Source organism: Pseudomonas sp. FSL R10-0399, from assembly GCF_009600165.1.
Taxonomy (GTDB): domain Bacteria; phylum Pseudomonadota; class Gammaproteobacteria; order Pseudomonadales; family Pseudomonadaceae; genus Aquipseudomonas; species Aquipseudomonas helleri.
The window spans coordinates 1-51,984 of the sequence record NZ_WIWK01000016.1 but is presented as its reverse complement, the minus strand read 5'-3'; the positions used below and the strand labels follow the sequence as shown (position 1 = coordinate 51,984).

General features: G+C 56.9%; 73 protein-coding genes and 1 tRNA gene (1 of these 74 only partly in view). 34 read left to right on the top strand and 40 right to left on the bottom strand.

Annotated features, from left to right (window positions below):
- From GHO41_RS07300 to GHO41_RS07190, 23 genes are all read right to left on the bottom strand, one after another.
- Nucleotides 1-1,824: the 5' portion of a phage tail tape measure protein gene (locus tag GHO41_RS07300; protein WP_153433282.1), read on the bottom strand. It extends 105 nt beyond the left edge of the window; only the first 1,824 of its 1,929 coding nucleotides appear in the window; its start codon is at nt 1,822-1,824; its stop codon lies beyond the left edge, outside the window.
- Between the two features lie 130 nt (nt 1,825-1,954).
- Nucleotides 1,955-2,257 carry a phage tail assembly protein gene (locus GHO41_RS07295; protein ID WP_153433281.1) on the bottom strand — a complete coding sequence of 101 codons (303 nt, stop codon included), beginning with the start codon at nt 2,255-2,257 and terminating at the stop codon, nt 1,955-1,957.
- Entirely contained in the window at nt 2,254-2,601 is a 348-nt protein-coding gene (locus tag GHO41_RS07290) for a phage tail tube protein (protein WP_153433280.1), read from the bottom strand. The genes GHO41_RS07295 and GHO41_RS07290 overlap by 4 nt, the downstream gene beginning before the upstream one ends.
- 54 nt (nt 2,602-2,655) lie before the next feature.
- Nucleotides 2,656-4,134 (bottom strand): phage tail sheath subtilisin-like domain-containing protein, encoded by a 1,479-nt coding sequence (locus GHO41_RS07285; RefSeq protein WP_153433279.1) that lies wholly within the window; start codon nt 4,132-4,134, stop codon nt 2,656-2,658.
- Nucleotides 4,124-4,330 (bottom strand): DUF2635 domain-containing protein, encoded by a 207-nt coding sequence (locus tag GHO41_RS07280; RefSeq protein WP_371928866.1) that lies wholly within the window; start codon nt 4,328-4,330, stop codon nt 4,124-4,126. The genes GHO41_RS07285 and GHO41_RS07280 overlap by 11 nt, the downstream gene beginning before the upstream one ends.
- A gap of 11 nt (nt 4,331-4,341) precedes the next feature.
- Nucleotides 4,342-4,935, bottom strand: coding sequence for a hypothetical protein (locus tag GHO41_RS07275; RefSeq protein ID WP_153433278.1), 594 nt, complete (start codon nt 4,933-4,935; stop codon nt 4,342-4,344).
- A 41-nt stretch (nt 4,936-4,976) separates the two neighbouring features.
- Entirely contained in the window at nt 4,977-5,495 is a 519-nt protein-coding gene (locus GHO41_RS07270) for a hypothetical protein (RefSeq protein ID WP_153433277.1), read from the bottom strand.
- Nucleotides 5,488-5,850, bottom strand: a complete 363-nt coding sequence (locus GHO41_RS07265) for a phage head closure protein (protein WP_153433276.1) — start codon at nt 5,848-5,850, stop codon at nt 5,488-5,490. The genes GHO41_RS07270 and GHO41_RS07265 overlap by 8 nt, the downstream gene beginning before the upstream one ends.
- 2 nt (nt 5,851-5,852) lie before the next feature.
- A complete protein-coding gene (locus GHO41_RS07260; protein WP_153433275.1) occupies nt 5,853-6,404 on the bottom strand; it encodes a hypothetical protein in 552 nt (183 codons plus the stop codon).
- 3 nt (nt 6,405-6,407) lie between these two features.
- Nucleotides 6,408-6,755 (bottom strand): hypothetical protein, encoded by a 348-nt coding sequence (locus GHO41_RS07255; RefSeq protein WP_153433274.1) that lies wholly within the window; start codon nt 6,753-6,755, stop codon nt 6,408-6,410.
- Nucleotides 6,756-6,803: 48 nt separating this feature from the next.
- Entirely contained in the window at nt 6,804-8,123 is a 1,320-nt protein-coding gene (locus GHO41_RS07250) for a phage major capsid protein (protein ID WP_153433273.1), read from the bottom strand.
- Between the two features lie 62 nt (nt 8,124-8,185).
- Nucleotides 8,186-9,130: a S49 family peptidase gene (locus GHO41_RS07245; protein WP_153433272.1), complete on the bottom strand. Its 945-nt coding sequence runs from the start codon at nt 9,128-9,130 to the stop codon at nt 8,186-8,188.
- Nucleotides 9,127-10,398: a phage portal protein gene (locus GHO41_RS07240; protein ID WP_153433271.1), complete on the bottom strand. Its 1,272-nt coding sequence runs from the start codon at nt 10,396-10,398 to the stop codon at nt 9,127-9,129. Before GHO41_RS07240 ends, GHO41_RS07245 begins: the two co-directional genes overlap by 4 nt.
- Nucleotides 10,399-10,400: 2 nt before the next feature.
- On the bottom strand, nt 10,401-10,586 hold the full coding sequence (locus GHO41_RS07235) for a hypothetical protein (RefSeq protein ID WP_153433270.1): 186 nt from the start codon (nt 10,584-10,586) through the stop codon (nt 10,401-10,403).
- A complete protein-coding gene (locus GHO41_RS07230) occupies nt 10,583-12,397 on the bottom strand; it encodes a terminase large subunit (protein WP_153433269.1) in 1,815 nt (604 codons plus the stop codon). Before GHO41_RS07230 ends, GHO41_RS07235 begins: the two co-directional genes overlap by 4 nt.
- Nucleotides 12,360-12,893 (bottom strand): phage terminase small subunit P27 family, encoded by a 534-nt coding sequence (locus tag GHO41_RS07225; protein ID WP_153433268.1) that lies wholly within the window; start codon nt 12,891-12,893, stop codon nt 12,360-12,362. The genes GHO41_RS07230 and GHO41_RS07225 overlap by 38 nt, the downstream gene beginning before the upstream one ends.
- Before the next feature lie 151 nt (nt 12,894-13,044).
- The gene (locus GHO41_RS07220; RefSeq protein ID WP_153433267.1) at nt 13,045-13,413 is read right to left on the bottom strand and encodes an HNH endonuclease; all 369 of its coding nucleotides are present in this window, start codon (nt 13,411-13,413) and stop codon (nt 13,045-13,047) included.
- Between the two features lie 10 nt (nt 13,414-13,423).
- Nucleotides 13,424-13,771 carry a phage holin family protein gene (locus GHO41_RS07215; RefSeq protein ID WP_153351235.1) on the bottom strand — a complete coding sequence of 116 codons (348 nt, stop codon included), beginning with the start codon at nt 13,769-13,771 and terminating at the stop codon, nt 13,424-13,426.
- 528 nt (nt 13,772-14,299) lie between these two features.
- Nucleotides 14,300-14,659: a hypothetical protein gene (locus tag GHO41_RS07210; protein ID WP_153433266.1), complete on the bottom strand. Its 360-nt coding sequence runs from the start codon at nt 14,657-14,659 to the stop codon at nt 14,300-14,302.
- On the bottom strand, nt 14,652-16,868 hold the full coding sequence (locus GHO41_RS07205) for a VapE domain-containing protein (RefSeq protein ID WP_153433265.1): 2,217 nt from the start codon (nt 16,866-16,868) through the stop codon (nt 14,652-14,654). The genes GHO41_RS07210 and GHO41_RS07205 overlap by 8 nt, the downstream gene beginning before the upstream one ends.
- Complete coding sequence (locus GHO41_RS07200) at nt 16,858-17,076, bottom strand: TraR/DksA family transcriptional regulator (RefSeq protein ID WP_371928864.1); 219 nt, start codon at nt 17,074-17,076, stop codon at nt 16,858-16,860. The genes GHO41_RS07205 and GHO41_RS07200 overlap by 11 nt, the downstream gene beginning before the upstream one ends.
- Nucleotides 17,069-17,587, bottom strand: coding sequence for a phage regulatory CII family protein (locus tag GHO41_RS07195; RefSeq protein ID WP_153433264.1), 519 nt, complete (start codon nt 17,585-17,587; stop codon nt 17,069-17,071). The genes GHO41_RS07200 and GHO41_RS07195 overlap by 8 nt, the downstream gene beginning before the upstream one ends.
- A 341-nt stretch (nt 17,588-17,928) precedes the next feature.
- On the bottom strand, nt 17,929-18,156 hold the full coding sequence (locus GHO41_RS07190) for a helix-turn-helix transcriptional regulator (RefSeq protein WP_153433263.1): 228 nt from the start codon (nt 18,154-18,156) through the stop codon (nt 17,929-17,931).
- Between the two features lie 101 nt (nt 18,157-18,257).
- Between GHO41_RS07190 and GHO41_RS07185 the strand changes: the two genes are divergently transcribed.
- The 11 genes from GHO41_RS07185 to GHO41_RS07140 all read left to right on the top strand — a co-directional run bounded on the left by GHO41_RS07185 (nt 18,258) and on the right by GHO41_RS07140 (nt 23,440).
- On the top strand, nt 18,258-19,007 hold the full coding sequence (locus GHO41_RS07185; RefSeq protein WP_153433262.1) for an XRE family transcriptional regulator: 750 nt from the start codon (nt 18,258-18,260) through the stop codon (nt 19,005-19,007).
- Nucleotides 19,008-19,084: 77 nt separating this feature from the next.
- Nucleotides 19,085-19,264, top strand: coding sequence for a hypothetical protein (locus GHO41_RS07180; protein WP_153433261.1), 180 nt, complete (start codon nt 19,085-19,087; stop codon nt 19,262-19,264).
- Nucleotides 19,261-19,854, top strand: coding sequence for a hypothetical protein (locus tag GHO41_RS07175; protein ID WP_153433260.1), 594 nt, complete (start codon nt 19,261-19,263; stop codon nt 19,852-19,854). The genes GHO41_RS07180 and GHO41_RS07175 overlap by 4 nt, the downstream gene beginning before the upstream one ends.
- An 8-nt stretch (nt 19,855-19,862) precedes the next feature.
- Complete coding sequence (locus tag GHO41_RS07170; RefSeq protein ID WP_153433259.1) at nt 19,863-20,147, top strand: phage antirepressor KilAC domain-containing protein; 285 nt, start codon at nt 19,863-19,865, stop codon at nt 20,145-20,147.
- A gap of 25 nt (nt 20,148-20,172) precedes the next feature.
- Nucleotides 20,173-20,316 (top strand): hypothetical protein, encoded by a 144-nt coding sequence (locus tag GHO41_RS29755; protein ID WP_173430629.1) that lies wholly within the window; start codon nt 20,173-20,175, stop codon nt 20,314-20,316.
- Entirely contained in the window at nt 20,306-20,632 is a 327-nt protein-coding gene (locus GHO41_RS07165; protein ID WP_153433258.1) for a pyocin activator PrtN family protein, read from the top strand. Before GHO41_RS29755 ends, GHO41_RS07165 begins: the two co-directional genes overlap by 11 nt.
- A 42-nt stretch (nt 20,633-20,674) precedes the next feature.
- Complete coding sequence (locus tag GHO41_RS07160; protein ID WP_153433257.1) at nt 20,675-20,812, top strand: hypothetical protein; 138 nt, start codon at nt 20,675-20,677, stop codon at nt 20,810-20,812.
- Complete coding sequence (locus GHO41_RS07155; protein WP_256678692.1) at nt 20,809-21,150, top strand: hypothetical protein; 342 nt, start codon at nt 20,809-20,811, stop codon at nt 21,148-21,150. The genes GHO41_RS07160 and GHO41_RS07155 overlap by 4 nt, the downstream gene beginning before the upstream one ends.
- Nucleotides 21,147-22,154 (top strand): phosphoadenosine phosphosulfate reductase family protein, encoded by a 1,008-nt coding sequence (locus tag GHO41_RS07150; protein ID WP_153433256.1) that lies wholly within the window; start codon nt 21,147-21,149, stop codon nt 22,152-22,154. Before GHO41_RS07155 ends, GHO41_RS07150 begins: the two co-directional genes overlap by 4 nt.
- Nucleotides 22,144-22,389, top strand: a complete 246-nt coding sequence (locus GHO41_RS07145) for a DUF4224 domain-containing protein (protein ID WP_153433255.1) — start codon at nt 22,144-22,146, stop codon at nt 22,387-22,389. The genes GHO41_RS07150 and GHO41_RS07145 overlap by 11 nt, the downstream gene beginning before the upstream one ends.
- Before the next feature lies 1 nt (nt 22,390).
- Complete coding sequence (locus tag GHO41_RS07140; RefSeq protein ID WP_153433254.1) at nt 22,391-23,440, top strand: tyrosine-type recombinase/integrase; 1,050 nt, start codon at nt 22,391-22,393, stop codon at nt 23,438-23,440.
- A 128-nt stretch (nt 23,441-23,568) separates the two neighbouring features.
- Here GHO41_RS07140 and GHO41_RS07135 read toward each other — a convergent pair.
- Nucleotides 23,569-23,656 (bottom strand) — tRNA-Ser (locus tag GHO41_RS07135).
- Nucleotides 23,657-23,778: 122 nt separating this feature from the next.
- Here GHO41_RS07135 and GHO41_RS07130 point away from each other — a divergent pair.
- The 7 genes from GHO41_RS07130 (at nt 23,779) to GHO41_RS07100 (ending at nt 27,193) form a co-directional block, all read left to right on the top strand.
- Nucleotides 23,779-24,450 carry a Bax inhibitor-1/YccA family protein gene (locus GHO41_RS07130; RefSeq protein WP_048371231.1) on the top strand — a complete coding sequence of 224 codons (672 nt, stop codon included), beginning with the start codon at nt 23,779-23,781 and terminating at the stop codon, nt 24,448-24,450.
- A 109-nt stretch (nt 24,451-24,559) separates the two neighbouring features.
- Nucleotides 24,560-24,952 carry a sulfurtransferase complex subunit TusD gene (gene tusD, locus GHO41_RS07125; RefSeq protein WP_153433253.1) on the top strand — a complete coding sequence of 131 codons (393 nt, stop codon included), beginning with the start codon at nt 24,560-24,562 and terminating at the stop codon, nt 24,950-24,952.
- 1 nt (nt 24,953) lies between these two features.
- Nucleotides 24,954-25,316 carry a sulfurtransferase complex subunit TusC gene (gene tusC / locus GHO41_RS07120; protein ID WP_153330932.1) on the top strand — a complete coding sequence of 121 codons (363 nt, stop codon included), beginning with the start codon at nt 24,954-24,956 and terminating at the stop codon, nt 25,314-25,316.
- A complete protein-coding gene (gene tusB / locus GHO41_RS07115) occupies nt 25,316-25,615 on the top strand; it encodes a sulfurtransferase complex subunit TusB (RefSeq protein WP_153330931.1) in 300 nt (99 codons plus the stop codon). The genes tusC and tusB overlap by 1 nt, the downstream gene beginning before the upstream one ends.
- Nucleotides 25,612-25,947: a TusE/DsrC/DsvC family sulfur relay protein gene (locus GHO41_RS07110; RefSeq protein ID WP_153330930.1), complete on the top strand. Its 336-nt coding sequence runs from the start codon at nt 25,612-25,614 to the stop codon at nt 25,945-25,947. Before tusB ends, GHO41_RS07110 begins: the two co-directional genes overlap by 4 nt.
- Complete coding sequence (locus GHO41_RS07105) at nt 25,944-26,945, top strand: glycosyl transferase family protein (RefSeq protein WP_153330929.1); 1,002 nt, start codon at nt 25,944-25,946, stop codon at nt 26,943-26,945. The genes GHO41_RS07110 and GHO41_RS07105 overlap by 4 nt, the downstream gene beginning before the upstream one ends.
- Nucleotides 26,946-26,965: 20 nt before the next feature.
- Nucleotides 26,966-27,193 (top strand): YheU family protein, encoded by a 228-nt coding sequence (locus GHO41_RS07100; protein WP_016781468.1) that lies wholly within the window; start codon nt 26,966-26,968, stop codon nt 27,191-27,193.
- Here the strand turns inward: GHO41_RS07100 and GHO41_RS07095 are convergent.
- Nucleotides 27,190-27,393: a carbon storage regulator gene (locus tag GHO41_RS07095; protein WP_048371242.1), complete on the bottom strand. Its 204-nt coding sequence runs from the start codon at nt 27,391-27,393 to the stop codon at nt 27,190-27,192. The two genes, GHO41_RS07100 and GHO41_RS07095, sit on opposite strands and share 4 nt — an antisense overlap.
- Nucleotides 27,394-27,568: 175 nt before the next feature.
- The gene (locus GHO41_RS07090) at nt 27,569-27,901 is read right to left on the bottom strand and encodes a YnfA family protein (protein WP_048371244.1); all 333 of its coding nucleotides are present in this window, start codon (nt 27,899-27,901) and stop codon (nt 27,569-27,571) included.
- Nucleotides 27,902-28,103: 202 nt separating this feature from the next.
- Between GHO41_RS07090 and GHO41_RS07085 the strand changes: the two genes are divergently transcribed.
- Nucleotides 28,104-28,256 carry a DUF3309 family protein gene (locus GHO41_RS07085; RefSeq protein ID WP_048371247.1) on the top strand — a complete coding sequence of 51 codons (153 nt, stop codon included), beginning with the start codon at nt 28,104-28,106 and terminating at the stop codon, nt 28,254-28,256.
- Nucleotides 28,257-28,322: 66 nt separating this feature from the next.
- Here the strand turns inward: GHO41_RS07085 and GHO41_RS07080 are convergent, their stop codons facing one another.
- The 5 genes from GHO41_RS07080 to GHO41_RS07060 form a co-directional block, all read right to left on the bottom strand.
- Nucleotides 28,323-30,404 (bottom strand): LTA synthase family protein, encoded by a 2,082-nt coding sequence (locus GHO41_RS07080; RefSeq protein WP_153433252.1) that lies wholly within the window; start codon nt 30,402-30,404, stop codon nt 28,323-28,325.
- 329 nt (nt 30,405-30,733) lie between these two features.
- A complete protein-coding gene (gene speE / locus GHO41_RS07075; RefSeq protein WP_153433251.1) occupies nt 30,734-31,609 on the bottom strand; it encodes a polyamine aminopropyltransferase in 876 nt (291 codons plus the stop codon).
- Nucleotides 31,610-31,816: 207 nt separating this feature from the next.
- Nucleotides 31,817-32,008, bottom strand: a complete 192-nt coding sequence (locus GHO41_RS07070; RefSeq protein ID WP_048371254.1) for a PLDc N-terminal domain-containing protein — start codon at nt 32,006-32,008, stop codon at nt 31,817-31,819.
- Nucleotides 32,009-32,090: 82 nt separating this feature from the next.
- Nucleotides 32,091-32,621 carry a hypothetical protein gene (locus GHO41_RS07065; protein WP_153433250.1) on the bottom strand — a complete coding sequence of 177 codons (531 nt, stop codon included), beginning with the start codon at nt 32,619-32,621 and terminating at the stop codon, nt 32,091-32,093.
- A gap of 71 nt (nt 32,622-32,692) precedes the next feature.
- A complete protein-coding gene (locus tag GHO41_RS07060; protein ID WP_153391734.1) occupies nt 32,693-33,226 on the bottom strand; it encodes an ankyrin repeat domain-containing protein in 534 nt (177 codons plus the stop codon).
- A gap of 311 nt (nt 33,227-33,537) precedes the next feature.
- Between GHO41_RS07060 and GHO41_RS07055 the strand changes: the two genes are divergently transcribed.
- On the top strand, nt 33,538-33,816 hold the full coding sequence (locus GHO41_RS07055; RefSeq protein WP_048371628.1) for a DUF3509 domain-containing protein: 279 nt from the start codon (nt 33,538-33,540) through the stop codon (nt 33,814-33,816).
- Nucleotides 33,817-34,065: 249 nt separating this feature from the next.
- Here GHO41_RS07055 and mtnC read toward each other — a convergent pair whose 3' ends face one another.
- The 5 genes from mtnC to aroC all read right to left on the bottom strand — a co-directional run bounded on the left by mtnC (nt 34,066) and on the right by aroC (nt 38,292).
- The gene (gene mtnC, locus GHO41_RS07050) at nt 34,066-34,743 is read right to left on the bottom strand and encodes an acireductone synthase (protein ID WP_153433249.1); all 678 of its coding nucleotides are present in this window, start codon (nt 34,741-34,743) and stop codon (nt 34,066-34,068) included.
- Nucleotides 34,744-34,752: 9 nt separating this feature from the next.
- Nucleotides 34,753-35,298 carry an acireductone dioxygenase gene (locus GHO41_RS07045; protein ID WP_048371260.1) on the bottom strand — a complete coding sequence of 182 codons (546 nt, stop codon included), beginning with the start codon at nt 35,296-35,298 and terminating at the stop codon, nt 34,753-34,755.
- 102 nt (nt 35,299-35,400) lie between these two features.
- The gene (locus tag GHO41_RS07040; RefSeq protein WP_123751585.1) at nt 35,401-36,021 is read right to left on the bottom strand and encodes a methylthioribulose 1-phosphate dehydratase; all 621 of its coding nucleotides are present in this window, start codon (nt 36,019-36,021) and stop codon (nt 35,401-35,403) included.
- Entirely contained in the window at nt 36,018-37,166 is a 1,149-nt protein-coding gene (locus tag GHO41_RS07035) for an MFS transporter (protein ID WP_153433248.1), read from the bottom strand. Before GHO41_RS07035 ends, GHO41_RS07040 begins: the two co-directional genes overlap by 4 nt.
- Before the next feature lie 34 nt (nt 37,167-37,200).
- On the bottom strand, nt 37,201-38,292 hold the full coding sequence (aroC, locus tag GHO41_RS07030) for a chorismate synthase (protein ID WP_048371267.1): 1,092 nt from the start codon (nt 38,290-38,292) through the stop codon (nt 37,201-37,203).
- Between the two features lie 145 nt (nt 38,293-38,437).
- On the opposite strand from aroC, the gene GHO41_RS07025 reads away from it, so the two are divergent.
- Complete coding sequence (locus GHO41_RS07025) at nt 38,438-39,433, top strand: alpha/beta hydrolase (protein WP_153433247.1); 996 nt, start codon at nt 38,438-38,440, stop codon at nt 39,431-39,433.
- A 59-nt stretch (nt 39,434-39,492) separates the two neighbouring features.
- Entirely contained in the window at nt 39,493-40,284 is a 792-nt protein-coding gene (locus tag GHO41_RS07020) for a hypothetical protein (protein WP_153433246.1), read from the top strand.
- Nucleotides 40,285-40,322: 38 nt separating this feature from the next.
- Here GHO41_RS07020 and prmB read toward each other — a convergent pair whose 3' ends face one another.
- The gene (prmB, locus tag GHO41_RS07015) at nt 40,323-41,231 is read right to left on the bottom strand and encodes a 50S ribosomal protein L3 N(5)-glutamine methyltransferase (protein ID WP_123751588.1); all 909 of its coding nucleotides are present in this window, start codon (nt 41,229-41,231) and stop codon (nt 40,323-40,325) included.
- A 274-nt stretch (nt 41,232-41,505) separates the two neighbouring features.
- On the opposite strand from prmB, the gene GHO41_RS07010 reads away from it, so the two are divergent.
- The 5 genes from GHO41_RS07010 (at nt 41,506) to GHO41_RS06990 (ending at nt 44,277) form a co-directional block, all read left to right on the top strand.
- Nucleotides 41,506-42,096: a cysteine hydrolase family protein gene (locus GHO41_RS07010; RefSeq protein ID WP_048371275.1), complete on the top strand. Its 591-nt coding sequence runs from the start codon at nt 41,506-41,508 to the stop codon at nt 42,094-42,096.
- Between the two features lie 144 nt (nt 42,097-42,240).
- Nucleotides 42,241-42,561, top strand: a complete 321-nt coding sequence (locus GHO41_RS07005) for a hypothetical protein (protein ID WP_048371276.1) — start codon at nt 42,241-42,243, stop codon at nt 42,559-42,561.
- A 63-nt stretch (nt 42,562-42,624) separates the two neighbouring features.
- Nucleotides 42,625-43,182: a Smr/MutS family protein gene (locus GHO41_RS07000; RefSeq protein ID WP_048371278.1), complete on the top strand. Its 558-nt coding sequence runs from the start codon at nt 42,625-42,627 to the stop codon at nt 43,180-43,182.
- Between the two features lie 77 nt (nt 43,183-43,259).
- Nucleotides 43,260-43,805: a GTP cyclohydrolase I FolE gene (folE, locus tag GHO41_RS06995; RefSeq protein ID WP_048371280.1), complete on the top strand. Its 546-nt coding sequence runs from the start codon at nt 43,260-43,262 to the stop codon at nt 43,803-43,805.
- 100 nt (nt 43,806-43,905) lie between these two features.
- Nucleotides 43,906-44,277: a glutathione S-transferase N-terminal domain-containing protein gene (locus GHO41_RS06990; RefSeq protein WP_048371282.1), complete on the top strand. Its 372-nt coding sequence runs from the start codon at nt 43,906-43,908 to the stop codon at nt 44,275-44,277.
- Nucleotides 44,278-44,351: 74 nt separating this feature from the next.
- Here the strand turns inward: GHO41_RS06990 and GHO41_RS06985 are convergent, their stop codons facing one another.
- Together GHO41_RS06985 and GHO41_RS06980 are read right to left on the bottom strand one after the other, a co-directional pair.
- Nucleotides 44,352-44,954 (bottom strand): glutathione S-transferase family protein, encoded by a 603-nt coding sequence (locus GHO41_RS06985; protein ID WP_153351828.1) that lies wholly within the window; start codon nt 44,952-44,954, stop codon nt 44,352-44,354.
- A gap of 8 nt (nt 44,955-44,962) precedes the next feature.
- Complete coding sequence (locus GHO41_RS06980; RefSeq protein ID WP_153433244.1) at nt 44,963-46,129, bottom strand: PLP-dependent aminotransferase family protein; 1,167 nt, start codon at nt 46,127-46,129, stop codon at nt 44,963-44,965.
- Nucleotides 46,130-46,211: 82 nt separating this feature from the next.
- Between GHO41_RS06980 and GHO41_RS06975 the strand changes: the two genes are divergently transcribed.
- A complete protein-coding gene (locus GHO41_RS06975; RefSeq protein ID WP_153433243.1) occupies nt 46,212-46,652 on the top strand; it encodes a MarR family winged helix-turn-helix transcriptional regulator in 441 nt (146 codons plus the stop codon).
- Nucleotides 46,653-46,762: 110 nt separating this feature from the next.
- Nucleotides 46,763-47,389 carry a LysE family translocator gene (locus GHO41_RS06970; RefSeq protein WP_153433242.1) on the top strand — a complete coding sequence of 209 codons (627 nt, stop codon included), beginning with the start codon at nt 46,763-46,765 and terminating at the stop codon, nt 47,387-47,389.
- Nucleotides 47,390-47,550: 161 nt separating this feature from the next.
- Here GHO41_RS06970 and uraH read toward each other — a convergent pair whose 3' ends face one another.
- Nucleotides 47,551-47,904, bottom strand: a complete 354-nt coding sequence (gene uraH / locus GHO41_RS06965; RefSeq protein WP_048371291.1) for a hydroxyisourate hydrolase — start codon at nt 47,902-47,904, stop codon at nt 47,551-47,553.
- A 376-nt stretch (nt 47,905-48,280) separates the two neighbouring features.
- On the opposite strand from uraH, the gene puuE reads away from it, so the two are divergent.
- The 5 genes from puuE to GHO41_RS06940 form a co-directional block, all read left to right on the top strand.
- Complete coding sequence (gene puuE / locus GHO41_RS06960) at nt 48,281-49,210, top strand: allantoinase PuuE (RefSeq protein ID WP_123751593.1); 930 nt, start codon at nt 48,281-48,283, stop codon at nt 49,208-49,210.
- Nucleotides 49,207-49,722 (top strand): 2-oxo-4-hydroxy-4-carboxy-5-ureidoimidazoline decarboxylase, encoded by a 516-nt coding sequence (uraD, locus tag GHO41_RS06955; protein WP_048391547.1) that lies wholly within the window; start codon nt 49,207-49,209, stop codon nt 49,720-49,722. Before puuE ends, uraD begins: the two co-directional genes overlap by 4 nt.
- Before the next feature lie 61 nt (nt 49,723-49,783).
- Nucleotides 49,784-50,779 (top strand): allantoicase, encoded by a 996-nt coding sequence (gene alc / locus GHO41_RS06950; protein ID WP_048371297.1) that lies wholly within the window; start codon nt 49,784-49,786, stop codon nt 50,777-50,779.
- 119 nt (nt 50,780-50,898) lie between these two features.
- Nucleotides 50,899-51,402, top strand: a complete 504-nt coding sequence (locus GHO41_RS06945; protein WP_048371299.1) for an ureidoglycolate lyase — start codon at nt 50,899-50,901, stop codon at nt 51,400-51,402.
- A 49-nt stretch (nt 51,403-51,451) separates the two neighbouring features.
- On the top strand, nt 51,452-51,984 hold a 533-nt coding region (locus GHO41_RS06940; RefSeq protein WP_371928863.1), incomplete at its 3' end, for a urate hydroxylase PuuD.

The window sequence follows — 51,984 nt, the reverse complement described above, 5'->3', positions numbered from 1 at the left end:
AAAGCGCACAACCAAAGCGCCTTCAAGTTGCGTGCGGTTATTGGCAGCGGACTGCTGCACCAACGCACCAGGAAGAGGTAATCCCGGCGCCCGTAGCAGCCGCGAAGAGTCGAGTCCCGCCTGGCTAAGATTGCGATCTGCCTGCTGACCCTTGGCGATATTCACCGCATCCGCCTGTAGGAGCGAGCCATCACCGGTACCGATACGTGCATCAACACCTGAGTTGACTCGGCGCTGTTCAGCGGCGTAACTCGCCACTTTTGCAGTAAGACCGCTACCACCCTCTTCCAAGCCAAATATGCTCAGTATCGGCTGCAGGTAGGGTTTTACGCCTTCCCAAAGATCCTTGAAGAAGGCGGTGATTGGCGTCCAGTTCTTAATCAGCCATGCAAGCGGCTGCCAATCAAAAATGCCCTTCATGAACTCCATGAATGGAACAGACAGCGCCTTGATCAACTCCCACAGCTCTTTGAAAAACGGACCTACCGTCTCCCAATTGGCCATGATCAAACCCGCTGCCGCCGCAATAGCGACTGCAATAATGCCGATTGGCGTGGCTGCAAAGGCCACACCCAGCAAACGGGTAGCAACAGTTGCCGCAAAGACGGCCACGCGAAGCGCTGTGAAGGCTCCACCCGCTATTGCCAAGCCACGGACCAACTGCGGATTGGCCTGAATCAGATCTGCAGTGTTCGAAATCATGGGTCGAAGAGTATCGACAACAGCATTGATACCCGGCAGCAGAGCATTGCCCACCGCGCGTGCAACACTTGTGGCCGCGTTACGCAGTAGCTGCAAGTTATTGGCCGTGGTCTCCGCACGCGAGGCGTACTCTTTATCCATCGAGCCCGCGTACTGGGTCGCGTCACCGACTTTCTCAAGGTTGCTCTCCAGCAAGCCTAAGTTGGTCAGCAGAGGGGTAATAGAGGTAATCGACTCGCTACCAAATAAATTAGTCAGCAATGCCGGACGCTTTGCCTTATCGATCTGAGAGATACGCTTCAACAGATCGAGAATTGTCCCCTTGGAGTCTTTCTGCATGGCGACAGCAACGTTTTTTGAGTCCAGTCGCAAGGCCTTGAATGCTTGCGCCTGAGTTTTGGTAGCTGCAGAACCTTTTGTCATTGCCAACATAAAGTTCTTGATGCCTGTAGAGGCTACGTCTTGCTTAACCCCCACACCGGCCATGGTGGCACCCAGCGCAGCGATCTGCCCTGAAGAGACACCCGCGACCTCACCCATCGCCCCAACCTCGGTCACGATGGCGGATATCTGCTTGGTATTGGCAGGCCCGGTGTTACCCAGGTAATTGATTTTGTCTGCCAAACCAATCACATCGGTTTGAGTCATTTTGAAGGCGGTACGCCAAGTCGCCATCATACTGCCGCTTTCATCAGCGCTCTGATCGAAGGCAATCCCCATTTTCACAGCGGCTTCAGCAAACCCCAGAAGCTCATCACGGGCAATGCCCGACTGCCCTCCAGCGGCAACGATCTTCGCAATGTCATTAGCTGCCATCGGAAGTCGCTCGGACATTTTCCCAATGTCTTCGCCCATCTGCTTGAACTGCGCCGGAGTATCAAAATCGACTACCTTGCGTACATCGGCCATCTGCGATTCAAACTCAATCGCTGCGGCGGCTCCAGCAATAAAGGGCGCTGCCAGAGCGCCCCCAGTGACAACATCGCTGAAACCGATCTTGCCCAGACCGGTACTCTCAAGCCCCTTGCGGAAGCTGCCAATATTTTTCCGAATACCGGCCAAGGTCGGCGACAGCTTATCAACGCCAGTAATCAGCGCCTTAAGTTGAAATTTATCGGCCATACCTACCCCTGCGGAGTCTGACTAATGCGCTGGGCGTTCTCCAACGACTCCGCAAACGTATCCAGCGGCAGCGACATCATTTGTTCGGGACCTACCTTCCAAAAAAAGGCCAGGTCATAGGCCACGGCAATCAGGCCACCAAGGTCACTGATGCCGCAGTCATGAAAAAACCGGCAACGGCCCAAGCCAGCTTATTGAGGTCGACCAGATCCAGCTGGTTAACCGATGAAGCGGGAATCCCTGCGCAGACCGCGATGTACTTAGCAGCCACATCCATGTCCAGAGATACGTCTTCGTTTTTATCGATCTTGTAGGGCAGCGCCTTAATAGAGCGCACTTCTGCAACTGTCGGACGCCGCAGGCTCAGCTCAGTTACCTGCTCGTCATGAGCCAGAATTGGTACTGCCAGTTGATGCGTTGTGACCTGGCTCATTGGTAGCTCCCCTTATTTCCATCCCACTGAATATCGATGGTGCCGTCATCGCCTTTAGACGTAGGCTCATCCACCACATAACCACCCGAAAGGACATAAACGCGTCCGTTCTTGAACTCGACCGTGACAGTCTGATCAGTGGCTTCCATAATTTTTTTGATTGGCAGATCCGGCGAGTCAACAACAGTGGCCTTCACATACGGCACCAGGTCCTCTTCTTTGAAGAAGCCAGGTGCCACTGACTCACGTTTTTTGTCACTCAGAGGCACTTCAACGCCTCCGGTGGCGGTGAACTGAACACCGTCTGCCTTGATGTATACCGTGCCTGCAACTTTCTGGCCCATAGCCCTTTCTCCACAAAAAAACCCGCACTTGGCGGGCTTTGGACGTTTGTTAAATCAGACTGCGTACTGCAGTCGGAATTGATACTGCAGCGCGAACACTCGCAACTGGTTCACCAGGTCAGGCGGGAACAGCACATTCAACCGATTAGGATTGGCTGAAGAGCGCTCCACTATCAGATTGGCAGCAAAGGCTTCGGCATTTTCCACGATGCCCAATTGCTCCAGCGCGAAATAGCTAGCGATCATTTCTGCGCGGATGACGTTAGGCGTAACAATCGCCTGGCCGGCACCGAAGCGCGTGCCATCGTTAGCCAGCTTGTGTCGACCGTACTTACTGGTAATGACCGACTTGAGGTAACGGATCACGTAGGCCGACTGGTGCAGCGACTCGCTGTCCAGATATGAATCATCGGGTTGATCGAACCCGTTACGCTGATAGCTCGTAACACCGCGCTCGATGCGCTGGGCGCCGCCGCTGTATGACGCGGTGGCAATGCCATGGGTCAGCAGCGATTGACGCTCAGTGAGCGTAAAGCGCTCACCGGCCGGAGCCGGGGCAATACCTGTCAGCTCACCGGTTTGGGTCGGTCGGGCCGGATCAGCAGAGATAAACACCGCCGTGCGCGCCGCGTAAGCCGCTGCAACACGCCAGAACGGATCTGGGCAGCCCGGTTCAAAGCCGTGAATAGTGGCGTGCTGGTCGTTACGCGTAACGCCAAATGCCACCAGCTGCCCGACCGTGCCGCGCTTGGCGGCGTAGAGATGACCATAAAGCTGTTTGGCCCAGCTCCAGCGGCCAGCAGAGTCGCCCATGAACTCCTGCCAGGCATTGAGCGACGTGGCGTCAGTCCACGGCGAACAGATGAACTCAAACGGCTCATCGCCTAAACTGGCCAGCAGGCTCGCGACCTCGGGTGAACCTGCGCCGCCGGCCATCGCAGACAGTGCAATGGTCAAGCCCGCCGGGGTCGACTCGCCGTTATTGCGGCCGAGGCGGTTGAGTTGCAGTGCAATGTCGTTGCCGCTTTCACCCGACCACTTGCACGTCAGCGTCACAACACCCGCCGCGTTGACTGCGGATACAGGAAGATCAGCAGCCGTCACCGCAGCAGCCAAAGCCGCCCCCACTTCTGCCGGGGTAGCACCGCTGACTACAACAGCCCGTACACGCACGCCACCCAAATACAAGCTCAACACGCCGGATTCCGTCGCGGCACCGGTGATAGTGACTTTGCCGGCGGCCTTGGCGCCAGTGCCTTTGACCGGCAGGCACCAGACCTCACCGGCCGGATCAATGCGACGCCAAGTGTCGTACATCTGCGCGAGCATCGAGCCACGGCCACCAATGCTGACAGCCAGACCTAGGCTCGACACAAGGGTCAGTTGGCCCACTTCGGCGGCGGTCGAATCATCGTTAACTTGCGCCACGATCAAGCGCGGCATGGTCGATGTGGCGCTGTTGGCTTGACTGTTATCAACCTCGGCATAAAACAGCGGCACTCGAATATCACTGGGGATGTTGTTAAAGTTCATTCGCCTTTGCCCCTTTCACGGCCTTGGTTTCGACCACGACCGGCGCCGGTTCATCCGGGGCTTCGGACTTGATCACGTCTTTATCCTTGAGCCGACGCTGCCAATAGGCATTGTCCGGCACCGGCCCGCCATTCTCAGGCAACAGCTGGTAGCCGTTATCTGGGTCAGGCACGGCCCGACCCTCAGCGGGTTTCACATGGATTCGCGTCACTGGGGTAGATCCTCGCGCGTTTTAAATTCGATACGGCCGTCAGGGCCGCTCTCGGAAAGGTTTTTATCGTTAAGGGGATCGATAAAGTCGTAAGCCATATCGACCCCCTCCAGGTGCGGCAAGCCGTCCAAATCCAGCTCATGCCAAGTCTCTGGCGGGTCAGCTTTGTTGTTGCGCCCTAATTGAAACTCCGCTTCAAAACTGAAGCGGTAAACAACGCGCGCCCGGTTGATATACACCAAGCTGCCACCCCCGTACTCGACCGGGTCGTACTCAGTGCCAGGCTGCCAGCCCACTAGTGCCTTCCATAGCTCTGCCCGCAGGTCATGCAATAAATCAGCGGCCTCCTGGCCGCGCTCATCCGTGCTATCGAGCACCAAGACCACATCGAACAAGTCGGTGATGTTTTGACGCACACCGTTTTGCAGATCGTTCTGACCCGCGTCATCACCAGCTGCAATGACGTAGGCCGATGGGTGGCTCAACTTCGCACTGCTGGCCACAGCATCCCAGTCGATACCAGCCGACACGCGACCAGAAAAGGCAGGACAATACGTGCGCAGATGCGCAACGATTTGACTGATTTTCATCGTTGATCCAGAAAGATAAGGGCCAGCAATTGCTGGACTGATCAGCTCAAAGCCGCAGCGAACGCCGCCGAGAGAATGGCCTGCACATCCGACTTGGTGTTTTGCAACGCATCAGCCATGTAGTTGCCACGCGGCTCAATCAGCCAGTCGTTGTTGCGCCGAGCTTTGCGCAAGCGAATGCCTTCACGGCGGCGCTTTGCGCTGTGTTTTTCACCCGGTTTAAGACGACTTAAACGCGCGCCCCGTTTGACGCCATAACCCAAGTAAGCCGGGTAAAAGTCCTTCATGCCCGTAATTTTTTGCGGAGCAATTTTTGCCAGAAACCCTGAGCGACTGACCTTTGCGCGGATCCCTCGATACAGCAGCCCTTCGTCTCGCGAGGGATAATCACTACCAGATGAGGCTCCGCGTTTATTGACCAAAGCACGCGCTTCTCGACGCACTACAGCACCGGCTTTGCGCATACCCGCCCGTATCTTCTTCTTATCGAAGAAGTCACGCGGTAGGTTGTCATAGCCCTCAAAATGCAAGTAGCCGTCAATCGATACTGAGTTAGCCATAGATACTTCCCCTGGGTTGCTCGGGGCCGAGTTCCTCAACCTCAAGCAAGGTAAACCGACTGTTGCCGTTCATGTCCGCAACCCGGCGTACGCGATAAATCGTGGCGCCGTGCAGCACTTCGTGAGACTCGCTCATGCCTTTGAGATAGTAGAACGTCACCCGGTGGGTGACTTTCATGTCGGTCTGCACACCGTTCGCGTACACAGCGGTACCGACCGGCTCAATCTTTGCCCAGCGTCTTTTCTGATCGGTGAACAGAGAATCCAGCCCCTGATCCAGCGCCGGGATATCGGTTCTCAACCGCAAAGTGATACGCCGGTTGAGTTCCCCCGCACTCGGTTCGCGCATGGCCATGGTTAAAACCTCGGCGGTACGGTGACATCGGCCACCAGGTGATCGAGGAATGCCGATGGCAACTCGGCCAGCGTCTGCCCCACCAGGAACATTTCCGGGTGCCGGTAGATCGTCGCCGCTGCCATTAACAACCAGTTGCGCACACTTGGATGCAGATCCAGGTTAAGACCGGCCTTGTAGCTTATCCGCAACGGGCCAGCGGGACGGCCACCCGGAAAGAACAGAAAGCTTTCCCGCTGGCCCTGCTGCAGCTCGAACGGTGCAGTCTGCGCCGCCCATGTGCCATCGGGCTGCCGGGACATGATCGAGACAATTTCTGTGGCCTGTCCCACGTCCAGGGCGTGACCAGACGCGAAGGTCGCGGGCCAGTCTTCTTCGTACAGCGCAGCCCGGACCGCTGCGCCCGTCTTCGACTCGCATTGCGCGGTTACGCCAGGGATTACGATCTGCTCGATTAACACGGGCTCCATGTCTTCGGGCTCAACCCTGCACTGGAAAGCCACCTGTGCCAGGGTTAATACCGGATCGCCGAGGTACTCAATTCGACGGGCCATGGTTTAAGGCTTCGGGTCGTCATCGGTGTTTTCGGTGCTTTCGTCAGCAACTCCATCGCCACCGTCGGCGCCGTCAGTGCCTTCGCCGTTTTCAGCACCACCAGCACCACCATCGTCAGGGCCACCCTCACCGCCTTCATCAGACTTACCACTGGGCTTAGCGGCGCGGGGTTTCGAGGCCGCTGGCTTACTTGCCCGCTGTCTGGATGTCGCTCCACCCGCCCCTTCATAGACTTCAGCGAAGCCCTTGGCTTTCAGCCCCTCAACAACATCAGGATCGAACCCGGCCAGCTCATCAGCCGAGTAACCGCGCCAGGCCTTCAAAAAACGCACCACCACTTTGTCGCTCATCACGTCAACCTCAGATATGCAAAGCCCCGCCGAAGCGGGGCAAAGGGATTACATGCCAGCGCCCCACTTGACGGCGACAGCGACAACAATGCTTTCAACGTGGCGTGGGCCAAAGTCGTGTTTGGCGATGACCTTGACCAGCGTCTGGTCACGCTGGAAGGCACTGACCATGTTGCCTTCAGCGTCTTTGTAAGCCGCCTCGCTGCTGAACGAGATCGTCAGGTCCATGTCTTCGCCGATCATCATGTCGGCGAAGTTGACGAAGTAGAATTCGGTTTCATTGCCATCGGCGCCGAGGTTCACCGGGATCTGATTACTCAGACCCACCGGGTAGCCCTTGAACATGCCCTGTTCGATTTCCGGATAAGCCTTGTTGCCGTTGCCATCACGCAGCGACTGCAACCAGCGGAACACGCGCGGGTGCATCAACCAGCCGCAGTCCTTCATCATCACGTTGGCCGTTTCGATGCGCAGCATCATGCCGCCGCAAAACAGGTCGATCTTTTCCAGGGTAATGCCGGCCGTGCTGGGCGCTGGCAACACGTTGAACGGCTGCGCCCAGTAGCGCATGCCCTTGGGCAGTGATCCTGTACCGTCGGCGCGGATAAAGTGCAGATCCTCAGACAGCCCCATCGACACCGCCAAATCGCTGACAACGATGTCATCGATGCGCGGGCTAATGCCCGCCGTGGCGATCAAGTCGTTCGAGATCGGCACAATCGCGGCCGCTTTTTTCGCAGAAAGCTTTGTATCCGAGAACGTCATGCCGGTGATCGGGATATCGGTTTCGGTACCGATATAGGTCACCACCGTGTTACCGGTGATACGCGGCATGGTCAGGTTGCCGTTGTTCAGAGGCAAGCTACGGGTACCCATCTTGCGCACAACCGACATCGGGCGCAGGGCCTCGATGATCTCGGTTGCAAAGTTTTGAGGCACCAGTACGCCGCCCGCACCCGGCGTCACGGTGCTCAATGCCATGGCTACATCAGTGGAAAAACCGCCTTGCTCTGCCATCTGAGCGGCTTGCTGTTGGTTGCCACCCGCTGCAGCCAGCAAGCGGACCATCTGCGCCATGCGAACGCCTGGAGCTTCGGCTGGGCCGGTACCGGCAATATGCCCGTGCGACTGGTTGGTACGACCTTTTGCCAGCTCATTAACCGGGACCGCACTGGCTGCCGCCATTCGCTCGGCCTGTTCCGCGCGACTGATTTTGTCAGTCAGTGCATTGAACTCAGCTTCAAGGGTGGTGAACTGAGACAGTTGCTCGGCAGACAGCGCCTCGCCATCGGCCTCAAGTTTGGCCAGCGCTTGAAGCGTGGTGTTGATCTTGGCGCGTTCGCTACGCAATTGAAGTACAAGGGACATGCTGCCTCCTGGGCATAAAAAAACCCGCACAAGGCGGGCATCGAAGACTGCCGCGAACGCGGTCAGATCTGGGTTTGAAAATTCAGTGCTGCGGCACGCACCGCAAGGCGGCCTTGCTGCCGGTTGGCCCGGCTCAATGCAACCGAGCTTGATAGGTCATCAACTGCTTGTTGCGGGCTTTGCATCCGATCTGCCAGGCCTGCAGCGATACCGGCCTGGCCTCGATACAAGCCAGCTTCAGTGGCGATGACCTGCTGCACCGAGAGCCCGCGATAGTCGGCAACGGAATTGACGAACAGTTGATAGCTTTCCTGCACCACATCGTTCAGGTACTTGAGCGACTGATCGCTCAACGGCTCGTGAGGGCTGAGGTCGTTTTTATGGGCACCGGCAAACACCGTGGTCACCTTGACGCCCATGCCCTCCTCCATCTTGGAGCGGTCCATGTGACTGGCGATGACGCCAATTGATCCGACCCCACTGGTCTGGCTCACCACCAGTTCGCTGCACGCGGCGCCGATCAAGTAGCCGCCGCTGTAGGCCATGAAGTTGACGATGCCGGTAATAGGTTTCTGTTGGGCCATGGCGCGAATGTCCGCCGCCAGTTCAAACGCGCCAACAGCAGAACCACCAGGACTGTCGATGTCCAACACGATGCGTTCGACCATCGGGTCGGCAACAGCGTTGCTAATCTGAGCCCGTAGCGTTTCGTAGCTGGTCATCGTTTCGCACATGCTGACGTGACTGCCACGGCTGACCAACACGCCGCTGACCGGAATCACCTCGATGCCCGTACGCGCGATGGCCGTGCGACGCTCTTCCTCACGCTGTGCGACTCGATCCACTTCATCATCCGACCACAACTTCGCTGCACCCTGGCTGCCGATGTTGACGATGTTCAAGCTCATAGCCTGATTGGCCCAGCGTACGCCAAGGTCCAACATATCAGGCGTCACCAACAGCGGCTGATTGAACAGCAGGCTGGAGGCTCGCAGGTAGTTTTTCATTGCGCGAGAATCCTCTCAATTTCAGCGTGCTGCAGTTCGAGTTGCGCTCGCACGTTGGGGTTGGTCAAATCAGCGGCGCCCTTGCCAGCGTCCACCATGTTCAGCGGTTGCAGGTAGATATCACCGCCCGGTACCGGGGGCATGTTCTCCAAGCGGCGGATGTCATTGACGCTGAGCCAGCCCCACTGGCGCCCAATGGCGTAGGCCTCATAACGGCTCTTTTGGTCACCGCGCAACAGGCCGGACAAGTTGAATTCAATGAAGTACTCACGCCGGTCAGCGGGCAACAGGAAGTCACGCATCATCGACTGCTCATGACGCTTGACCCAAGGCAACAGGGCGAACACCACGAACTGAATCATCAACTGCTCAAGGGTGTTGTAGTTCGACTTGTCCAACTCGTTGACCATCGGCAACGGGATTTTGTAGATCCGGGCGATATCGGCACCGGTGGTTTTGAGGATGCCCAGCACCTCGGCATCGACGTTATTCATGGAGACGGGCTTGAAGGTCATGCCCTCTTGCAGCAGGGCAACCTTTTTGGCGTTGTCCATGCCGCCAAACTTCTGCCCCCACTGATCGACAATCTTGTCGATGCTGCCTTGATCCTTGATCGCCGGGGCTTCACGTGGGCGCTCGATCACACCGGAAACGGTCACGCCGTTGGCAAAGCTTTTGCCGGTGTATTGCCGTACTGCCTGAGCCAAACCCAACGATTCAGCATGCACCTCTATGGGCGACAACCCTACGTAATGGTTGGTACTGAACCAGCGCACGTGGTGAATCATGCGCATCGGCACCGCTTCACCGCCGCTGATCCGGTAATAGGGCAGCATGTCCCCGCCCCTCAGCACCTGCACCTTGTCGTTATTCAATGGCCAGAGGGCCACGACGTTTCCATCGTCCCGACGATCAATGAAGCTGTAAGCGTTGCCACGTAAGCCAGCGGCGCCTTGGGTGCACTCCAGGTATTCATACGGCGTCTGAAACCCGTTCGGCTGGTACCGCAGCACGTCATATGCAGGGTGATTGATGGCAGCTTCCCGCTGGCCCTTGTCCATTCGGCGGTACATCTCGCACGGTAGCTGGCCCATGGTTTCGGCCAGCAGCGTGATGCAGTTCTGCAGGATCGGCAGACCCAGCGCTGACTCAGGCGTGACCTTCACCCCCGAACTGTTGCGGCCACCGCCCAGAAGGCCACGCCAAAAACCGCTGTTGCCCTCTGTCAGATTCCCACGCCCCTCGCCGAGCACGCTTGAAAAGAACATGCTCAGCCTCCTTGGGGTTTAGGTTTGGTTTTCAATGCGGCAGCTGCACGATCAGCCAAGAATGACCAAGACATTAAGCCTAAGCCTGCGACGATGCAGGCAACCGGCGCACTGATCATGGCGACGCCGCCCACCAGCAGACCGAAGCCCAGCAGACCGGCCAGCCATGAAAGGATGACCAATTTCATATACCCGCCCCTTCGTCGTAGATAGATTTACCCGTCGGGCCAGCCGCTTTGCTGCTGATCCCAACGGCCATGATGGAGGCGACGATGCCGTCAATCCGGCCCGTCGCCTTGGCCTTGTCGGCCTTACGGTTGTTGGCCGGGTCCGACACGATCACCGCGTTACCGGCGCACCAGGTCATGACCGGATTGCCGTCGTGACGCAGAGTTTCGACGGTTTCACTGTCGACGACCTCCCATTCAGAGGGGTCAAGATCGATGGCTTCCTGCTCGGGCGCCAAGCCCAGCAGGCGGCGCTCAAACTCATCCACCGCAGGGCCCATGTCTTTGTAGCCTTGGCCGAAGCCCACCATTTCCGGCAGTGCAATGTCGTACTCGGACATCAACTGCAACAGGTCTTCAATGCGCCATCGGTCATAGGCAATACGCTCCACATCGAAGTACGCACAGATAGTGACCAGCCGCCGCAGCACATGTAGCTTGCTGATCGCCCGACCCGGTGTGGTTTCGAGGTGTCCCTGCTTAACCCACATCGCGTAGGGCACCTTGTCGCGGTCTTCGCGCCCCTGCAGGTCATCGTCCGGAATCCAGAAGTACGGCAGCAGCCGCCAGTGTGGATCGTGTGGGGCGGGCCAGAAGATCAAAACAAATGCCGTCAAGTCCGTGGTGCTGGCCAGGTCGAGCCCGCCCACACATCGCCGGTTACGCAGTAGCCGCATGGGCACGCGTTCTTCGGCCTGCTTCCACACGCCCCAAGAAATCCACGGTGCATCGGCTTGCGTCCACTCGCAGAAGTTGAGACGGCGCACCACCGACTCCTGCGCGGGCAACCCTCGGGCCGACTGGACCTGCTCACGCAGGTACTTGCGACCGGGGATGCCATCGGTTTGCCCTTCGACGATGTAATCCAGCGAAGGGTTGACCTTGGGCCAGCAGGCTTCGTCCTTGAACGGGTCGTCGCCCTCATCTAGCGAGCAGATGAACGCGAAGAAACTGTCGTCGTCCTCGATCCCGGCGCAGATCCGCACGCCCAGGTCGTGGTACTGACCGCAGACTGTCTTTTTGTCAGAGCCGCTGTTAGTGATCATCACCACCATGGCTTTGCGGCGGTTCTTGGTACCGGCGCGCATCATGTTTACGGTGGTGGCGGTCCTGTGTTCGTGCAGCTCATCCAGCAGGCCAATGTGCGGACGTGGCCCGGACTGGCCTTCGTCGGCACTGATCGGACGGAAAAAAGAATTGGTGTTGGGGTAGAACAGGTTCCAGACCTTCTCGTCGCGGCCCGACTGAAGCAAACGCTTGGACAGTAACGGCGACATGTTCACCATCGACACCGCATCACGGAACAGGATCATGGCCTGATCGCGTTTGGTCGCAGCGGCGTACACCTCGGCGCGTTGCTCGCCATCGGAAACCAGACCGTACAAGCCGATGCCGCCCACCAGCGGGCTTTTGCCAGAACCCTTGCCCGTCTCAATGTAGGCAAGACGAAAACGGCGAAAGCCGTCCTCGGTCATCCAGCCAAACAGGCTGCCCACTACAAACGCTTGCCACGGCGCCAACAGAAAGGGCTTGCCCTCATACTCGCCGCCGTTGAGGCACAGCACGTCTTCAAAAAATCCTATTGCCCGATCTGCCAACTCTTGAACCCAGATCAGGCCACGGGCCTGGCCGTGCTCCACATCCCGTAGATGTCGCTTGCAGGCGTTGCGAACGTTGGGACCGGCAACAATTTCCCCAGCCAGCACCGCGTGGGCAAAGCTGGCAACCCGGTCATCAGCTGAAGTATTTGTTTGCGGCGTCTCGTTGATCATTTGGGAACAGCTCACCTTGACCTTGCGGCAACGTTTTCAGGTTGCGCCGAGCCATCGGCGATAGACCAAACTGAGCACCCGCCGCGTTAGCGCGCTTTTCGGCGTCATTCGCCAGTTGGCGTAAGGCATGTATTTGCTGCGCGCCGGTTTTGAATGTTTGGATGTCGCCACCCAACCCATCCTCTGATTCCGCATTACGCTGAGTTAGCATGCGCTGATAGCGACGCCATTCAGCTACAGCCTGGCAATACGTCGCCAGGGCCATCGAATCTAAGTTCGAAACAAGACCCAGCGCGATCAGCGCGGGCATCAACTGCTCCCACTCAGCAACAGCTTCTGCAGACAGCACGTCCGGCATCGGAGGTGCTCCAACAGGCACTGCAGGCGAAGCAACTTCAGCCAGCAAGTCGCCCACGTTTTCCCGACCGCGGTTGCCTTGCAAAAGTTTGAGTGCCGCTGGTTTTCCAGGGCGCCCCGAGTTTCCGTTTCCGGCCATAAATACCCCTGTTTATTGATACCCCCCCTCCCTCATTTTTCCCGACGTTGCGAAGAGAGGGGGGCGAGCGGTCTAGATCGAAGTCCAAAAATAGTTTTTCACCCCCCTACCCTCGGGGTGGTGCATTTTTGGGTGCGGCGACAGCGGATGGTCACCGATTCCAGTGGTGACCGGGGTCGGTCGGTCGACCGTCAGCCCCGCAGCCAGGAAGCCGGCCTGTCTTCTCCATCCGCTGCTTTGTCGAGTCGTGGCAGAACTTGCACAGGCTCGCCCAGTTCTTTGGATTCCAGAACAGCTTCCATGCCGCCTTGATCCGAACGGGGTCGCCACTGTCCTTGGCGTCTTTCAGCTTGGGGGCGATCTTGTGGTCGACGATGGTCGCCGCCACTGGCCGCTGATCCGTCGAACACATCGTGCAGTACGGATGCTCACGCAGATGGCCGTCGCGGGACTTCTGCCACTTGTAGCCGTAACCACGTTCAGTGCTGCTGCCGCGTCGGTCATCAGAGGGTTCGGTCATAAGTGAACGCTCACTGATCCTGCCCACCCTTCGACGGCGTTACATCGCAGACGCCGAGGCGCTTGGCTGCCCATCGTTCGTACAAGCCAATGGCAACATCGGCACCGGCCATGGCTGTCAAACACCCAAGGCCACCCGCTGCAACAATCGAAACGCCCGCAGCGTGCAACAGCAGCATGGTCGACAACCCGCAAGCCACGCAGGCGCCCGAGCGCAATGCCAGACGGCGCATCAACGACCAGCCCCGCACCCCTGCCTTATCAGCTCGCCACATCTCCCCCGACACACCGCCGACCAGCGACAAGGCAATCACCACCCAGATCGGCATTTCTGCCAATGCTTGCTGCTCGTTAGTCATTGCTCACCCTATAAACGCAAAAACCCGGCGCAATGGCCGGGTTTAGTGTGGTGGTGCCTGCCGCTTTCTGCGGTCGCACCTATCGAAGATGGCTACTTTTTACAGGTGGATTCCGGTGGCAGCAAGCCACTTTTAATGCCATCGGTGAATATGTGGGTTTGGTAGCTGAACGCCCGGCGAATATCGGGGAATACATCACCCCGGCTAGCGCTTTTGGGGGCTGTCTGCCCTGCCCCACTGTTCAAAATTAAAGTGGGACAAGGGAAAGCGCCTAAATCAAAGGCTGTGACCCACCGTCCTACCTCTTTTGCTTTTTTCTCGTATGTAGAAGCATTTATAAAAACACGCGTGCGCGTGAAGCGCGCGTATTGCTGCCCGCTACGCTCACATGCGCAAGGGCTGATAGAGGCGAGACAGTGGGACAAGCCAATACAGACGCGGCTTGCGCCTGACCCACTGCCATTACTAGCAGCGGGACAAGGCGGGCCATGGGTAGTTGACGGGGCAAACGGAAGGCGAAGGTATGGGTCACGCTGCTTTTTTCCCGAGCAGCAGTTCTGCGATGCACTCATGAGCCTGGTGCAAGCGCTGATAGTAGGTGTCGCGGCTACAGCCGCAGTGGGTGTACTTCTGCGACAGAAAGCTGTCGTGGTTGCAGTAGTGTTCACGCACCACCAACGACAACTGCGGTGGCAAATGCTTGTTGACGATCAACTCAATGTCCGCCGATTCATCGAGCAGCACCCGGCTGCCCCGTGTGCCACGAATCAACTCGCCCTTGGTTTCTATCAGCATGGCAATCATGTTGCCGCCGCCTGCGCCTTCGGGTACCTCACTGTGCAGATCTTCAGCCCAAAGCTTGAGCATCGTGTCGATGTGCTTAATCAAAGCAAGGCTCCTCGAACTTCTGCACCTGCAAGGCTGAGTAACCGCCCCAGTTATCCGGCTTCTTGTACGCCCAAGGACGCTGGCCGCTTTTAGCCAGAGCAGGCAGACGCACACGACGCCATCCAAGACGGTGCATGATCGCGCCGACGCGCATTTGTTCGGGTTTGCCCCAGTGACCGAAGTCGAGTTTCAGCGCGCTGGCCAGGACTTCGCTACCAGTGGTGGTTTCGCCAATCTGCGATTCTTCCAGCCAAGTCAGAATCGGGCCTTCCCACTCATCCACCACAAAGCGTTCATCTTGAGCTTCAGAGAACATCGCGGCTTCGTCGCGGTTAACCCACCAGATCTCGCCCGCCTCATAGCAAAACATCGCCTCGGCCCATAGCTGGTCGCGGATCTCGCGCAACTGCACCAGGTCGACCTTGGTGCACGCCACCGGCCAATAACGACGGTTACCCGTGGCGTCTTTGAGGTATTCGTCCTGGTTGGTCGTACCCACGAAAACACACTGGCGTGGCACATCATTTGTTCTTCGGCCGTAGCTCTCGCGGTAGGTGTCGGTAGACGCCGAAAAAAACTGCTTGGCCTTGGTACTCTCAGCCTTGTTGAAGCTGTCCAGCTCGCCCAGCTCAATGATCCATTTGCCACGAATCGCCTGAAAACCGTCCTTGTCGCCCAAGGCAAACGGCGTATCCATAAACCAGTCGCCACCCAGAATACTCATGGCTGTGGACTTACCCTCACCTTGCCCGCCTTCAAGAATCATGACCGAGTCAGCCTTGCAGCCGGGACGCATCACCCGCGCTACGGCAGAGATCATCCAGCGCTTGCCGACCTTGGCGCTGTAGCCGCTTTGGGTCACGCCCATCACCGTATTCAGCCAAGTATCAAGGCGAGGCACGCGATCCCACTCAAGGTTATTCAGGTAGTTGCGAACCGGATGAAACGAGTTGTCATGAGCCACAACACTGACCGCCTCGATCACGCTGGAGGCTTTAACGCGCAGGTTGTATTGCTGGGCCAGCCACTTCATCACGCGGATGTCATCGATGTCGCTCCAATCCCCGGTTCCACCGCCATAAGGCGGGGTGCGGACTTTGACAATCTTGGAGCTAAAAGCACTGAAGCTGATAACACCGGCCCAGCGCTCATCGTTGCCCAGGATCAATTCGACGTTTTGCATGTGCGCGATCAATGAGCCGTTTTCGGTGCGTGCCAACTGATCTTTCCAACCACCTGCAGCTGGGGGCCTGACCACCGACAACACCTGGCGGCGAACAGCGTCTAAACCTTCGGCACAATGCAGGTCGTTGAAGTCGGTCCACTTGATATCGCGCTCGCCCGAGAACACCGGGCCAACCACCTGACCGCCCACGATCAACGCGGCGTTACTGCCCTTCTCTTCGCCAGGGTTCCAGGGCTCGCCATTAGGGCGCTTGGTTTTCCAGTCGTCGTCTCGACACACGATCAATGCGCGGCCAGGGAAACGCTCACGCATGGCCTTGGCCACTACGCTCAAATTGCCCGCGTCAAAAGCAATGGCCACCGTCAGCGAGGTGGCCATATGCAGACTGACGCCAGTGGCGTAGCCCTCACATACCAGAACCGGTTCGCCCGGCTCGGGATGGGGGCCAATCAGGTGAAAAGCGCCCTCTTTGGACATGCCATAGGGCCAGTAGGATTTGTCACGGCCCGTATCCTGTTGCTTCTCGGGGTAGATAACCTGCAGCCCGACGATCTGATCCCGTACGTTGCTCATTGGCACTAACACCGCACCCGAGCGCGGCGCATAACGCACGCCCATACCGACGATTTGTTTACGATCCAGATAGGCACTGCGGCCCTTTTCCGGCATGCGCTTGAACAGGCCCGAGGCACGGTTGGCAGCGCGACGGGCAGCATTGGCAGCTATCTCAGCTGCGCGGCGTTTGCCTTCCTCTTGGCGAGCGCGCATCACTTCACGCTCTTCCTGGCTCATGCGCCCAGCCTTAACCTTGATCTTGTTGCTGTCGCCCGAACGCCAATCACCGAAGCTGCCGAAAATCAGGACTTCATTTTTCTCGGTGCGGTGCTCATGGATGACGTACCAGCCGTTTTTCTCCTTGCCCTTGTCCTGCGTGGTCTTGCAGCGAGTCAGCTTGCCGAACGTCAGTGGTTGCGAAGGCTCAAGGCCGTGGTCAGCGAATTGACCGAGAACGTCATCGAGCATAACGGGTACCTACTTGTTCATTGAGTTGTTGGCAGGCTGCACAGCGCATGCAACTGATGACGGCCAAACGGCGGGCCATGGGAATGGATGAATTGCAGTCCACACAAAATTCGTAAGACGCAAACACCGGCTGCGCTTTGCGCGCTGCCAGAGCCAAGTCGATACGCTCCTGCACCAAGTCATTAGCAAAGTCAGCGATATCAGCCACGGTCTGCACCTCGCGTGGTTGAATTGACGTAACAGGCGCGGCTGTACAGGCCCAACAAGCCTTGGATGCCGCGGAACACCTGCAGGCGTATTTCGGCCAGCTCGCTGTCGCACACAATGCCGTCGCCAATGCTCTTGGCCCAGGTGTCGGCCAGATCGGCCACTTGGCGAAAGTACATCGCAATGCCAGTGGTCAGCGTCTCGGGCATATCAGCGGTATAGGACTCGGACAGTTCCTGCCAGATCGTGTCGCCCACCAACGCGTGCACCGCATCCAGAATGCGGCGGTCTTTGGTCAGTTCCAGGATCTCGGCGAACTCTTGAACGTTCACCGTGTGGCTTGGATGAGTCGGGGAAAGCTTGTGCTGCAACGTTGTGGGATTGCGGCCAGTGGTCGCGGCGATGGCAGCAGCGCCACCCGGATAGTCACGTGCAGCGTGATACAGCGCCAAATCGAGCGGCAGAATTTCGCGCTGCGCTCGCTGGGTGCAACTAAGAGCAATACGGCTCATGGCATTAATCCTTGAATGTTGCCAGTGCCGCGCGGCGCGTTGTGGTGGTACATTTGCCGCGTGGCTTGAATGGGCCCAAAAAGCCGGCTAGGTCCGCAAGACCAAAACCGGCACCGTGCCGAGGCAAGCGATCCGTCGCTCACCTCTGGCGCAACAGCTGCCAGATCTGTGGTGGAGAAGGCAGCAACCCAAAGCTTCCGAGCCTTGGAAAGCGCGGTAAAGGAAGGCGGAATTGCATGTGGTGTGCCCGCCTACCTTTACCGCGACCCGGCGACACTGTGGTGGTGTGTGCCGGGAGGAACTGGGCGGCCTTATTGGTCGCCTTTTTTCTTTACAGCTTCTTATGCTGCTTGAGCCGAAGCATTTATACCGGGAGGGAAGATGTCATCTAAAGTACATTTCACTCCGAGCTGGTTAAAAGCACCGACTATTGCTCGACATTCGACTAGTCCAGCAGTACGCCGGCCAGATTCATAATTACTGAGCCGCGTTTGAGTCCAACCCAGCGCCGCGACCAAATCTCGCTGCTTGATACCTGACTTTGCTCTTTGCTCTGCAATGCAGTTCATGGTGTGCCTCCAATGAGTCGACGCCATAATAAACACGAATCGTGAAGCTTTCAACACAGATAGTGAGAATAAAACTATTCAAATCGTGGTAAAAAAATCACATGAACACACTTGGCTTACGCATCAAACAACTAAGAAAAGCAAAGGGAATGAGTCAGCAGGCCCTTGCTTTTGCCTGCGGGTGGGAATCCCAATCGCGAATCGGTAACTACGAAAAAGGAACTCGCCAGCCCAACCTAGAGGATTTGGAGAAAATCGCACTAGCTCTCGACACCACTTTGCCCGACCTAGTAGCCGGCAGGGATCGCTCAGAATTGGATTCACTTCCTGACAACATTCAAGGCCGCGTCCGCTCTGAGGATCGTCTCACTCGCGATTCAGGGCGCTCGACCGACAAAAATCAACCTGTTAGCAGCAACGTAGGCTGGGCAAAAAAAGGGGTAGTCCCAGTGATGGGGAACGCGCAACTAGGTAACTCGGGTTATTTTGAAGCCTTAGACTTCCCGCAGGGCCATGGGGATGGGTACCTTAAAATCCATAGTGATGATCCTGATGCATACGGCCTAAGGGTTTTAGGTGACAGCATGCTCCCGCGAATTAAAAATGGTGAATTTGTACTTGTTGAACCTAACAAAAGCTTTGTCAGCGGTGATGAAGTGATGGTGCGTACGACTTCCGGCAGGACCATGATCAAGGAGTTCATTTACTTGCGCGATGGAATGTACCGGCTTGATAGCGTCAATGCGGAGCACGCAACCGTTCATATAGACCAGAATGACGTAGAGGAAATACATCTCGTGGGCGGGATTCTGAAATCATCACGCTTCCTACACTCCGCCTCAGATATTTAATCACGATTTGGATTGACACAGATAAGCACGATGCGTGATATTTGCCTCACTCTCCCACCACAGAGCGAGGCAATACCATGCACACCACAGCAACCCTGCACGTACACCCAACGTGCGCCAGTAACCGTCGACTGATCGAGCAACTGCAAACCACCACCGGTTGCTTGGTCATCCTCCACAACCACAAGCCCCGACTGGTCCCCCATAGCAACCGCCCTGCCCCGTTCGATCCAAACAACGGAGGGCATGCAGCATGAACCGGTTTTCTTTGGCTGATAAAACCCTTCGCCTGCTGGCTGCGCAGGTCAATTTGAACGGCACGTTTCGTCACTTGTGCAGTTTTAAAAACACCAACCTGCCGTTGATTTTCGTGCTTGAAGTTGAGCGCAGTTCTTCCGGCACGCTCTTCACAATTTTTACTGGCGACGAGAAGCACAGCCTTACCGTGTGCGACCCCGACCAAGATACGCACCTGGTGCTCGCTGACTTTATAGAGTCGATCGCCAACGGTCGTATCGATACCGCCGAGCCGGCAACGCCACGCAACAGCGCTGAATCTGTCGATTGCGGCCAGTTGCTGGACTCCAATCAACACGAGCAACTGCACCAGCTGGTGCGTAAAGGCGGCTCATTGATGCTCGACATCGGTCTGGATGAAGTCGTCAATCTCGCCGTACATCGCACGCCAGGCCGTCAAGGCATGACGTCGATTCTGGCCACCGGCGACAACTGCCCGCGCACTCAGTGCTTTACAACTTCTGGCGACGATCAGCGCAGCTATAAACAGCTACTCCAGTCGCTTGAACATTTGGCTACGTCGGCAGTTTCTGCCGCGCTCGCAGCTTAGGGGGCGTTATGGAGCGCACTCTCGCCAAGGCCGCCGCGCGCTTGGGCACGACCCGGCCAAAACTAATCAAGCTCATGCGCGAAAAAGGCTTGCTCAATGATCGCAACTTGCCCGCCTTCCCTGCTCGGGATCGCGAGTATCTGCGGATTAAGGATAGCAACTGGTACCACGCAGAACTCGGCATGCAATACAGCCAATCAACACGGGTACGGCAGCCCGGTATTGCTTGGCTGGCCGAGCAGTTGGGGCTTGCCCTTCCACCAATCCCGGCTGACCACCGTGACGTGGCCTAGGGAATACGCTCGGCAGATCGTGGCCATGCCGACACGCGAGGAGCGCAACGCTGCGCTCCTTGAAGTGCCGGAACATTTACGCGAGCTGACCAAGCGCCACTGCCTGAATGCCTGGAACCACCCAGCCCGACATAAAACCAAATCGAGCAAACCCGATCATGAGCAATGACCATCAAACCCCACTGCGGTTACTGCCAGCACCGGACCCGGCCACCGTTGAACTGCTCTATCGCAACTTCGGCGACGTGCTGATCCCCCTCGACAAGCTGCGCGTGCAGTACTTCCGCCATCTAAACGAGCAGTCGTTTGCAGCTGAAATCCTCAGCGGACGCATTCAGTTGCCCGTCACGGTGCTGCATAGCAGCCGCAAAGCGCCAAAGTTCGCGCACATCCGCCATGTAGCCGCGCTGATCGACATTCGCGCCTACAAGGCTGACGAGGAACTAGCCAGACCGCAAAGCGATACACCGGATAAAGACGACTAGCCCAGCGCTGCCACCACCAGCGCCACACCAGGAGCACACCACATGACTTCTATCCAGATCAGCGCGCTGATCTTTTTGATATGCAGCGCGGCACTGCTTTATTGGATCGGTTACCGCCACGGCCTGACCGATGGGCAGAAGAATCAACTTACTACCAGCACTCGGAGAAAAGCGGCATGACGTACTCACTGACCAACCGCCTGCCCCTGTCCGCTTTGATCCGCAACGCCAGCGGGATCGCCACGCCTGTAAAAAACAGTCTCTGCTGCGCAGCAGCAGGCATTACTAACGCTCTTAGCGCCACTGCCGGGGTGCTTATACCCCACAAAAAGCTGCGCGAGGCAGCCCACGTTGATGCGCCGCTAAACGCTAAGAACCGCCCGCCCGCGCAGCTTGTGGTGGGGTATAAGCGCCCCACCAAGAATTCCGGTTGCGAGCTCCACCGAGGAACACAGAACAAACAAAAACAACACAAAACCATCGAGCCAGGCCAACTGCCTGCGAAGGATGCAATATGAGCGTCCACAACATCGTCAGTGTCAGCGGCGGAAAAGACTCGACCGCGACACTACTAGTGGCGATCGCCCTAGAAGCTGAAAATCTTCAAGCTGTCTTCGCAGACACCGGCAACGAGCATGAGCAGACGTACGCGTATCTCGACTACCTAGAACAAGCTACACATACCAAAATCATTCGTGTTCGAGCTGATTTCACCCAGCAGATCGCCGGAAAGCGCAAGTTCATCGAAACCAAATGGCGCGAACAAGGTATAGACGAATCAGTGGTGTTGGCTGCTCTCGATGTATTACAACCCACTGGCAACCCATTCCTAGATCTCTGCATCTGGAAAGGGCGGTTCCCAAGCCGCAAGGCCCAATTCTGCACCATGGAACTCAAACGCGACCCAATGCTTGAGCAAGTTGTCATGCCAATGATGGACAGGGGCGACATGATAATGAGCTGGCAGGGAGTTCGCGCCGATGAGTCTCTCAATAGGCGATACCTGCCCGAGTGCGACGAAGTGGGCGGCGGTCTGTTTAATTATCGACCGATCTTGCGATGGGATATCTCCACGGTATTCGAAGCACACCGCTACATGGGTATAAAACCAAACCCCCTCTACTCCCAAGGCATGGGCCGCGTCGGCTGTATGCCTTGCATCAACTGCAGAAAAGATGAGCTGCGAGAGATTGCCCTGCGCTTCCCGGAGGTCATTGATCGAATTGACCGCTGGGAGAGACTGGTACAACAAGCCAGCAAGCGTGGCGCTGCTACGTTTTTTGCTGGTTCTAATGCAAAGCATCCAAAAGGCTCAATCGCAGATATGACAGCTCTTCAGGTGATGGAGATCGCAAGCATCCGCCAGGCAGTTGAATGGTCGAAGACTTCCCGAGGCGGCATCCAGTATGACTTGATGATTGCAACAGATGCGACGGCCTGCTCCAGCGCATACGGCCTGTGCGACTCAGCCTCGGAACCAGTAAGCACATCGGAGAAAAGGATATACACCCATGGAAACTGAAATTCTCTCAGAGGAAGAGCTAGCCGAGCTGACTGGCTACAAACACCGGGGCTACCAACGCCAATGGCTCAAGGATCGCAACTGGGTCTTTGTTGAGAGCCGTGGAGGCCGCCCGCTGGTTGGACGGATGTTTACCCGTATGAAACTCGGGATCACCCCACCCCCCCTCTCGACCGCACCAGCACCGCCCCCGGCAGCACCGTCTTGGACCCCTGATTTTTCCCGAGTAAGTTGATATGCGTCCACGTAAAACCGAAAACCAGAATCTTCCGCCGCACATGTATCGACGCACACGTCAGCGTAAATACGGGAAAGTCTGGGTTGCCTACTACTACCGCGACGCCCAGGGCAAAGATATTCCGCTGGGTAGCGACCTCGATCAGGCGCGAATCAAATGGGCGCAGTTGGAAGCCAAGGAAAAACCCTTGGACCTGCTGACCATGAAAGGCATCTTTGATCGCTACACCCGCGACATCATTCCGAAAAAGGCACCACGCACGCAAAGGGACAACCTGGCCGAGCTGAAGAAGCTGCGAGAGCTGTTTGATGACGCGCCGATCGACTCGATAACGCCGGCAACGATTGCCGGGTACCGAGACGCGAGGACTGCCAAGGTTCGAGCCAACCGCGAGATCGCCACCCTGTCCCATGTATTCAACATGGCCAGAGAGTGGGGTCTCACTACAAAAGAGAATCCGTGCCAGGGCGTGCGCAAGAACCGCGAAAAACCGCGCGACTATTACGCTAACGATGTGGTGTGGACTGCTGTTTACAACAAAGCCCCCCAGGAACTGAAAGACGCTATGGATTTGGCCTACCTGACAGGCCAGCGCCCTGCTGACGTATTGATGATGCGTAAGGACGATGTAGAGGGCGGATATTTGATGGTTCAACAGAATAAGACCGGAAAGCGCCTCAGAATCCGCGTGAACGCTGATGGACAAGCTAACAGCCTTGGAAAGTTGCTAAGCCAAATAGCCGAACGAAACTCTAAACTTGTCACGAGCTATTTGATTGTAAGCAAAACAGGTAGGCGCATGACTGCAACAATGTTGCGCAAGCGTTGGGATGAAGCGAGAGAATCGGCCAAGACAGCTGCACTAATGGAAAAAGATTCTGTACTAGCGGACAAGATCGCCGCATTCCAATTCAGGGATATCCGACCCAAGGCCGCATCGGAAATCAAGGATATCGGCGAGGCAAGTTTGCTGCTGGGGCACACTGAGGGAGATATTACGCAGCGGGTTTACAGGCGCATCGGAGCGACCGCCAACCCGTCAAAATGAGCTGAGTTATGGAACACATGCTAAAAAGTTTTGGAACGCTTCACCCAAAACCGCCCTTGAGCAGCCCCTTCCCCAAACCTCAGAAACGACAAAGCCCGCTAAATGCGGGCTCTGTCGGTGTAGCAATATGGCGGAGGCGTAGAGATTCGAACTCTAGGACCTGTTACAGTCGACGGTTTTCAAGACCGTTGCCTTAAACCACTCGGCCACACCTCCTATGTTGTTGCGGGCGCCATAATACCTGAATGAAACACGTTGTCAAACTCTCTTGATCGCTTGTTTCAGAGCCTCTGCTATGATCTTTGCTACTTAACATTTCAAACCACAGGAGTATCGCCATGCGCGAACAGGATTACGCCGTTAATAACAGCGTGCAGGCTGAGCAGCTAGAGGTTAGCCGCGTCCTGCGTAACACTTACGGTTTACTGGCTTTGACGCTCGCATTCAGCGGCGTGATGGCTTATGTCGCTCAACAGATGCGGGTCGGTTACCCGAATATTTTCGTGGTGCTGATCGGTTTCTACGGGCTGTTTTTCTTGACCAACAAGCTGCGTGATTCGGCTTGGGGCCTGGTGTCTACTTTCGCCTTGACCGGTTTCATGGGCTTTTTGTTGGGCCCAATCCTCAACCGTTACTTGGGCATGCAGGGCGGCGCTGAGGTTGTCAGCTCGGCATTTGCCATGACCGCGCTGGTGTTTGGCGGCCTTTCTGCTTATGTGCTGATCACTCGCAAGGACATGAGCTTCCTGGGCGGCTTTATCACCGCAGGCTTCTTTGTCCTGCTGGGCGCCGTAGTTGCCAGCTTCTTCTTCCAGGTCAGCGGCCTGCAACTGGCTATCAGCGCAGGTTTTGTGCTGTTTTCTTCGGTCTGCATCTTGTTCCAGACCAGCGCCATCATTCATGGCGGCGAGCGTAACTACATCATGGCGACCATCAGCCTGTATGTTTCGATCTACAACCTGTTTATCAGCCTGCTGCAAATTTTCGGCATCATGAGCAGCGACGACTGATTGACCCCGCTACACGAAAGCCCGCTTCGGCGGGCTTTTTGTTGCCCGCTGCAAGCATCTTTGAGCATCTGCCTTTATCATTGCCGCAGATTTGCTGACAGAGCTCACCATGAAATTTGCCATTGCCCTTTATTCAGCAGCCCATGCCCCCTCTTCTCGCCGCGCCCTGCGTTTTGCCGAGGCAGTGCTGGCAAGCGGTCACGAGATCGTGCGGCTGTTCTTCTATCAAGACGGTGTGCACAGCGCCTCGAGCAATGTGGTCACACCGCAAGACGAGCAAAATATCGCGCAGCAGTGGGCCGCGTTCGTCAGCCAACATCAGCTGGACGGCGTGGTATGTATTGCCGCAGCCCTGCGCCGCGGTGTATTGAATGAAGATGAAGCAGCGCGCTATGAGCGCCCGGCGGTCAATCTGCAAGCGCCATGGGAATTGTCTGGCCTGGGCCAGTTACACGACGCGATTCAATCGGCTGATCGACTGATCTGCTTCGGAGGGCCTTGATATGGCTAAGTCGCTGTTGATTATCAGCCGCCAGGCGCCATGGTCGGGTCCAGGCGCCAAAGAGGCGTTGGACCTTGTGTTGGCGGGGGGCGCATTCGATTTGCCGATTGCACTGATGTTTATGGACGATGGGGTATTCCAGCTCGTTCCCGGACAAAACGCGGCCGCGCTGCAACAAAAAAACCTTCAGGCCAATCTGCAAGCCCTGTCGATGTTCGGGGTAGATGACGTGTTTGCCTGCGGCCACAGCCTGGCCGAGCGCGGCATTTCGCCCGCACATCTGGCAGTCGACGATGTACACGCCCTGTCAACCGATGAAGTACGCGCCCTAATTGACCGTTTTGACCAAGTGATAACCCTCTGATGACGACTCTACACGTCCTGAGCCACTCGCCCTTTTCAGACACACGCCTTAGCAGCTGCTTACGCGTTCTGGGCACCGATGACGCGCTGTTACTGACAGGAGACGCGGTCTACGCTCTACAACCTCAAAGCAGCCCTCTGAAGGCCCTGGAAGAAAAAAGCGCCACGCTTAAGCTTTTTGTCCTCGAAGAGGACCTGCTCGCACGCCACATCGACTGCCCACAGTGGGCGACAGCGGTGGATTACCCGGCCTTCGTCGAGCTGTCGATTCACTATGACAAGGTCAACAGCTGGCTATGAACACCCTCCTTCTCAACGGTAAACATATCGCGCTGGATAAAGACGGCTATTTGCTCGACCTTAACGATTGGTCTGCCGAGGTCGCCCATGCACTAGCGGCCGAGGCGCAGATCGAGTTGAGCCCCGAGCACTGGGAGATCCTTGAGCTGTTGCGCAGTTTTTATCAGGAGTTCGAGCTGTCACCCGCGACACGCCCGCTGATCAAGTACACCGCGCTCAATCTGGGCCCTGAAAAAGGCAACAGCTTGCACCTCAACCGCCTGTTTAATGGCACACCGGCCAAGCTCGCTGCCAAGCTGGCGGGCCTGCCAAAACCGACTAATTGCCTATGAATACGCCTGCTGCGCTGACATTAGAAACCCCGGCCGAACACCCTTTCGCGCCATTTGTGCGCATTCTGGGCAAAGGTAAACGCGGCGCCCGCAACTTGACCCGCGAAGAAGCGCGCGAGGCGATGGGCATGCTCCTTGACGAAAAAGTCGAGGACACGCAATTGGGTGCCTTCCTGATGTTGCTGCGTCACAAGGAAGAAAGCCCCGAGGAATTGGCCGGCTTCACTGAAGCCTTGCGTGAGCGTCTGACAGCGCCAGCAATCAACGTTGATATCGACTGGCCGACTTATGCAGGCAAGAAGCGTCACCTGCCCTGGTACCTGCTGGCTGCCAAATGCCTGGCGCAAAACGGTGTGCGGATTGTGATGCACGGCGGCGGCGCTCATACCGCAGGGCGACTGTACAGTGAACAACTGCTGGACGAGTTGTCTATCCCGCTGTGCCGCGACTGGCAAAGCGTTGAAACTGCGCTCGACACCCAGCATCTGGCCTTTATGCCATTGCAGGACTGGGCGCCGCAGTTGCAGCGCATGATCGATCTGCGCAACACCTTGGGTTTGCGCTCGCCCATTCACTCACTGGCGCGCATTTTGAACCCGCTGGGCGCCCGCTGCGGCCTACAAAGCATTTTCCATCCGGGCTACCAAAGCGTGCACCGCGAAGCCAGCGGCTTGCTGGGAGACACCAGCATCGTGATCAAAGGCGACGGCGGTGAAATCGAGATCAACCCGGACACCATCAGCCATTTGTACGGCACCACGGCGGGCGTCAATTGGGATGAAGAGTGGCCAGCACTGTCAGCTCGACGCCACGTGAAACCGGCCTCACTTGAGCCGGGGCAGCTCAAGGCACTGTGGCGGGGCGAGATCGAAGACAGTTACCCGCAACTGGCCCTGCTCTCGACCATGGCCCTGGCCCTTCGCGGGCTGGGCACACCGCGAGAACAAGCATTCGAGTTGGCGCAGGGTTATTGGGATAACCGCGACAAATCGATTTAACTCATTTGCGAGACCGCCTCATGCTAATTCCTTACGACCAGCTTGAACCTGACACCCTCACCCGCCTGATTGAAGACTTCGTCAGCCGCGACGGTACCGACAACGGTGATGACACCCCTCAAGAGACACGTGTCCTGCGGGTGCGTCACGCCTTAAGCAAAGGGCAAGCCGTGATCTTCTTTGATCTGGAAAGCCAGCAATGCCAGTTGATGCCCAAACATGCCGTTCCCAAAGAGTTCTTTGATTAACGCTTGCTCAACGGCCCAATGGTCAAATGCCCGGGGTCCTGATTTTTGATCCGGTCGTAGATTTCGCCCCGGTGAACGCTGACGCTCCTGGGGGCATCAATCCCCAGGCGTACGTGGCTGCCACTGATGGCAATGACATGGACAATAATGTCTTCGCCAATCGAGAAGCGTTCGCCGCTTACGCGTTTTAGAATCTGCATGGCTCTTATCCTTAAAGGTGTCTGGCCACGAAGACTGAACCGCGTCATTCGGTACTTCAATCCTTACACAGCAATTCAGCTTGGGCTTACTCCTATCTGGATTAAGGCCTACACCTCACAGGTAAAAGTCCTACGCTACAGCTGTTGAATATTCCTCATCAGTAGGGGTATTGGCTCAGGGTGCCGAAAAACGTGGGCCCAACAGAATGATCGTTGCCCCTATCACGCACAGCACCAGTCCGATCCAGTCAGAGCCCAATGGCCGGACTCGCTCCACCACCGCCAACCAGGCAATAGACGTCACGATGTAGATCCCGCCATACGCGGCATAAGCCCGGCCCGCATATGCCGCCTCGACCTTGGTCAAGAGCAGGGCAAAAACGGCCAGGCTCAACACTGCCGGCACGACCCACACCACACTCTTGCCTTGACGCAGCCACATCCAGAATCCGTAGCAGCCTGCGATTTCAAACAACGCGGCCAAAAAAAACCAAACGTAATTAAGCATGAATACTTCCTTCCTTAGGCAGCGCGCCACCCTACTCGCGCCCCATCAGCCAGGCAATAGCCAACCTTTAGCACGCGTCACAGAATAAAAAGTTGAATTATTTTCGCGCCCGGCAAGTCGGACTTATTAAGAGCGTACGTAGCAGTGGTTTCAACGCCACTGAACGCCGTCCTTACTGACAATAATCAATGAGGAAATAGTCATGACCCTGATACTTCTGATCATCCTGATCTTGCTGCTGGTGGGCGGGCTGCCAGTTTTCCCTCACTCCCGAAACTGGGGCTACGGCCCGTCCGGTATTATCGGCACCGTACTGGTCGTACTGCTGATACTGCTCTTGCTCGGCAAAATATAGCGCCGTAGTCACGGCATTACGCGCAAAAAAAAGAGGCCCTGAGGCCTCTTCTTTTTTCACGCTGGTTTACTTCGGATCCACGACACCCGCAGTGTTATCCAACAAGCTTTTGGTTGCTGTCTGCAAGAAGGATTCAAGCTTCTTCTTCAGTTCAGCTTCGTCTGGCGAGTCAGTCACTACTTTGGCTTGCGGGTTCGGGCCCAAGTTGTATTGCCATACCTTGGCTGGCATGTCTTTAGGCTGAACCAGCAGATGATCGCCACTGATGATGGCTACCGTCTGATCGTTGCCCGATGGCTTGATCACGCCTGAACCTTTGTCACCTTCCGGCAGGTTCAGCAGGTCACGGCCCCAGCATTGCTGGCGGAACTCACCACCCAGACGACCCATGATGGTCGGTACGATGTCGATCTGCGTACCCACGGTATCAACCCGCGCACCAAACTTCTCCTGGATGCCCGGCCCGATCAACAGCAATGGAACGTTAAAACGCCCAAGGTCCATCTCGGAGATCTGCTGCTCGTTACCAAAACCGTGGTCGCCTACGATCACAAACAAGGTTTCCTTGAAGTACGGCTCTTTACGCGCCTTTTCAAAGAATTGACCCAGCGCCCAGTCCGAATAGCGCATGGCGGTCAAATGCTCGTTCAACGAGCCACGGTCGGTCACCCGCTCAACCGGCAGTGGCGTCGGCAAGGCATACGGCGTGTGGTTGGACAGGGTTTGCAGCAAGGCATAGAACGGCTCTTTGCCTTCACGCTTTTTCAGCTCTTCCAGGCCACGGTTGAACATGTCCTGGTCGGACACGCCCCACGTAGGATCAGAGAACACCGGGTTCACGAAATCATTACGGCCAACGAACGTGGTCATGCCTTGGTTACTGAAGAAACCAGACTGGTTGTCCCAGGCAAAATCACCGTTGTACACATACACATCATCGTATTTACGGGCGCTCAGCAGCTCCGGCAGACCGGACAGCTTGTGGCTGCCTTCCGGGGTCTGCATCAGGTATTCAAAACCTGGCAGGTTCGGGAAGCACGCCATGGTGGCGAACATGCCCTGATGCGTGTGCGTACCGTTGGAGAAGAAGCGCTCAAACAGCAGGCCTTCTTTGGCCAGGTTGTCGAAGTAAGGCGTGACGTTGCCTGGACGTCCCAGTGCACCCACCGAGTGGCCGGCGAAGCTTTCCATCAAGATGACGACAACGTTCTTGATCGGCAGGGTTTTTTCTTCTGGTGGCGTGGTATCACGGCGCACAGGCGCGGTGTCCGCATCGACCAGTTTGTCGTTCGGGGTCAGCAGCATGTCGCGCACGGTCTGCTGAGCCTCAGGCTGCGGCAGGTTGGCTTTCCAGATATTGCTGCGCTCATCCGAGAAGCGGCTCTGCGCCGCTGAAATCAGCGACAAGGAACCATTGAGCCCTAACTGGTTAGCGAAGTTGGAATCCGTCGTGTAGGCATCACCCCAGCGCAGTGGAGGACCTTGGCGCAGTGTGCCGCGAGCAGCGACCACACACACCACCAGAATCACCATGAACACAGCAATGCGCGCATACCATGGCGCGACGGCACGTTGAGTACCAGCGCCAGCAGCCGATGTCGCACGGGTGCGGGTTACGCGGTCTGCACCTTTAAATGCAAAGTACAGGATCACCGTCCCGACGGCCCAGGCCAGCAGGTAACGCACCACCGGGAAACCGTACCAGAGCATGCTCATGACGGTTTTCGGGTCTTCCTTCACATATTGGAAGACCAGACCGTTGAGGCGCTGGTGGAATTCACGGTAGAAGTCCATCTCCATCAGACCCAGGAACAGCGCCAGGCTGGAGGCGGCAGTCAGCCAAAAACGCATGGCGCCACGCAGTCGCATTGCATGCGCACTGAGCAATGACAACAGCAAAGGGATGCTGAGATAAACCACGATGCGCAGGTCAAAGCGCAGACCATTGAAAAAGGCTTCGAGGAACGTTGAGGCCGGGGTATCCAGGATCATTTCCCGGTTGTAAACCAGCAATGCCACCCGCAACAGGGTAAACATCAGCATCATGATCAAGGCGCTGAGCAGCGTAAACGCCAGATGCGATTTGACGGTCGGTTGCAACATTCGCTGGGCAGCGTTCTGTTGTTTTAAGGCGTCCGGGTTTGCCATGTCGTTTTAGGACCCAATTGATTCAAGTTGAAGTGGCTTTTCTGTGCACGGCCAGCACCTGCGCCTATAGGGCACACGTGCAGGGAGGTCATGCGCGGGCGGGCAAATGTTGCACGATCACCGGTGATTTACCACTGATACTGCACCCTTTAATGCACAGGGTTTGGCTCGACACCTGAACTGGAAATCCAGGTGAATGGCTTCTGAGAAGCAGCCGAGCCGAAATTTTGCACGCAAATTGTCATGGACGGCACGTGAAAATTTTGTGCAAACGCATAATTTGAAACATAAGAAAGGGCCTTTCGGCCCTTTCTGTAACTCACTGCGCGTTAAACGTTGCCTGGCTTGTTAATCGCCTGCAAAACGTATTGCGGCAAGGCAAACGAACCTTGGTGAACTTCAGGGTTGTAATAGCGAGTAACAATGCCACTGCCAATAAAGCGCTGACGCAGGGTCTCCAGCGGCAACTTGCGGTAATCACTGTTGGTTGAGCCCCAGGCAAAGGTCATCGAGCCGCCGATGTAAGTCGGCACGGCCGCTTGATAGAAGTGCCAATCGGCGAACAAACCACGCATGCGCTCTGCGGTGGTTTTAACTTCTTGCAGTTGCATGAACGGCGTGCCGTTTTGCGTCACCAGCACACCACCTTCATTCAGGCAGCGATGGCAGGCTTGATAGAAGTTTTCAGAGAACAACACTTCACCCGGCCCGATCGGATCGGTGGAGTCAGAAATGATCACATCGAACTTTTCTTCAGTGGTCGCCACAAAGCGCATGCCGTCATCGATCACCAGATTCAGGCGCGGATCGTCGTAGGCCCCTTTGGAATGGTTCGGCAAGAACTCTTTGCACATTTCAACCACGGTGCCGTCGATCTCGACCATGGTGATGTGCTCAATGCCCACATGCTTGGTCACTTCGCGCAGCATGCCACCGTCGCCGCCGCCAATGATCAGCACGCGCTTGACCGTGCCGTGCGCCAGAATCGGCACATGAGTCAGCATCTCGTGGTAGATGAACTCATCCTTTTCCGTGGTCTGAATCACGCCATCCAATGCCATGACCCGGCCCATCACCGGGTTTTCGAAAATCACCAGGCGCTGGTGGTCAGTGCGCACTTCGTGCAGCAGCTTGTCCATACGAAAACGCTGACCATAACCCTCGTAGAGGGTTTCGAGATAGTCGGAGCTAAGTACTTCAGTCATGGGAAGTCCCTTTGAATGCAGATGGCAACGGACGGTCACCCGCCCATGATCGGCAGCTTGAGCGTTTACCACTGTTGCGGTACACGCGTTCAACTGCCCAAGAAAGGCGCGCATTCTACGACGACGAGCATGACAGGTCGAACCTTGACTCAGACAAACTCAGCGGGTGGCGCCAAATAAAGCCGTCGCCACCCGCTGGCCGACGACTTAAATGCGCACATTGCCTCGCGGCCCGGCGATGGCCCAGATAATGAGGCCGAGCACCGGCAAGAAGATAATCAACAGCACCCAAAGGATTTTCATCCCGGTTCCGACGTTACTTTTGAGCACATTGATGATGGCCCAAATATCCAGCGCCAGAATAATCAGACCTACCAGACCATTAAACGTCGACCCCATGGTGATGCTCCTGAGTGAGTGCGTGTTTACTTAGGATAGTCAGCTGCGGCGAGGGTTCCGTTTTTTTATTGCAGGCCGGGCATCAAACGTGAACAGCGACCTTCAACGCTTCCAGCGCAGGCGCAGCACTGATACCTACCTCGGCACACAAGGCCAGCACCCGCGGCAAGTCATTGCCATACACCAGCACCATTTGCAGTTCATCATCCAGCGGCTGGCTCAGGTTCAACAGCACATAGCCGCCGTTCTCCGGGTTCATGCTGCCCATCTGGATCTGGATACGGTTCAACGCCGTCAGCGCTTCGGTTTTAGCCAGTTGCTTGGGCTTGATGTTGAAAGACACGCCAGGACCAAACGAGGCAACGATCTGGGCGAACAGGTCGACATAGGTGTCAGCCTGGAACAGGACGGTTTCCGGCAGGCTGCCAATGACGACCCACTCGCCCAACGCAATAGGGTAAGTGTCGTCGTAGTTGATGTCCGGGTTTGCCGCCAGAAAAGCGTCTTGATCAGCGTAGGCCTGCGCTGCTTCATCAGCGATTTTTGCAATTTCTTCGTCGCCCATGCACCCAGAGCTGATTTTGCTGATGAGTTCAACGAGAGTGTTTTTCATGGGCAAGGCCTGTCACAAGGAAAATTGAGGGCGCGCAGGATATATCAATTGCGCGCCTCAAGGGCATGTAATCAGCCCAACAACTCGTTCAACAGTGCGACGCTATCGTTTGCGCCCATGGTCTTGGCAGCATCCAGCGCGGTGACCTCATTGGCATCCTTGGCTTTTGGATCGGCGCCTTTGCTGATCAGGTACTTAATGATTTCGGTGCGATTAAACATCGCAGCCATCATCAAGGCGGTACGGCCGTCAAACGAAGCGCCTTCAACCTGCGCCCCGCCCTCGATCAGGGTTTTAACCATCTCCAAATCGCCTTTGAACGCCGCGCCAGCAATCGGGCTTTGACCGTTGTCATTGCGAATTTCAGGGTCAGCCTTGTGCTCAAGCAATACCTTCACAGCGTCAACATGCCCGTGATAGCTGGCCAGCATCAGCAAGGTGTCGCCCTTGTGATTACGCAAATTAGGCGGCAAGCCCTTGCTCATCAGAGCTGCCAGCATGGCGGCGTCGCCTTCGCGGGCTTTATTGAAAACCTGCTCGGCAAACTCAGCCGCTTCCTCGGGGGTCATCTGCCGTTGTTGATCGGCTGGCTTGTTGTCTGACATATGAGGCTCCAGGTTGGCTACAGAAAGCCGTAGTTTCCCGAGAGCGGCCAACGGTGTCATCCCCTTTTTACTCAAGTGCGGCATAGAGACAATCAATCAGCAAACGACTCTTGTACAAACGCGCCAACAAACTGTGTGACTGGGCAAAATGCAGGATGCATGATGGCCATTCATGCAAAATGCACGAACCCTGCATCTTAACTAAAAACTAAGCCATTGATTTAAAAGGATTTTATTAGACAGGCGTGCTGGCACAATCACTGCAACTACCTCTCCATGCAAGCACAGATGAGCTAATGGAGCTGATTGACATGAGCCTGATCCAAGAAAAATTCGCGTCCCTGTTTTCGAACTACACCGTCAACGTTAAGCCCCGCCCGGATGGCGGTGTATTGCTGACGTTGTGTGACAGCGAAGGTAAACAGACTCAGCGGGTCATTTCATACGCGCAGTTGCACACCGCAGAACAACTGACTTGGGTGATCAGCGCGATTCGTCGTGATCTGGCAGGTACGGCCAGCGAACTGCCGACCATTTCACTGCTGCAAAGCCAGCACCGCTTTGCCCTGCCAACCTATCACACACGCTGATAAAAGCCTGATCAAACTGTAGGAGCGAGCTTGCCTCGCGATCTTTTGATCTTGGCTATTTTTACGGCCGCTGCGCGCCCGGACGTAGCCTCGCAAAGCTCGTCAACTGCTACGGGGGTGTTCGCTCGCAGCCTTCGTGCCTTGTCAGCGACTGCAGGATGTAAGCGATCCAACTGCAGGAGCGAGCTTGCCTCGCGATCTTTCCAACATCAAAGATCGCAAGCAAGCTCACTCCTTCACGTTCAAAGATTAAATATCGATCTCGGCAAAGCTGCTAACCGTCAGATGATCACCCAGCTTCTTCCCGCCTTCTCGCGCCAGACCACAGGTTTGCATGCCGGCTTGTTGTGCCGCGTCCAGCTCTTCGACGATGTCCGATAGAAACAGGATTTTCCCCGCCGGGCAGCCGATGGCTTCGGTGATGTGCCGGTACGATTGGGCTTCGCGCTTGGGTCCGGACGTGGTGTCGAAATAGCCGCTGAACAAGGGTGTCAGATCGCCCGCTTCCGAGCAGCCAAAAATCAGCTGTTGCGCCTGGATCGAACCTGACGAGTACACGTACAAGTCATAGCCCTTTTCGTGCCAGGCCTTGAGTGCCTCCACCGCATCCGGGTAGACGTGCCCTTTCAACTCGCCCGCCTCGTAACCCTGCTTCCAGATCATGCCCTGCAGCGCCTTAAGCGGCGTGGCTTTGCGGTCTTCGGCGATCCACTGTTGCAAGATCTCGATCACCCGCTCAACGTCCGCCTCGGGCTCGCCGCTGTCCAGACGCACCGCCCCCAGTTGCATCGCAACCTCAGGGTCTTCGGCATGTTCACGGACGAAGTCAGGCAGGTGTTTGGCCGCAAATGGAAACAACACGTCAAACACAAAGCTGACGGCGCTGGTGGTGCCTTCAATGTCAGTGAGGATGGCTTTGATCGGCATACGGGGTCCTTAGTCTTCGAGGCGCGGGAAGCGGCTGGCGATGTCTTCGCCGGTAAAGTTGGCCACCCAGCCTTCGGGGTTGTTAAACAACCGGATGGCCACGAAGTGCGGGTGCTCGCCCATGTCAAACCAATGCGGGGTGCCCGCTGGCACTGAGATCAGGTCGTTTTTTTCGCACAACACGGCATACACATAGTCGCCAATGTGCAATGTAAACAGCCCACGGCCCGCCACGAAAAAACGCACTTCATCTTCGCCATGACGGTGCTCATCGAGGAACTTGGCGCGCAGCTCGGCTTTTTGCGGGTGGTCGCTGTTGAGGCTGATCACGTCAACGGTGACGTAACCCTGCTCAGTCATCAATTGATCAATCTGCGTGCGATAGGCGTCGATCACTTCGTCCTGGCTGGCGCCCGGCTGGATCGGCGCAGCCGCCTGCCAGCGCTCAAAGCGCACGCCCTGCTCGGCCAGCGTGGAGGCGATGTCTTCAAGGTGGGTCAATACCTTGTTGGGTATTTCCGGGCTTGAAACGTGGTAAACAGAAAGGCTGCTCATGGGGGGTATTCCTCAGCTTCGGCGTGCACTTTCGGCTTTTTCCAGGCCGTTCAGGCAGACCGTTGAAATCAGGCAGTGGGCTTCTTCGACGTGAAGTCAGCGTTAACGGTTAAGCACAGCGCGGGTTTTCAACTCGCATTCAAACAAAAACTCAAAGGCTTCGATCTGGCGCAAGGCATCGCTCATGCGCGCACCCCACGTATACAGACCGTGCCCACGAATCAGGTAACCCACGCAGTCAGGGTGTGCCTCAAGCCAGGGCTGAACCTTGGCAGCCAGTCGCTCGATGTCCTGATCATTGTCAAAAATCGGCACCCGAACTGTCGACTCATGGGTCGATACACCACTGAAGGCTTTTTGCAGTTCGTAGTCTTCAAATTCGATACTGTCACCCGGCGTCAGCCGCGACAACACCGTGGCATTCACCGAATGCGTGTGCAACACCGCGCCGATCTCCGGGCGCCAGCTGTACAGCTGAGTGTGCAGCAAGGTTTCCGCAGAAGGCTTTTTGCCCGGTTCCAGGCTGTTGCCTGACAAATCCGTGGCCAGCACGTCATCAATGCCCAACTGGCCTTTGTGCTTGCCTGACACCGTCAGCAGCGCCTCGGTGGCCGACAACCGGGCCGAGTAGTTGCTACTGGTGGCCGGCGACCAGCCGCGACCATATAAAAAACGCCCGGCTTCAATGATTTCCAGGCTCAAGTGTTCACGGGTAAGGCTCATGCCCTGTCCTCTTGCAATCGAGTAGCGATGATAACGGCTGCAGCCAGTGCTGCGAGGCTTGCCATACTAAAGGTGATAGTCGGCCCGAGTGTGTTCCAGCTGTAACCGGCATAAAGCGCTCCCGCCGCGCCGCCCATACCGGCCAGGGTGGCGTAGAGCGCTTGCCCCTGCCCTTGTTGACCAGGCCCGAAACTGCGCTGCACGAAACTCATTGCCGACGCATGAAAACTGCCAAACGTTGCCGCGTGCATCAACTGCGCCAACAGCAACACCCACAGGTATTCGGCAAATGATCCCAGCAACAGCCAACGCAAGGCAGCCAAGGCAAAGCTGGCCATCAATACGCGACGCAACGAAAACTTGAGCAGGATGCGGCGCATGGCCAAAAACATCAGGACCTCAGCCACAACCCCCAACGCCCACAGCATACCGATCACGCCACGGCTGTAACCCAGGCTTTCAAGGTGCAAGGTGATGAAGGTGTAATACGGGCCATGGCTCAGTTGCATCAGCGCAACAGTCACATAAAACGCAATCACGCCGGAGCTGCGCAATTGCTTGAAAAAGCCGCCCTCGTGAGGTTTACGCCCCTGATTCGAAGGCTGGGCATTGGGCACCCACAAGCTGCACAACACTATGCCGCCCATGATCACGACCAGCGCCACCGGGTAAATATCCAGGCTCAGCCATTCAAACAGGCGACCTAGAATCACCACGGTGAGGATAAAACCAATCGACCCCCACAAACGCACCTGGCTGTAACGCTCCGGTTGTTCGCGCAGGTGAGCAAAGGTGATGACTTCGAACTGCGGCAGCACCGCGTGCCAGAAGAACGCATGCAACGCCATCACCAGCGCCAGCCAGGCGTAGCTCTTGCTGATAAAGATCAGGCTGAAGCCGAGCAAGGTGCACAACGCACCCAGCCGCACGATCAGCAGACGCTTGCCGGTGTAATCACCCAGCCAGCCCCACAAGTTGGGCGCCACGCAGCGCATCAGCATGGGAATGGCGACCAACTCGCCGATCCGTGCACTGGAGAATCCGAGGTGATGGAAGTACAGCGCCAGAAAAGGCGCTGTAGCACCGAGCAAAGCGAAGTAAAAAAGGTAAAACCCTGACAAACGCCAGTAAGGAAGAGGCGCCATTGCCATCAGACCATGGCGCTCAACGACCGCTGAATCACAATTGGCCCAGCACAGGCGTCGTCACACGCACATCGGCGTTTTGCCCGCGATGACGCAACAGGTGGTCCATCAGCACGATGGCCATCATGGCTTCGGCAATCGGGGTCGCCCGAATGCCAACGCACGGGTCATGACGACCTTTAGTGATGACGTCGACCGGGTTACCGTCTTTGTCAATCGAGCGGCCCGGGGTGGTGATGCTCGACGTAGGCTTGAGCGCCAGGTGCGCCACGATGGGCTGGCCCGACGAAATACCGCCCAAAATGCCGCCCGCATTGTTGCTCACAAAGCCCTGCGGGGTCAGTTCATCACGGTGCTCGGTACCGCGCTGGGCAACACTGGCAAAGCCGGCGCCGATTTCGATGCCCTTGACCGCATTGATGCTCATCAAGGCGTGCGCCAGATCGGCATCCAGACGGTCGAAAATGGGCTCGCCCAACCCCGGAATCACACCTTCGGCCACCACGGTGATCTTGGCCCCAACCGAGTCCTGATCACGGCGCAGTTGGTCCATGTAGGCTTCAAGCTCTGGCACTTTGTCCGGATCAGGGCTGAAAAAGGCGTTTTCTTCGACCGAATCCCAGGTTTTGAACGGGATTTCAATCGGGCCCAACTGGCTCATGTAGCCGCGAATCACAATGCCCTGGGTCGCCAAATACTTTTTGGCGATCGCCCCGGCCGCTACCCGCATGGCAGTTTCACGTGCAGAACTGCGCCCACCTCCGCGATAATCGCGCTCGCCGTATTTGTGGTGGTAGGTGTAGTCGGCATGGGCCGGGCGGAACAGGTCCTTGATTGCCGAATAGTCCTTGGACTTCTGATCGGTGTTGCGGATCAACAAACCGATGGCGCAGCCGGTGGTGCGGCCTTCAAACACACCGGATAGAATCTCGACTTCGTCGGCTTCCTGACGCTGTGTGGTGTGGCGGCTAGTGCCCGGTTTGCGGCGGTCCAGGTCACGTTGCAGGTCTTCAAGAGACAGCTCGAGCCCGGGTGGACAGCCATCTACAATAGCGACCAACGCCGGACCATGGCTTTCGCCTGCGGTGGTAACAGTGAACAGCTTGCCGAAGGTATTGCCGGACATTCAGGGCGCTCCGTGAAAATCAGCCTAAAAACTAAGCTTGGATAACTAAGCGCGCCAGTATACGCAGGCTGCCTCTGTAGTTCATCCTCCAACCTTACTCATCCGGTGTTGTGTAACCGGCACTTTCAACAATGATGGCGTGACGATGCTGCGAATACTCCTTCTGGTTCTAACCCTGTTTGGTACTCAGGCCTTTGCGGCGACTCAGTCCAACGTCTTGCTGCGCCCCATCGAGCTGGATACCGGCTCCGGTACTCTGTATGGCTCGCTGGTGTTGCCAAAAAGTGACAAGCCGGTACCGGTGGTCCTGCTTATTGCCGGTTCCGGGCCAACCGACCGCGATGGCAACAACCCGATTGGCGGGCGCAACGACAGCTTGAAAAAACTCGCCTGGCGTTTGGCGCAAAACAACATTGCCAGCGTGCGCTTTGACAAGCGCGGCATTGCGCAAAGCCAGCCGGCCGCCCCGGATGAGCGCCAACTGAGCGTCGATCAATACGTCAACGACGCCGTGGCCTGGGGCGACAAGCTCAAGGCCGACCCGCGTTTTGGCAAAGTGTTTTTGCTCGGTCACAGCGAAGGCGCACTGATTGCCGTCCTGGCCGCCCCGCGCATCGACGCCGCCGGGGTTATCTCGATTGCCGGTTCCGGGCGCCCTGTCGGTCAGTTGCTGCGTGAGCAGTTGCAGCGCAACAACTTGCCGCCGGCCCTGCTCAAGCGCAGCTTTGAGCTGATAGCCAGCCTCGAAGCCGGGCATACCGACGATAACGTGCCGCCAGCCCTTGAAGCGATCTTTCGCCCAAGCGTGCAGCCTTACCTGATCAGCCTGCTGCGCTATAACCCGGCCAAAGCCTTCGCTGCACTGAAGATGCCGGCGATGATTATTCAGGGCACCCACGACATTCAGGTCGAGGTCAAAGATGCGCGCCTGCTTAAAGCCGCCAAGCCAGATGCATCCCTGACCCTGGTACACGGCATGAACCACGTCATGCGCATTGTGCCGATGGACATCAAACGCCAGGTGCTGTCCTACAACGACCCCAACCAACGCCTCGCGGGTGAAGTCGGTGACCGGATTGTGCGCTTTATCGCAAAAGTGAATGCCGCTCAGCCCTCCAGTCCTGCGCATAACGGCCGATAAAACATTGTCGGCCGTCTTCATTGAGCCGACATATCGTGCTTGCACAGGATTTTGCCGTTATGAGCGACACCCCATCACAACCTGCCGACTCGCCAGAGCCGGCCACGCCCGAGGCGCCCCCGCGACCTTGGGCTGAAGTGCAGCCCGAGCATTTCAAAATGCTGCGCCTGGCGCCCTTACCCACCGATCGCAGCACCGGGGCGCGGCCTTTGCGCTTCGTCCAGTTTGGTTATGCCGAGCGCCACAACAAAGAGCAGAGCTTGCTGCGCCTGAGCATTTCGCTGCCCGGTCAACAGGTCCGCAAAGAGCAAAACCAGCTCGATATCTGGCTTGATCACACCACCCAACTTGCCAGCATCAGCCCTGAACGCGGCGTGCTGGTTGAGCCGCTGAACCGGGGTATCGGGCGCTTTCTCATGGCCCAGGGCGCGCAGTGGGTACAGAAAAAATGGTCACGCTATCGCTTTGAAAGCTTCGATTTGCCGACCAAGGACGCCCTGCACGAAGACATGCGCCTGCGCCGCGACCATTGCTTGCGCACCCAGGGCTTTGACGTGATCTATGAAGACGCCCTGCATCGCAAGGCGCGGATTGAAACGGGGCTTGCGGCAGATTTGTACAACACCTGGAACAGCGAAAAAATCCAGTTTGTCGAGATTCTCGAAGCGGCGCAGATGCTCCAGCAAGCCGAACAGAACTTGCAGGAACAAGAGCTGAAGCTGCGCGAAAAAGACGAGAAGATCAGCAAGTTCAAGCGTGAAGACACCGGTTTACGCTTCACCATCACCTGTCTGGTGGCGTTCGCCGTGTTTCAAGCTGCCTTACTGATCTGGATTGCCACCCATCGCTGAAGGCAGGCCCCCTTGCAGGGCCTGCCGGGTTTCACCCCTTAAACCCGTGCAGCAAACAGCGCCTGATGCTCGCGGCACTGCTCAGCGGTCAGCATAAACACGCCGTGGCCGCCATGTTCAAAGTCGAGCCAGGCAAAGTCCACTTCCGGGTACAGCGCTTCAACATGCACCTGGCTGTTGCCCACTTCGACAATCAACAAACCTTTGTCGGTCAGATGATCCGCTGCTTCGGCCAGCATCCGCCGTACCAGATTCAAACCGTCATCACCGCAGGCCAGGCCCAGCTCAGGCTCATGCTGATACTCGGCAGGCATGTCGGCAAAGTCTTCGGCATCCACATACGGCGGGTTCGACACGATCAAGTCAAAACGCTGGCCGGGCAAGCCATCAAAACCATCGCCCTGCACCGTGTACACACGCTCATCGACGCCGTGGCGCTCAATGTTCTGATTGGCCACTTCCAGCGCTTCAAACGACAGATCCGCCAGCACCACCTCGGCATTCTGGAACTCATCGGCACACGCGATACCGATGCAGCCCGAGCCGGTGCACAAGTCGAGAATGCGCGCCGGTTCAGCGCCCAGCCATGGCTCGAAACGTTTTTCGATCAGCTCACCGATCGGTGAACGCGGAATCAACACGCGCTCATCGACAATAAACGACATGCCGCAGAACCAGGCTTCGCCTAACAGGTACGCCGTGGGCACGCGCTCCTCGATGCGGCGCTTGAGCAAATGCTGAAGGTTCACCAGTTCGTCGTCTTCGAGACGGCAATCGAGGTAGCTGTCGGCAATTTCCCACGGCAGGTTCAACGCACCCAACACCAGTTGACGAGCCTCGTCCCAAGCGTTATCGGTGCCATGACCAAAAAATAGATCTTCCCTGTGAAAATGGCTAACAGCCCAGCGAATATGGTCGCGCAGTGTGCGCAGTCGGGAAGTGATCAACGGTCTTACTCCTCAAAATCGACCCACGATTCTAACAGCCAAATTCCGACGCGGCCAAAGTTGTGCCGGACGGTGATCCGGGGCACACATTTGTACGCGTCTGAATCCGTTACAAAAAACTTAAAAACGTTACATTTCGTAGGTTTATGCACGTTTGCAATGTTTCTTGACATCGCTGTAGGCCAACAACGGCGTGGCTTACACGACTGCCCATTCACATAAACGCTCGGCCAGTGGAGAATGTCGCAAAAGCCCCACTCAAAGGAGCCCCCGAATGTCCGCTTTAAAGACGATGTTTCAACTCACTGGGCGTGGTTATGCCGCAGCTAATCTGAGCAATGCCAGCCTGCTGATCATCGATGCGCAAAACGAATACCTCAGTGGCCCTCTGGCCCTGTCCGGGATGGAAGCCGCGACTGCCAACATCGCCCTGCTCCTCGAAGCCGCCCGCAAGGCCAAACGCCCGGTGGTACACGTTCGCCATCTGGGCACGGTCGGCGGCATGTTCGACCCGCAAGGCCCACGCGGCGAGTTCATCGCCGGGCTTGAGCCGACAGGCGATGAAGTGGTTATCGAGAAGCGCATGCCCAACGCCTTCAACGACACCCGCCTGCGAGAAGCACTGGAAACACAGGGTCATCTGGACCTGATCGTCTGCGGCTTCATGAGCCACTCCAGCGTCAGCACCACCGTGCGCGCCGCCAAAGACTACGGCTTTCGCTGCACCCTGGTCGAAGATGCCTGCGCCACCCGCGACCTGCCCACCGCCAACGGCGTCATCAGCGCGGCAGACGTGCAGCGAACCGAAATGGCGATCATGAATGACAACTTCGCCACCCTGGCCCAAACCAAAAACCTCATCTGAGCCTGCCACTGATAGGCGGCGCCCTTTGACCGCCTATCTGCACCCTTGCTGTGCGCCAGCTTGAACTCCGATTTCGGAGCACCTCAGGAACAACCCGCCCATGTTCCTGTCTGAAGGGCCGATACCCTATAAGGAAAGATCGGAATGAAGATCTCCGATGGTTTTGATGCACGACGCTTACGCCCTAAAGAACACCGAAACTGGCGCGCATGGCTGATTCTGACCCTGGCTGCCCTGCTTACACTGGCAGGGGTCGCGTTACTGTTGACCGGCGCCAGCAGCCTGATCGGCCACCCGGCGGCTCTGGGCGACCTGAACGCCAACCCCACCGCTGCCGTACTGGTGCTGATCGCCGGGCTACTGGTCAGCTGGCTGGGCATCTGGCTATGGCGCCGCAGCCGTCGGCGCATGCGTGCTCCATTTGGCTTGAACATGGCGCCGCACCTGATGAAAAAGCGCGACTAATACACATCGGCCTGCCGATTGTCGTCGACTTGGGTAAACTGTGCGCCCTTCGCGGAGGCTGACATGCAAGACGACGACTTTTCCCTGTTCAAAAACGAGATTCGCGGTGTCAAACCGATCAAGCATGATCGCGCCGACACCGGCAAACCCAAAACTGACCGTGCGCAACTGGCCAAACTGCGGCAAAACGCTATCGTGCGTAGCAACACCACGATCATTGACGGTTTGTCTGACCAGTTTGTGATTGATGTCGGCCCCGAAGATCAACTGCACTGGGCCCGCGATGGCGTGCAAGAAAGCCAGATGCGCAAACTTAAGCTGGGCCAGATCAGCTTCGAAGGCAGCCTGGACCTGCACGGCATGACCGTCGAAAAGGCCCGCGAAACGCTCTGGGAGTTCCTCGGCGAAGCCACCCGCCTTGAAGTCCGCTGCGTGCGCGTCACCCACGGCAAGGCCGTGCGTCTGGACGGCAAAAAACCCATGATCAAAAGCCACGTCAACACCTGGTTGCGCCAACATGCCCAAGTCCTGGGTTTCTGCTCCTGCCAGGCCAAACATGGCGGCGCTGGCGCCGTTTACGTCATGCTCAAACGCACCATGATGGAAGGCCGCGACGAGTAACCGCGCATCGCCACACTTGCAGCGCCGAGTCAGCCCCCGTACCCTTGCCCTTTGCGAAAAATCCCACAGGTAGATTAATGTCCCTGGAACAAAACTACACCGCCATCCTCGGTCAGCTTGGCGAAGACGTCTCCCGCGAAGGTCTGCTGGACACGCCCAAGCGTGCCGCCAAAGCCATGAAATACCTTTGCCGCGGTTATGAGCAGACCCTCGAAGAAGTCACCAACGGTGCCTTGTTCAGCTCTGACAACAGCGAAATGGTGCTGGTCAAGGACATCGAGTTGTACTCGTTGTGCGAACACCATTTGCTGCCTTTTATCGGCAAGGCGCACGTGGCCTACATTCCAAGCGGTAAAGTGCTGGGCTTGTCGAAAGTCGCACGTATCGTCGACATGTATGCCCGTCGCTTGCAGATTCAAGAGAACCTGAGCCGTCAGATCGCCGACGCGGTGATGCAAGTCACTGGCGCCCTGGGCGTTGCCGTGGTGATTGAAGCCAAGCACATGTGCATGATGATGCGCGGTGTCGAGAAGCAAAACTCGTCGATGATCACTTCGGTGATGCTGGGTGAGTTCCGCGAAAACGCGGCCACACGCAGTGAGTTTCTCAGCCTGATCAAGTAATCCGGGCATAAAAGAGCCGGCGTTCATCGCCGGTTTTTTTTCGCCTGGCTGTTTCGGCTAAGCTCCCTCCTTTATTTATTTGCCCATGAGGCTTTCTACTGTGTTTATCAAAGCGCTTCGCATCGGTTTGGGCCAATTGATCATCGCCGGGGATTTCATTACCCGCCCCAGCAAAAAACAGCGCCCTGCTGCTGACCAGGCAAAAGTTGATCAAGCGGCCAAAAGCCTGACCCTGTATCAGTTCCACGCCTGCCCGTTTTGCGTGAAAACCCGCCGTAACCTGCGCCGCCTGAACGTGCCAGTGGCCCTGCGCGACGCGAAAAACAACGAGCAAGATCGCCATACCCTGCTGGAGCAAGGCGGCAAGATCAAAGTGCCTTGCCTGCGGATCGAAGAAGACGGCAAGACCACCTGGATGTATGACTCCAAAGTGATCATTGAGTACTTGAACACACGGTTTGCCAGCGTTTAAACGCCAGTAGCAGCTGCAAGCTGCGATTTATTGATGTTTAAAATCAACCCATCGCAGCCTGCGGCAGTCCCAGCTTAATCCAGCATCCCGACATAGCGCGGCTGGCTCGCCACGCGCTGTATCCAGGCCTGGATCCCCGGGAACCTGCTCAGATCAAACCCGCCCTGATGCGCCACGTGGGTGTAGGCATACAGCGTCACGTCAGCAATCGAGAAGTGCTCACCCACCAGATACGGCGTGCGTTGCAATTGCTGCTCCATCACCTCCAGCGCCCTGTAACCGCGCTTTTGCAGCTTGCGGTATTCCTCTAGCCGCTCTTCGGGCAAGCCCAGATAGAACTGGATAAACCGTGCCACCGCAATGTAGGGCTCGTGGCTGTATTGCTCAAAAAACTGCCACTGCAATACCTGGGTGCGCAAACGCGGCTCGGTGGGTAAGTAGTCACTGCCATCTGCCAGGTAGTTGAGAATCGCGTTGGACTCCCACAGGCAGGTGCCATCTTCCAGTTCCAGCACCGGCACTTTGCCGTTCGGGTTTTTTGCCAGGAACTCAGGGGTTTGTGTGTCGCCATTGAGAATGTCGACCGACTGCCACTCATATTCCAGGCCCAGCAGGTGCAGCATCAGTTTGATTTTGTAGCAGTTGCCCGAGTTGTAATCGCCATAAACCTTGAGCATCGCAACTCCTAAGCCGCCTGTGCGGCGTGTGCTTGACGGATAACCATTGCCAGACGCTTGAGACCTTCATGCAAGCGTTCTGGATCAATGTGACTGAAGTTCAAACGCAGACTCCCCACGTTCTGGTCCGGGTCGGCGAAGAACGGCTCACCCGGCATAAACGCGACGTCTTGTGCCAGCGCTGGCTTGAGCAAGGTGCGGGTATCCAGCGGCTGCTTGAGGGTCAGCCAGAAAAATAGCCCACCCTGCGGCACCTGCCAATCCGCCAGGTCCGAAAAGTGTTCTTCCAGCGCGGCCTGAAAGCCGTCACGGCGCACGCGGTAAAAATCACGCAACACCGCCAAATGGTTGGCCATTTTCTCGGTGCCGATCCACTGCAACGCCTGCCATTGGCCAATACGGTTGGTGTGCAAATCCGCCGACTGCTTAAGGCGCAGCAAGTGCGGAAACAAATCCGGACTGGCAATCAAAAAGCCAACGCGCAGGCCCGGCAACAGGGTTTTCGACACCGTGCCGGTGTAGATCCAGCTGGCTGTTTTCAAGCGACTGACAATCGGCGTCGCGCTGCCGCCATCAAAGGTCAGTTCGCGGTACGGCTCGTCTTCAATCAGGGTGACACCGAACTCGTCGAGCAGCGCGGCCACGGCGTCGCGCTTGGCTTCGCTGTAACGCACGGCAGACGGGTTCTGAAAGGTCGGAATCAAATAGATAAAGGCCGGGCGGTGTTTAGCCAACTGAACACGCAACGCTGCCAGGTCCGGGCCATCGGCCTGTAGCGGGAAGGTCAGGCATTCGGCGCCGAACAGTTGGAAGATTTGCAGCGCTGCCAGATAGGTCGGCGCCTCAAGCATGATTTCGGTGCCCTTGTCGATGTACAGCTTGGCTGCCAGGTCGAGTGCCTGTTGCGAACCGCTGAGCACCAGCACCTGGCTCGCCTCACAGTTAACCCCTAACGCACGCGCTTCTGCGGCCAGCGCCTCACGCAGGGCCGGTTCGCCTTCGCTCATGCCGTACTGGCCCAAAGATACGGGCATGTCGGTCCAGTCGACTTTAGGCAGCATCGACTCTGCCGGTAGCCCGCCGGCAAAGGACATGACTTCCGGACGCTGAGCAGCCGCCAGAATTTCACGGATCAAAGAACTTTTAAGGCGCGATACACGTTCGGAGAAAGCCATTGAGGTCACCCGTAGCAGAAATCATTGGAAATAAGTCAAACTGGTTGACCGAAATTACGCCTCAGCGACTGGATACGTCAATATGCTTGACCTTAAAAACCCGACCACCCAGCGTACAGCCATGCAAGCCTTCTTCTTTGGCTACCAAGCGTTCACGGCCAAGGCCGACGAGATGCTCGCCCGGCGCGGACTAAGCCGGGTTCATCAACGCATCGTGTTTTTCATTGCCCATTACCCTGGTGTCAGCGTCAAGGAACTGCTCACCTTGCTCGGCGTGAGCAAGCAAGCCCTCAATACACCGTTGCGCCAATTAATCGAAATGGATTTGGTCGTCAGCGTGGTGCCGCCCTCCGACAAGCGCAAACGCCTGCTGGAACTGACCGCCGACGGTGTCCGCTTTGAAGCCAGCCTGCGCCGCGAACAGGTTAAATTGCTGCAACGGGTGTTCGAACAAGCCGGTGAAGAAGCGGTGAACGGCTGGCTGACGATCAATCAGGCGCTGGGGCAAAGCCGTTCAAGCTGACAAACCTGATAATTTGAAAACAATACTTGCTTTATTTGTATACAAACGCATAAATCAGCAGACCCCGATCGTGCAACGGGAAACGCTTGTACGGGTATATGGAGAAAGTAATGAGTCTGGAAACCTGGCTGCTGTTCAGCAGTGCCGCCTTGGTCGTGATCCTGATTCCAGGGCCACTGTCGTTATTGATGATCAGCAACAGCCTGAACTACGGCTTGCGCCGTTCTTACCCGGCATTTTTGGGTGGGGTGATTGCCTCGATCTGCTTGCTCAGCGCATCGGCGCTGGGCTTGGGCGCCCTATTGCTGGCGTCGGAGCAATTGTTCAGCGCCCTTAAAATCATCGGCGCGCTGTACCTGTTCTACCTGGCCTGGCAAAGCTGGAAGCAATCGCGCCAACCGGCAAGAGCCACTACAGTGCCGGACGCCGCACCAAAACCGCGCTTTCGCGCACTCTTTGGGCGCGCGTTTGTGCTCGGGGCCAGCAACCCCAAAGACATTTTGTTTTTTGCCGCGTTCTTGCCGCAGTTCCTTGACCCCAACCAACCCTTTTTGGGGCAACTGCTGGTGATGATCGCCACCTGGACCGTGCTCGACCTGCTCTGCAAGCTAGCCTACGGCCTGGGCGCCCACGGCGCGGCGAGCTACCTGCGCAGTGGCAAGGGGCAAAGCTGGTTCAATAAGGTCAGCGCTGGCTTGTTCAGCGTGGCGGGCACGGCCTCGTTGTTAAGCCGTTAAATCACACCGCCACTGTAGGAGCGAGATTGCCTCGCGATCTTTTAAAAGGTCAAAAGATCGCGAGGCAAGCTCGCTCCTACAGGTTTTGCTTAAATCGCGGGCAAAAAAAAGCCCGCAGTGTGAGCGGGCAAATCATCTACCACGATGCGAACTTTTAAAGCCTAACTACCACGGTACGTCGAGTAACTGTACGGCGAGATCAGCAACGGCACATGGTAGTGATCCTGCTCGGCACTGATCCCGAAACGCAGCACCACCACATCCAGAAACGCCGGCTCCGGCAATTTCACACCCCGTGCGCGGTAGTAATCACCGGCACTGAACTGCACCTGGTAAACCCCTGAACGGTAGTCGTCACCCTGCAACAGCGGTGCGTCGCAGCGCCCGTCTTCGTTGGTCAAGGCGCTCGCCACCAAGGTCAACTGGGCACCTTCAACGCGGTACAGCTCGACCTTGATCGAACTGCCCGGACATCCGTGTGCGGCATCCAAAACGTGTGTAGTCAAACGTCCCATTGAGTGTGCGACCTCCCCGACTCGGTGAATAAATTCGGCTGCCGTGCTTTCAGATAAGCCCCGAAAGACACGGCGATGCGAAGATTAAGACACTTATTCAAAAAATTGTACACAATTAAAAATGCTATTTTTCGCGACACGTCTAACCTGAGGTTTGGAGACTATCAACGCTCAAAGACACGGCCTTTAGAGACTTTGTATTCAGAACCTGACCAATCAGGCAAGTTTTTTGCAAGTACCCTTCAAGCACAAAGCATGATAAAAATGCACGAATTCAGGGTTACAAATTTATTATTAAGTTGTATACAATCAAGTCATCGCAGAGACGCCAAGTCTGGCCAGTCGACTGTTAACACCCACAATAAGGAAGACTGTAGTGAGCGCTGACTACCCACGCGACCTGATTGGTTACGGTCCAAACCCTCCTCATCCGCACTGGCCGGACAACGCCCGTATCGCCCTGTCTTTTGTGCTCAATTACGAAGAAGGCGGCGAACGCAGCCTTCTGCATGGCGACAAAGAATCGGAAGCCTTCCTCTCGGAGATGGTCTCGGCGCAGCCGCTGCAAGGCGAGCGCAACCTGTGCATGGAGTCCTTGTACGAATACGGTAGCCGCGCAGGCGTATGGCGGGTGCTCAAGCTGTTCAAGGAATTCGACATTCCGCTCACGGTCTTCGCCGTGGCCATGGCCGCGCAGCGTCACCCGGACGTGATCCGCCACATGGTTGCCGCCGGCCACGAGATCTGCAGCCACGGTTATCGCTGGATTGACTACCAGTACATGGATGAAGCGCTAGAACGCGAGCACATGCTCGAAGCGATCCGCATCCTCACCGAAATCACCGGCGAACGCCCGCTGGGCTGGTACACCGGTCGCACCGGCCCCAACACCCGTCGGTTGGTCATGGAAGAAGGCGGCTTCTTGTATGACAGCGACACCTACGACGACGACCTGCCCTACTGGGAACCCAACAACCCGACCGGCAAAGCGCACCTGGTGATCCCGTACACACTGGACACCAATGACATGCGCTTTACCCAGGCGCAGGGTTTTAACACCGGCGAGCAATTCTTCCAGTACCTCAAGGATGCTTTCGATGTGCTGTACGCCGAAGGCGCAGAGTCGCCGAAAATGCTTTCAATCGGCCTGCATTGCCGCCTCATTGGCCGCCCTGCGCGTCTCGCCGCCCTCAAACGCTTCATCGAGTACGCCAAAGGCCACGAACAGGTCTGGTTTACCCGCCGCGTGGACATTGCCCGCCACTGGCACGCCACCCATCCTTTTGTTGCCGAGACCGACCGATGAGCGCCTTCAAGACCCTCAAGCCGTCAACCCTGAGCCGCGATGAGTTCGTCGCAGCCTTTGCCGACATTTACGAGCACTCACCCTGGGTGGCCGAAAAGGCATACGACCTGGGCCTGGACGCCAGCGTCGATCAGATCGACACCCTGCACCAGCGCATGAGCGACCTGTTATTGAGCGCCGATCACGACCGCCAACTGGCACTGATCAACGCTCACCCGGACCTGGCCGGCAAAGCTGCCGTCCAGGGCCAACTGACCGAAGCCAGCACCCATGAACAAGCCGGCGCCGGTATTCACCAATGCACGGAAGAAGAGTTTCAGCGCTTCACCGAGCTGAACGAGGCCTACAAAGCCAAGTTCAAGTTTCCCTTCATCATGGCGGTAAAAGGCAGCGACCGGCACCAGATCCTCGCCGCGTTCGAAACTCGCATCCACAACCCGGCAGACGTCGAGTTCAAATGCGCGTTGGCAGAAATCAACAAAATAGCCCTGTTCCGATTACGCCAGCTCTAAGCCGATCCGGCAGGTGCCGGTGAAGTATCTCCAGCCACTTATTTAAAGGCAGACCAGAAGAATGAAAGCTTACGCCGTACCGTTCGAGAAGTTCGTCAACCTGGCCGATGCCCGTCTAGGCACCAAAATTGTTTCGGTGACCGATGACTGGTTCGCAGACGCCAACCGCCTGTTCCAGCCGACCCCGGCCGTGTGGAAGGAGGGCGTTTTCGATGACAACGGCAAGTGGATGGACGGCTGGGAGTCCCGCCGTAAGCGCTTTGAAGGCTATGACAGTGCCGTCATCCGCCTCGGCGTTCCGGGCTCTATCAAGGGCGTCGACATCGACACTTCATTCTTCACCGGTAACTTCCCGCCATCGGCCTCCCTCGAAGCCTGCTTTTTGGCTGAAGGCGAGCCGACTGAAAACACCCAATGGGTTGAAGTGCTGTCGGCGGTCGAGTTGCAAGGCAACAGCCACCACTACCACGAGATCACTAACGACCAGGCGTTCAGCCACCTGCGTTTCAACATCTACCCGGACGGCGGCGTAGCGCGTCTGCGTGTGTATGGCGTGCCATTCCGTGACTGGTCTGCGCTGGGTGACAACGAACAGGTCGACCTGGCCGCCGCCCTCAATGGTGGCCGCGCCCTCGCCTGCTCCGACGAACACTTCGGCCGCATGAGCAACATTCTTAACCCGGGCCGTGGCATCAACATGGGCGATGGTTGGGAAACCGCACGTCGTCGTACCCCTGGCAATGACTGGGTCATCGTCGCGCTGGGTCATGCCGGTGAAGTTGAAAAAATCGTCGTCGACACCCTGCACTTCAAGGGCAACTACCCGGACAGCTGCTCGATCCAGGGCGCGTTCGTCAAGGGCGGTACCGACAGCCAGATCGAAACCCAGAGCCTGTTCTGGCGTGAATTGCTGCCGAGCCAAAAACTCGAAATGCACGCCGAGCACAGCTTCAGCGAGCAGATCAAAGCGCTGGGCCCGATCACCCACATCCGCCTCAACCTGTTCCCGGATGGCGGTGTGAGCCGCCTGCGTGTACTGGGCAAGGTCGCTAAATAAGGAAGACCCGATCGCGGGCAAGCCCGGCTCCCACAGGGAATGCATTTCAAATGTGGGAGCGGGCTTGCCCGCGATAGCAACACCACAAACACCACAGCAATCCAGATAAGAAGACCAACATGCGCACATTACAGATTGAACCGCTGACCAAAGAAGCCTTCGCCCCGTTCGGTGACGTGATTGAAACCGATGGCAGCGACCACTTCATGATCAACAACGGTTCAACCATGCGCTTTCATCGTCTGGCCGAGGTCCAAACGGCTACGCCAGAGTGCAAGGCGATCATCAGCATCTTCCGCGCCGAGGCGCAGGACATGCCGTTCACTGTGTGCATGCTGGAGCGCCATCCGCTGGGCAGCCAGGCGTTTATTCCGCTGCTCGGCAACCCCTTTCTGATCGTGGTCGCGCCCGTTGGCGATGCACCTGTATCAGGCTTGGTCCGCGCCTTTGTCAGTAATGGCAGGCAGGGCATTAATTACCATCGCGGCGTCTGGCACCACCCGGTGCTGACGATCGAAAAGCGGGATGACTTCCTGGTGGTTGATCGCAGTGGCTCAGGCAATAACTGCGATGAGCATTTCTTTAAAGAGGATGAGCGTTTGATCCTCGCCCCCCACCAATAAGAGAAGGTCTGCTCATTCACTCAAGAGTGACAGGCGAGAGGTAAAGACTGTGCAAGCACATCTGATGGAATGGCTGAATCTGGGCGTGCGCTGGATTCATATGATTACCGGTGTGGCCTGGATTGGCGCGTCGTTTTATTTTGTCTGGCTTGAGAACAACCTCAATCGAGCCAACCCCAAAGACGGCCTGTCCGGCGACTTATGGGCCATTCACGGGGGCGGTATCTACCACCTCGAAAAATACAAGCTGGCCCCACCGACCATGCCGGAAAACCTGCACTGGTTTAAATGGGAAGCCTACTTCACCTGGATGTCCGGCATCGCCCTGCTTTGCTTGGTGTTCTATTTCAACCCGGCGCTGTACCTGATCGCTCCCGGCTCCAGCATGAGCGGCCCCGAAGCGGTTGCCATCGGTATTGGTTCGCTGATTGCCGGCTGGTTTGTCTACGACTTCCTGTGCGACTCTGCCTTGGGCAAACGCCCGGCACTGCTCGGCTTTATCCTCTTTTTGCTGCTGGTTGCCGCAGCGTTCGGCCTGAGCAAAGTGTTCAGCGGGCGCGGCGCGTATCTGCATGTCGGCGC

Bases quoted from the DNA above. Each gene is read 5' to 3' on its own strand.
- GHO41_RS07005 (WP_048371276.1), top strand. From the start codon at position 42,241: ATGAAGATCTCCGATGGTTTTGATGCACGACGCTTACGCCCTAAAGAA.
- GHO41_RS07060 (WP_153391734.1), bottom strand. From the start codon at position 33,226: ATGTCAGACAACAAGCCAGCCGATCAACAACGGCAGATGACCCCCGAG.
- GHO41_RS07255 (WP_153433274.1), bottom strand. From the start codon at position 6,755: ATGAGCGACAAAGTGGTGGTGCGTTTTTTGAAGGCCTGGCGCGGTTAC.
- speE (WP_153433251.1), bottom strand. From the start codon at position 31,609: ATGACTGAAGTACTTAGCTCCGACTATCTCGAAACCCTCTACGAGGGT.
- GHO41_RS06970 (WP_153433242.1), top strand. From the start codon at position 46,763: ATGAGTCTGGAAACCTGGCTGCTGTTCAGCAGTGCCGCCTTGGTCGTG.
- GHO41_RS07090 (WP_048371244.1), bottom strand. From the start codon at position 27,901: ATGCTTAATTACGTTTGGTTTTTTTTGGCCGCGTTGTTTGAAATCGCA.
- GHO41_RS07205 (WP_153433265.1), bottom strand. From the start codon at position 16,868: ATGCTCGATGACGTTCTCGGTCAATTCGCTGACCACGGCCTTGAGCCT.
- GHO41_RS07240 (WP_153433271.1), bottom strand. From the start codon at position 10,398: ATGTTCTTTTCAAGCGTGCTCGGCGAGGGGCGTGGGAATCTGACAGAG.
- GHO41_RS07070 (WP_048371254.1), bottom strand. From the start codon at position 32,008: ATGGGGTCGACGTTTAATGGTCTGGTAGGTCTGATTATTCTGGCGCTG.
- GHO41_RS07160 (WP_153433257.1), top strand. From the start codon at position 20,675: ATGACTTCTATCCAGATCAGCGCGCTGATCTTTTTGATATGCAGCGCG.
- GHO41_RS07020 (WP_153433246.1), top strand. From the start codon at position 39,493: ATGAGCGACACCCCATCACAACCTGCCGACTCGCCAGAGCCGGCCACG.
- GHO41_RS07245 (WP_153433272.1), bottom strand. From the start codon at position 9,130: ATGAAAAACTACCTGCGAGCCTCCAGCCTGCTGTTCAATCAGCCGCTG.
- tusD (WP_153433253.1), top strand. From the start codon at position 24,560: ATGAAATTTGCCATTGCCCTTTATTCAGCAGCCCATGCCCCCTCTTCT.
- GHO41_RS07105 (WP_153330929.1), top strand. From the start codon at position 25,944: ATGAATACGCCTGCTGCGCTGACATTAGAAACCCCGGCCGAACACCCT.
- GHO41_RS07010 (WP_048371275.1), top strand. From the start codon at position 41,506: ATGTCCGCTTTAAAGACGATGTTTCAACTCACTGGGCGTGGTTATGCC.
- GHO41_RS07270 (WP_153433277.1), bottom strand. From the start codon at position 5,495: ATGGCTAACTCAGTATCGATTGACGGCTACTTGCATTTTGAGGGCTAT.
- uraD (WP_048391547.1), top strand. From the start codon at position 49,207: ATGAGCGCCTTCAAGACCCTCAAGCCGTCAACCCTGAGCCGCGATGAG.
- GHO41_RS07175 (WP_153433260.1), top strand. From the start codon at position 19,261: ATGAACCGGTTTTCTTTGGCTGATAAAACCCTTCGCCTGCTGGCTGCG.
- GHO41_RS07040 (WP_123751585.1), bottom strand. From the start codon at position 36,021: ATGAGCCTTACCCGTGAACACTTGAGCCTGGAAATCATTGAAGCCGGG.
- GHO41_RS07170 (WP_153433259.1), top strand. From the start codon at position 19,863: ATGGAGCGCACTCTCGCCAAGGCCGCCGCGCGCTTGGGCACGACCCGG.
- GHO41_RS07225 (WP_153433268.1), bottom strand. From the start codon at position 12,893: ATGGCCGGAAACGGAAACTCGGGGCGCCCTGGAAAACCAGCGGCACTC.
- GHO41_RS07165 (WP_153433258.1), top strand. From the start codon at position 20,306: ATGAGCAATGACCATCAAACCCCACTGCGGTTACTGCCAGCACCGGAC.
- GHO41_RS07055 (WP_048371628.1), top strand. From the start codon at position 33,538: ATGAGCCTGATCCAAGAAAAATTCGCGTCCCTGTTTTCGAACTACACC.
- GHO41_RS07095 (WP_048371242.1), bottom strand. From the start codon at position 27,393: ATGCAGATTCTAAAACGCGTAAGCGGCGAACGCTTCTCGATTGGCGAA.
- GHO41_RS07295 (WP_153433281.1), bottom strand. From the start codon at position 2,257: ATGAGCCAGGTCACAACGCATCAACTGGCAGTACCAATTCTGGCTCAT.
- GHO41_RS06975 (WP_153433243.1), top strand. From the start codon at position 46,212: ATGCTTGACCTTAAAAACCCGACCACCCAGCGTACAGCCATGCAAGCC.
- tusB (WP_153330931.1), top strand. From the start codon at position 25,316: ATGACGACTCTACACGTCCTGAGCCACTCGCCCTTTTCAGACACACGC.
- GHO41_RS07275 (WP_153433278.1), bottom strand. From the start codon at position 4,935: ATGAAAATCAGTCAAATCGTTGCGCATCTGCGCACGTATTGTCCTGCC.
- GHO41_RS07185 (WP_153433262.1), top strand. From the start codon at position 18,258: ATGAACACACTTGGCTTACGCATCAAACAACTAAGAAAAGCAAAGGGA.
- GHO41_RS07025 (WP_153433247.1), top strand. From the start codon at position 38,438: ATGCTGCGAATACTCCTTCTGGTTCTAACCCTGTTTGGTACTCAGGCC.
- GHO41_RS06980 (WP_153433244.1), bottom strand. From the start codon at position 46,129: ATGGCTTTCTCCGAACGTGTATCGCGCCTTAAAAGTTCTTTGATCCGT.
- GHO41_RS07140 (WP_153433254.1), top strand. From the start codon at position 22,391: ATGCGTCCACGTAAAACCGAAAACCAGAATCTTCCGCCGCACATGTAT.
- GHO41_RS07180 (WP_153433261.1), top strand. From the start codon at position 19,085: ATGCACACCACAGCAACCCTGCACGTACACCCAACGTGCGCCAGTAAC.
- GHO41_RS07045 (WP_048371260.1), bottom strand. From the start codon at position 35,298: ATGAGCAGCCTTTCTGTTTACCACGTTTCAAGCCCGGAAATACCCAAC.
- GHO41_RS07195 (WP_153433264.1), bottom strand. From the start codon at position 17,587: ATGAGCCGTATTGCTCTTAGTTGCACCCAGCGAGCGCAGCGCGAAATT.
- aroC (WP_048371267.1), bottom strand. From the start codon at position 38,292: ATGTCCGGCAATACCTTCGGCAAGCTGTTCACTGTTACCACCGCAGGC.
- GHO41_RS07230 (WP_153433269.1), bottom strand. From the start codon at position 12,397: ATGATCAACGAGACGCCGCAAACAAATACTTCAGCTGATGACCGGGTT.
- GHO41_RS07145 (WP_153433255.1), top strand. From the start codon at position 22,144: ATGGAAACTGAAATTCTCTCAGAGGAAGAGCTAGCCGAGCTGACTGGC.
- folE (WP_048371280.1), top strand. From the start codon at position 43,260: ATGTCCCTGGAACAAAACTACACCGCCATCCTCGGTCAGCTTGGCGAA.
- GHO41_RS07065 (WP_153433250.1), bottom strand. From the start codon at position 32,621: ATGAAAAACACTCTCGTTGAACTCATCAGCAAAATCAGCTCTGGGTGC.
- GHO41_RS07110 (WP_153330930.1), top strand. From the start codon at position 25,612: ATGAACACCCTCCTTCTCAACGGTAAACATATCGCGCTGGATAAAGAC.
- GHO41_RS07085 (WP_048371247.1), top strand. From the start codon at position 28,104: ATGACCCTGATACTTCTGATCATCCTGATCTTGCTGCTGGTGGGCGGG.
- GHO41_RS29755 (WP_173430629.1), top strand. From the start codon at position 20,173: ATGCCGACACGCGAGGAGCGCAACGCTGCGCTCCTTGAAGTGCCGGAA.
- uraH (WP_048371291.1), bottom strand. From the start codon at position 47,904: ATGGGACGTTTGACTACACACGTTTTGGATGCCGCACACGGATGTCCG.
- GHO41_RS07235 (WP_153433270.1), bottom strand. From the start codon at position 10,586: ATGAAATTGGTCATCCTTTCATGGCTGGCCGGTCTGCTGGGCTTCGGT.
- GHO41_RS07215 (WP_153351235.1), bottom strand. From the start codon at position 13,771: ATGACTAACGAGCAGCAAGCATTGGCAGAAATGCCGATCTGGGTGGTG.
- GHO41_RS07265 (WP_153433276.1), bottom strand. From the start codon at position 5,850: ATGGCCATGCGCGAACCGAGTGCGGGGGAACTCAACCGGCGTATCACT.
- GHO41_RS07290 (WP_153433280.1), bottom strand. From the start codon at position 2,601: ATGGGCCAGAAAGTTGCAGGCACGGTATACATCAAGGCAGACGGTGTT.
- GHO41_RS07035 (WP_153433248.1), bottom strand. From the start codon at position 37,166: ATGGCGCCTCTTCCTTACTGGCGTTTGTCAGGGTTTTACCTTTTTTAC.
- GHO41_RS07285 (WP_153433279.1), bottom strand. From the start codon at position 4,134: ATGAACTTTAACAACATCCCCAGTGATATTCGAGTGCCGCTGTTTTAT.
- mtnC (WP_153433249.1), bottom strand. From the start codon at position 34,743: ATGCCGATCAAAGCCATCCTCACTGACATTGAAGGCACCACCAGCGCC.
- GHO41_RS07000 (WP_048371278.1), top strand. From the start codon at position 42,625: ATGCAAGACGACGACTTTTCCCTGTTCAAAAACGAGATTCGCGGTGTC.
- GHO41_RS07150 (WP_153433256.1), top strand. From the start codon at position 21,147: ATGAGCGTCCACAACATCGTCAGTGTCAGCGGCGGAAAAGACTCGACC.
- tusC (WP_153330932.1), top strand. From the start codon at position 24,954: ATGGCTAAGTCGCTGTTGATTATCAGCCGCCAGGCGCCATGGTCGGGT.
- GHO41_RS07130 (WP_048371231.1), top strand. From the start codon at position 23,779: ATGCGCGAACAGGATTACGCCGTTAATAACAGCGTGCAGGCTGAGCAG.
- GHO41_RS07100 (WP_016781468.1), top strand. From the start codon at position 26,966: ATGCTAATTCCTTACGACCAGCTTGAACCTGACACCCTCACCCGCCTG.
- GHO41_RS07190 (WP_153433263.1), bottom strand. From the start codon at position 18,156: ATGAACTGCATTGCAGAGCAAAGAGCAAAGTCAGGTATCAAGCAGCGA.
- GHO41_RS07250 (WP_153433273.1), bottom strand. From the start codon at position 8,123: ATGTCCCTTGTACTTCAATTGCGTAGCGAACGCGCCAAGATCAACACC.
- GHO41_RS06985 (WP_153351828.1), bottom strand. From the start codon at position 44,954: ATGCTCAAGGTTTATGGCGATTACAACTCGGGCAACTGCTACAAAATC.
- GHO41_RS07155 (WP_256678692.1), top strand. From the start codon at position 20,809: ATGACGTACTCACTGACCAACCGCCTGCCCCTGTCCGCTTTGATCCGC.
- GHO41_RS07080 (WP_153433252.1), bottom strand. From the start codon at position 30,404: ATGGCAAACCCGGACGCCTTAAAACAACAGAACGCTGCCCAGCGAATG.
- GHO41_RS06945 (WP_048371299.1), top strand. From the start codon at position 50,899: ATGCGCACATTACAGATTGAACCGCTGACCAAAGAAGCCTTCGCCCCG.
- GHO41_RS07220 (WP_153433267.1), bottom strand. From the start codon at position 13,413: ATGACCGAACCCTCTGATGACCGACGCGGCAGCAGCACTGAACGTGGT.
- alc (WP_048371297.1), top strand. From the start codon at position 49,784: ATGAAAGCTTACGCCGTACCGTTCGAGAAGTTCGTCAACCTGGCCGAT.
- GHO41_RS07260 (WP_153433275.1), bottom strand. From the start codon at position 6,404: ATGGCCCGTCGAATTGAGTACCTCGGCGATCCGGTATTAACCCTGGCA.